The 56,793-nt window shown below is 46.6% G+C and carries 60 protein-coding genes (1 of these 60 only partly in view); 23 read left to right on the forward strand and 37 right to left on the reverse strand.

From position 1 onward, the window contains the following. Positions 1-177 precede the first annotated feature (177 nt). Positions 178-726, forward strand: coding sequence for a gamma carbonic anhydrase family protein (locus tag R7F07_RS21190; protein ID WP_005379096.1), 549 nt, complete (start codon positions 178-180; stop codon positions 724-726). Between the two features lie 7 nt (positions 727-733). On the opposite strand, the gene R7F07_RS21195 is transcribed toward R7F07_RS21190, so the two are convergent. The 4 genes from R7F07_RS21195 to R7F07_RS21210 all read right to left on the reverse strand — a co-directional run bounded on the left by R7F07_RS21195 (position 734) and on the right by R7F07_RS21210 (position 3,458). Further along, positions 734-997, reverse strand: a complete 264-nt coding sequence (locus R7F07_RS21195; protein ID WP_171343344.1) for a DUF1488 domain-containing protein — start codon at positions 995-997, stop codon at positions 734-736. Positions 998-1,000: 3 nt separating this feature from the next. After that, positions 1,001-1,834 (reverse strand): shikimate dehydrogenase, encoded by an 834-nt coding sequence (aroE, locus tag R7F07_RS21200; protein ID WP_017821584.1) that lies wholly within the window; start codon positions 1,832-1,834, stop codon positions 1,001-1,003. A gap of 101 nt (positions 1,835-1,935) precedes the next feature. Further along, entirely contained in the window at positions 1,936-2,853 is a 918-nt protein-coding gene (gene hemF, locus R7F07_RS21205; protein ID WP_065274969.1) for an oxygen-dependent coproporphyrinogen oxidase, read from the reverse strand. 47 nt (positions 2,854-2,900) lie between these two features. Further along, on the reverse strand, positions 2,901-3,458 hold the full coding sequence (locus R7F07_RS21210; RefSeq protein WP_005379084.1) for an L-threonylcarbamoyladenylate synthase: 558 nt from the start codon (positions 3,456-3,458) through the stop codon (positions 2,901-2,903). 199 nt (positions 3,459-3,657) lie between these two features. Between R7F07_RS21210 and purE the strand changes: the two genes are divergently transcribed. Beyond that, positions 3,658-4,143 carry a 5-(carboxyamino)imidazole ribonucleotide mutase gene (gene purE, locus R7F07_RS21215; RefSeq protein ID WP_171343343.1) on the forward strand — a complete coding sequence of 162 codons (486 nt, stop codon included), beginning with the start codon at positions 3,658-3,660 and terminating at the stop codon, positions 4,141-4,143. Between the two features lie 4 nt (positions 4,144-4,147). Continuing rightward, the gene (locus R7F07_RS21220) at positions 4,148-5,281 is read left to right on the forward strand and encodes a 5-(carboxyamino)imidazole ribonucleotide synthase (protein ID WP_171343342.1); all 1,134 of its coding nucleotides are present in this window, start codon (positions 4,148-4,150) and stop codon (positions 5,279-5,281) included. A gap of 64 nt (positions 5,282-5,345) precedes the next feature. On the opposite strand, the gene R7F07_RS21225 is transcribed toward R7F07_RS21220, so the two are convergent. The 4 genes from R7F07_RS21225 to R7F07_RS21240 all read right to left on the reverse strand — a co-directional run bounded on the left by R7F07_RS21225 (position 5,346) and on the right by R7F07_RS21240 (position 8,661). After that, complete coding sequence (locus R7F07_RS21225) at positions 5,346-5,915, reverse strand: type I DNA topoisomerase (protein ID WP_047102572.1); 570 nt, start codon at positions 5,913-5,915, stop codon at positions 5,346-5,348. 76 nt (positions 5,916-5,991) lie between these two features. Then, positions 5,992-6,471 carry a DUF494 family protein gene (locus tag R7F07_RS21230; RefSeq protein WP_005379074.1) on the reverse strand — a complete coding sequence of 160 codons (480 nt, stop codon included), beginning with the start codon at positions 6,469-6,471 and terminating at the stop codon, positions 5,992-5,994. 2 nt (positions 6,472-6,473) lie between these two features. Beyond that, complete coding sequence (gene dprA, locus R7F07_RS21235) at positions 6,474-7,583, reverse strand: DNA-processing protein DprA (protein WP_171343341.1); 1,110 nt, start codon at positions 7,581-7,583, stop codon at positions 6,474-6,476. After that, the gene (locus R7F07_RS21240; RefSeq protein WP_171343340.1) at positions 7,567-8,661 is read right to left on the reverse strand and encodes a LysM peptidoglycan-binding domain-containing protein; all 1,095 of its coding nucleotides are present in this window, start codon (positions 8,659-8,661) and stop codon (positions 7,567-7,569) included. Before R7F07_RS21240 ends, dprA begins: the two co-directional genes overlap by 17 nt. Before the next feature lie 138 nt (positions 8,662-8,799). On the opposite strand from R7F07_RS21240, the gene def reads away from it, so the two are divergent. The 6 genes from def (at position 8,800) to R7F07_RS21270 (ending at position 15,169) form a co-directional block, all read left to right on the forward strand. Further along, on the forward strand, positions 8,800-9,318 hold the full coding sequence (gene def, locus R7F07_RS21245; protein WP_005379068.1) for a peptide deformylase: 519 nt from the start codon (positions 8,800-8,802) through the stop codon (positions 9,316-9,318). A 33-nt stretch (positions 9,319-9,351) separates the two neighbouring features. After that, entirely contained in the window at positions 9,352-10,299 is a 948-nt protein-coding gene (gene fmt / locus R7F07_RS21250) for a methionyl-tRNA formyltransferase (protein WP_005379066.1), read from the forward strand. A gap of 80 nt (positions 10,300-10,379) precedes the next feature. After that, complete coding sequence (gene rsmB, locus R7F07_RS21255) at positions 10,380-11,663, forward strand: 16S rRNA (cytosine(967)-C(5))-methyltransferase RsmB (RefSeq protein WP_017635608.1); 1,284 nt, start codon at positions 10,380-10,382, stop codon at positions 11,661-11,663. A 63-nt stretch (positions 11,664-11,726) separates the two neighbouring features. Then, a complete protein-coding gene (gene trkA / locus R7F07_RS21260) occupies positions 11,727-13,103 on the forward strand; it encodes a Trk system potassium transporter TrkA (protein ID WP_005379062.1) in 1,377 nt (458 codons plus the stop codon). A 9-nt stretch (positions 13,104-13,112) separates the two neighbouring features. Continuing rightward, the gene (locus R7F07_RS21265; RefSeq protein WP_104975717.1) at positions 13,113-14,558 is read left to right on the forward strand and encodes a TrkH family potassium uptake protein; all 1,446 of its coding nucleotides are present in this window, start codon (positions 13,113-13,115) and stop codon (positions 14,556-14,558) included. A gap of 26 nt (positions 14,559-14,584) precedes the next feature. Further along, positions 14,585-15,169 carry a DUF3157 family protein gene (locus R7F07_RS21270; RefSeq protein ID WP_005379050.1) on the forward strand — a complete coding sequence of 195 codons (585 nt, stop codon included), beginning with the start codon at positions 14,585-14,587 and terminating at the stop codon, positions 15,167-15,169. Positions 15,170-15,202: 33 nt separating this feature from the next. Here R7F07_RS21270 and trhA read toward each other — a convergent pair whose 3' ends face one another. Then, positions 15,203-15,856 carry a PAQR family membrane homeostasis protein TrhA gene (gene trhA, locus R7F07_RS21275; RefSeq protein ID WP_025768918.1) on the reverse strand — a complete coding sequence of 218 codons (654 nt, stop codon included), beginning with the start codon at positions 15,854-15,856 and terminating at the stop codon, positions 15,203-15,205. 70 nt (positions 15,857-15,926) lie between these two features. Further along, entirely contained in the window at positions 15,927-16,733 is an 807-nt protein-coding gene (locus R7F07_RS21280; protein ID WP_017821573.1) for a sporulation protein, read from the reverse strand. A gap of 296 nt (positions 16,734-17,029) precedes the next feature. On the opposite strand from R7F07_RS21280, the gene R7F07_RS21285 reads away from it, so the two are divergent. The 5 genes from R7F07_RS21285 (at position 17,030) to R7F07_RS21305 (ending at position 21,037) form a co-directional block, all read left to right on the forward strand. Then, entirely contained in the window at positions 17,030-17,197 is a 168-nt protein-coding gene (locus tag R7F07_RS21285; protein WP_005379043.1) for a hypothetical protein, read from the forward strand. Between the two features lie 166 nt (positions 17,198-17,363). Continuing rightward, positions 17,364-17,630, forward strand: coding sequence for a YihD family protein (locus R7F07_RS21290; protein WP_033906580.1), 267 nt, complete (start codon positions 17,364-17,366; stop codon positions 17,628-17,630). Between the two features lie 308 nt (positions 17,631-17,938). Beyond that, positions 17,939-19,360, forward strand: a complete 1,422-nt coding sequence (gene ccoG / locus R7F07_RS21295; protein WP_033906581.1) for a cytochrome c oxidase accessory protein CcoG — start codon at positions 17,939-17,941, stop codon at positions 19,358-19,360. A 53-nt stretch (positions 19,361-19,413) separates the two neighbouring features. Continuing rightward, a complete protein-coding gene (locus R7F07_RS21300; RefSeq protein ID WP_031777274.1) occupies positions 19,414-20,400 on the forward strand; it encodes a serine/threonine protein kinase in 987 nt (328 codons plus the stop codon). A 34-nt stretch (positions 20,401-20,434) separates the two neighbouring features. Further along, positions 20,435-21,037 carry a thiol:disulfide interchange protein DsbA/DsbL gene (locus tag R7F07_RS21305; RefSeq protein ID WP_005379036.1) on the forward strand — a complete coding sequence of 201 codons (603 nt, stop codon included), beginning with the start codon at positions 20,435-20,437 and terminating at the stop codon, positions 21,035-21,037. A 46-nt stretch (positions 21,038-21,083) separates the two neighbouring features. Here R7F07_RS21305 and R7F07_RS21310 read toward each other — a convergent pair whose 3' ends face one another. Beyond that, positions 21,084-21,962 (reverse strand): acyltransferase, encoded by an 879-nt coding sequence (locus R7F07_RS21310; RefSeq protein ID WP_086047109.1) that lies wholly within the window; start codon positions 21,960-21,962, stop codon positions 21,084-21,086. A gap of 149 nt (positions 21,963-22,111) precedes the next feature. Here R7F07_RS21310 and R7F07_RS21315 point away from each other — a divergent pair, with 149 nt between their 5' ends. After that, positions 22,112-23,068 carry a DUF2860 domain-containing protein gene (locus R7F07_RS21315; protein WP_005379034.1) on the forward strand — a complete coding sequence of 319 codons (957 nt, stop codon included), beginning with the start codon at positions 22,112-22,114 and terminating at the stop codon, positions 23,066-23,068. A 55-nt stretch (positions 23,069-23,123) separates the two neighbouring features. Here R7F07_RS21315 and R7F07_RS21320 read toward each other — a convergent pair whose 3' ends face one another. Further along, complete coding sequence (locus R7F07_RS21320) at positions 23,124-24,647, reverse strand: YifB family Mg chelatase-like AAA ATPase (protein ID WP_005383862.1); 1,524 nt, start codon at positions 24,645-24,647, stop codon at positions 23,124-23,126. A 465-nt stretch (positions 24,648-25,112) separates the two neighbouring features. On the opposite strand from R7F07_RS21320, the gene ilvG reads away from it, so the two are divergent. Genes ilvG through ilvA form a run of 5 tightly spaced genes read left to right on the forward strand, consistent with a single transcriptional unit; the run spans position 25,113 to position 31,411 of the window. Further along, positions 25,113-26,759: an acetolactate synthase 2 catalytic subunit gene (gene ilvG / locus R7F07_RS21325; protein WP_005378960.1), complete on the forward strand. Its 1,647-nt coding sequence runs from the start codon at positions 25,113-25,115 to the stop codon at positions 26,757-26,759. Positions 26,760-26,770: 11 nt separating this feature from the next. Beyond that, complete coding sequence (gene ilvM / locus R7F07_RS21330) at positions 26,771-27,055, forward strand: acetolactate synthase 2 small subunit (protein WP_005378958.1); 285 nt, start codon at positions 26,771-26,773, stop codon at positions 27,053-27,055. A 12-nt stretch (positions 27,056-27,067) separates the two neighbouring features. Continuing rightward, on the forward strand, positions 27,068-28,006 hold the full coding sequence (gene ilvE / locus R7F07_RS21335) for a branched-chain-amino-acid transaminase (RefSeq protein WP_025768922.1): 939 nt from the start codon (positions 27,068-27,070) through the stop codon (positions 28,004-28,006). A 13-nt stretch (positions 28,007-28,019) separates the two neighbouring features. Then, positions 28,020-29,861, forward strand: a complete 1,842-nt coding sequence (gene ilvD / locus R7F07_RS21340) for a dihydroxy-acid dehydratase (RefSeq protein ID WP_005383859.1) — start codon at positions 28,020-28,022, stop codon at positions 29,859-29,861. Between the two features lie 2 nt (positions 29,862-29,863). Then, positions 29,864-31,411 (forward strand): threonine ammonia-lyase, biosynthetic, encoded by a 1,548-nt coding sequence (ilvA, locus tag R7F07_RS21345; protein ID WP_042523890.1) that lies wholly within the window; start codon positions 29,864-29,866, stop codon positions 31,409-31,411. 59 nt (positions 31,412-31,470) lie between these two features. Here ilvA and punR read toward each other — a convergent pair whose 3' ends face one another. After that, positions 31,471-32,373 (reverse strand): DNA-binding transcriptional activator PunR, encoded by a 903-nt coding sequence (gene punR / locus R7F07_RS21350; RefSeq protein WP_064368871.1) that lies wholly within the window; start codon positions 32,371-32,373, stop codon positions 31,471-31,473. Between the two features lie 152 nt (positions 32,374-32,525). Between punR and punC the strand changes: the two genes are divergently transcribed. Continuing rightward, complete coding sequence (gene punC, locus R7F07_RS21355; protein ID WP_005378946.1) at positions 32,526-33,731, forward strand: purine nucleoside transporter PunC; 1,206 nt, start codon at positions 32,526-32,528, stop codon at positions 33,729-33,731. A gap of 44 nt (positions 33,732-33,775) precedes the next feature. On the opposite strand, the gene R7F07_RS21360 is transcribed toward punC, so the two are convergent. Further along, the gene (locus R7F07_RS21360) at positions 33,776-34,552 is read right to left on the reverse strand and encodes a transporter substrate-binding domain-containing protein (RefSeq protein WP_005378944.1); all 777 of its coding nucleotides are present in this window, start codon (positions 34,550-34,552) and stop codon (positions 33,776-33,778) included. Positions 34,553-34,667: 115 nt separating this feature from the next. On the opposite strand from R7F07_RS21360, the gene R7F07_RS21365 reads away from it, so the two are divergent. Next, the gene (locus R7F07_RS21365) at positions 34,668-35,408 is read left to right on the forward strand and encodes an amino acid ABC transporter permease (protein WP_318110558.1); all 741 of its coding nucleotides are present in this window, start codon (positions 34,668-34,670) and stop codon (positions 35,406-35,408) included. An 80-nt stretch (positions 35,409-35,488) separates the two neighbouring features. Here the strand turns inward: R7F07_RS21365 and glmU are convergent, their stop codons facing one another. The 23 genes from glmU to R7F07_RS21480 form a co-directional block, all read right to left on the reverse strand. Next, positions 35,489-36,850 carry a bifunctional UDP-N-acetylglucosamine diphosphorylase/glucosamine-1-phosphate N-acetyltransferase GlmU gene (gene glmU / locus R7F07_RS21370; RefSeq protein WP_017635597.1) on the reverse strand — a complete coding sequence of 454 codons (1,362 nt, stop codon included), beginning with the start codon at positions 36,848-36,850 and terminating at the stop codon, positions 35,489-35,491. A gap of 149 nt (positions 36,851-36,999) precedes the next feature. Continuing rightward, positions 37,000-37,422, reverse strand: coding sequence for a F0F1 ATP synthase subunit epsilon (locus R7F07_RS21375; protein WP_005378937.1), 423 nt, complete (start codon positions 37,420-37,422; stop codon positions 37,000-37,002). Between the two features lie 18 nt (positions 37,423-37,440). Then, positions 37,441-38,844, reverse strand: coding sequence for a F0F1 ATP synthase subunit beta (gene atpD, locus R7F07_RS21380; protein ID WP_005383849.1), 1,404 nt, complete (start codon positions 38,842-38,844; stop codon positions 37,441-37,443). A gap of 35 nt (positions 38,845-38,879) precedes the next feature. Continuing rightward, a complete protein-coding gene (gene atpG, locus R7F07_RS21385; protein WP_005378932.1) occupies positions 38,880-39,746 on the reverse strand; it encodes a F0F1 ATP synthase subunit gamma in 867 nt (288 codons plus the stop codon). Positions 39,747-39,790: 44 nt separating this feature from the next. Continuing rightward, entirely contained in the window at positions 39,791-41,332 is a 1,542-nt protein-coding gene (gene atpA / locus R7F07_RS21390) for a F0F1 ATP synthase subunit alpha (protein ID WP_005378931.1), read from the reverse strand. A gap of 13 nt (positions 41,333-41,345) precedes the next feature. Next, positions 41,346-41,879: a F0F1 ATP synthase subunit delta gene (gene atpH, locus R7F07_RS21395; RefSeq protein WP_017635596.1), complete on the reverse strand. Its 534-nt coding sequence runs from the start codon at positions 41,877-41,879 to the stop codon at positions 41,346-41,348. Positions 41,880-41,893: 14 nt separating this feature from the next. Next, positions 41,894-42,364 carry a F0F1 ATP synthase subunit B gene (gene atpF / locus R7F07_RS21400; protein WP_005378929.1) on the reverse strand — a complete coding sequence of 157 codons (471 nt, stop codon included), beginning with the start codon at positions 42,362-42,364 and terminating at the stop codon, positions 41,894-41,896. Positions 42,365-42,438: 74 nt separating this feature from the next. After that, positions 42,439-42,693, reverse strand: a complete 255-nt coding sequence (gene atpE / locus R7F07_RS21405) for a F0F1 ATP synthase subunit C (RefSeq protein WP_002540812.1) — start codon at positions 42,691-42,693, stop codon at positions 42,439-42,441. A 57-nt stretch (positions 42,694-42,750) separates the two neighbouring features. Beyond that, positions 42,751-43,563 carry a F0F1 ATP synthase subunit A gene (atpB, locus tag R7F07_RS21410; RefSeq protein WP_005378922.1) on the reverse strand — a complete coding sequence of 271 codons (813 nt, stop codon included), beginning with the start codon at positions 43,561-43,563 and terminating at the stop codon, positions 42,751-42,753. Between the two features lie 8 nt (positions 43,564-43,571). Continuing rightward, complete coding sequence (locus R7F07_RS21415) at positions 43,572-43,961, reverse strand: F0F1 ATP synthase subunit I (RefSeq protein ID WP_005378921.1); 390 nt, start codon at positions 43,959-43,961, stop codon at positions 43,572-43,574. Positions 43,962-44,150: 189 nt separating this feature from the next. Beyond that, positions 44,151-45,032: a ParB/RepB/Spo0J family partition protein gene (locus R7F07_RS21420; protein WP_005383840.1), complete on the reverse strand. Its 882-nt coding sequence runs from the start codon at positions 45,030-45,032 to the stop codon at positions 44,151-44,153. A gap of 24 nt (positions 45,033-45,056) precedes the next feature. After that, positions 45,057-45,830: a ParA family protein gene (locus R7F07_RS21425; RefSeq protein ID WP_005383838.1), complete on the reverse strand. Its 774-nt coding sequence runs from the start codon at positions 45,828-45,830 to the stop codon at positions 45,057-45,059. 10 nt (positions 45,831-45,840) lie between these two features. Next, positions 45,841-46,476, reverse strand: a complete 636-nt coding sequence (rsmG, locus tag R7F07_RS21430) for a 16S rRNA (guanine(527)-N(7))-methyltransferase RsmG (RefSeq protein ID WP_017635595.1) — start codon at positions 46,474-46,476, stop codon at positions 45,841-45,843. Next, positions 46,476-48,371, reverse strand: a complete 1,896-nt coding sequence (gene mnmG / locus R7F07_RS21435) for a tRNA uridine-5-carboxymethylaminomethyl(34) synthesis enzyme MnmG (RefSeq protein WP_005378901.1) — start codon at positions 48,369-48,371, stop codon at positions 46,476-46,478. Before mnmG ends, rsmG begins: the two co-directional genes overlap by 1 nt. 477 nt (positions 48,372-48,848) lie before the next feature. Next, positions 48,849-49,283 (reverse strand): FMN-binding protein MioC, encoded by a 435-nt coding sequence (mioC, locus tag R7F07_RS21440; protein WP_005378900.1) that lies wholly within the window; start codon positions 49,281-49,283, stop codon positions 48,849-48,851. A 100-nt stretch (positions 49,284-49,383) separates the two neighbouring features. Then, the gene (gene mnmE, locus R7F07_RS21445; protein WP_005383836.1) at positions 49,384-50,745 is read right to left on the reverse strand and encodes a tRNA uridine-5-carboxymethylaminomethyl(34) synthesis GTPase MnmE; all 1,362 of its coding nucleotides are present in this window, start codon (positions 50,743-50,745) and stop codon (positions 49,384-49,386) included. Positions 50,746-50,875: 130 nt separating this feature from the next. Then, the gene (gene yidC / locus R7F07_RS21450; protein WP_171343338.1) at positions 50,876-52,498 is read right to left on the reverse strand and encodes a membrane protein insertase YidC; all 1,623 of its coding nucleotides are present in this window, start codon (positions 52,496-52,498) and stop codon (positions 50,876-50,878) included. A gap of 2 nt (positions 52,499-52,500) precedes the next feature. Continuing rightward, the gene (yidD, locus tag R7F07_RS21455) at positions 52,501-52,758 is read right to left on the reverse strand and encodes a membrane protein insertion efficiency factor YidD (protein WP_005378822.1); all 258 of its coding nucleotides are present in this window, start codon (positions 52,756-52,758) and stop codon (positions 52,501-52,503) included. After that, the gene (rnpA, locus tag R7F07_RS21460) at positions 52,725-53,048 is read right to left on the reverse strand and encodes a ribonuclease P protein component (RefSeq protein WP_005394102.1); all 324 of its coding nucleotides are present in this window, start codon (positions 53,046-53,048) and stop codon (positions 52,725-52,727) included. The genes yidD and rnpA overlap by 34 nt, the downstream gene beginning before the upstream one ends. Before the next feature lie 46 nt (positions 53,049-53,094). Continuing rightward, positions 53,095-53,229 (reverse strand): 50S ribosomal protein L34, encoded by a 135-nt coding sequence (rpmH, locus tag R7F07_RS21465; protein ID WP_005378825.1) that lies wholly within the window; start codon positions 53,227-53,229, stop codon positions 53,095-53,097. A gap of 242 nt (positions 53,230-53,471) precedes the next feature. Beyond that, complete coding sequence (locus tag R7F07_RS21470; protein ID WP_005378827.1) at positions 53,472-54,209, reverse strand: amino acid ABC transporter ATP-binding protein; 738 nt, start codon at positions 54,207-54,209, stop codon at positions 53,472-53,474. Then, positions 54,206-54,877 carry an amino acid ABC transporter permease gene (locus R7F07_RS21475; RefSeq protein ID WP_005378829.1) on the reverse strand — a complete coding sequence of 224 codons (672 nt, stop codon included), beginning with the start codon at positions 54,875-54,877 and terminating at the stop codon, positions 54,206-54,208. The genes R7F07_RS21470 and R7F07_RS21475 overlap by 4 nt, the downstream gene beginning before the upstream one ends. 114 nt (positions 54,878-54,991) lie before the next feature. After that, a complete protein-coding gene (locus tag R7F07_RS21480; RefSeq protein WP_005378831.1) occupies positions 54,992-55,738 on the reverse strand; it encodes an amino acid ABC transporter substrate-binding protein in 747 nt (248 codons plus the stop codon). A gap of 412 nt (positions 55,739-56,150) precedes the next feature. Between R7F07_RS21480 and dnaA the strand changes: the two genes are divergently transcribed. Next, a protein-coding gene (gene dnaA / locus R7F07_RS21485) for a chromosomal replication initiator protein DnaA (RefSeq protein WP_005378835.1) crosses the window boundary here: on the forward strand, positions 56,151-56,793 show its start. 764 nt of this gene lie beyond the right edge of the window; the window shows 643 of its 1,407 coding nt (coding positions 1-643); its start codon is at positions 56,151-56,153; the stop codon falls past the right edge of the window.

Here is a 56,793-nt window from a genome sequence, read left to right on the forward strand (position 1 = left end):
GCCGTGTCAGCGAGGTGGCATTATAGAGATTGCGATCACATTGGCAAGCCCTTTTTCTCGTTTTTTTTGATTTTTTTTGATTTTTTTATCGTTTGGGTGTTTTTTATTCTAAAAGGCGAGTTTTCACTACTATTCTACCTCCATACACCCTGTAATCGCCCTGAATAAGGAAAAAAGATGAGCTCAATGAGAAGCTACAAAGGTATAAAGCCTGAACTTGGTGAGCGTGTTTACGTTGACCCAACCTCTGTTTTAGTCGGTGATATCCGAATTGGCGATGATTCTAGCATTTGGCCACTGGTAGCAGCGCGAGGTGATGTAAACCACATTCACATTGGTGATCGAACGAATATTCAAGATGGCAGTGTTTTGCATGTCACCCATAAGAACGCCGAAAACCCAAACGGCTACCCATTGATTATTGGTAATGACGTTACGATTGGCCACAAAGTGATGCTGCACGGTTGTGAGATCCACGATCGTGTTTTGGTTGGTATGGGAGCTATTGTTTTAGATGCTGTTGTAATTGAGTCAGAGGTGATGATCGGAGCAGGCAGTTTAGTGCCACCTGGGAAAGTATTAGAAAGTGGCTACTTATATGTTGGAAGCCCAGTAAAACAAGCTCGCCCTCTGTCAGAAAAAGAACGAGCTTTCTTGCAAAAGTCTGCCAACAACTATGTGCAGAACAAAAACGACTACTTAAATGAAGTAAAAGACTTGAACTAAAACCCTGTTAACCGATGATGATATGGCCTTCTTCGTTGAAGGCTTCATCTTCTATTAGCTCTTCAGCCATTTCTTCTAGGTCGAATCGGTAATCAGTAAACACTTTAATTGCCGCTTGCTCAGTTTCAATCAGTGAACCACTGAGCTTTTCTAACTTTTGTTTCGTCACAAAGCACTCTATTAGTGCGCCTGATTGTTGCGCCGAAAAGTTTACCAATTGTGATACTTCATCCCATGATTGAATATCTGGGAATAAGATGGATTGATTCATCGCTTATTGACCTTCAAGGTTCTTTCTTAGTTCTCTGAGAATTTGTTTGGCACCAGGACGTAAGCCACGCCAGAGCATAAAGCTTTCCGCAGCCTGCCCAACTAACATTCCAAGACCGTCATACGCATGAGCGGCACCATTCTCTTTTGCCCATAAGTTAAAGCTCGTCACCCCTTTGCCATAAATCATGTCATAGCTTGTACTGTTAGCGGCAAAGATGGAGGATGAAATAGTCGGTAGTTCACCACTAAGAGAAGCGGATGTGGAGTTAATGATGACATCATACTCTTCATCAATACTTGCCATCTCTTTGGCGAGGATAGGACCGTGAGAGACAAACAGCTCTGCGAGCTCTTGTGCTTTACTAAAGGTACGGTTGGTAATGGTTAAAGAGGTCGGCTTTTGATCGAGTAGTGGCTTAATAACACCACGAGCTGCACCACCAGCGCCAATAATTAGGATTCGCGCACCTTCCAATACAACCTGATGCTGAAGCAGATCTTGCACTAAACCTGCACCATCAGTGTTGTCACCGATGATTTCACCATCGTCTAACTTCTTGAGGGTATTTACCGCGCCTGCTAACTGAGCCCGTTCTGTCAATCGACTAGCAAATTGATAAGCATCTTCTTTAAATGGCATAGTGATGTTGCACCCCTTGCCACCTTCAGCAAAAAACACCTTCGCCGCGTCAATAAAACCATCAACAGGTGCACTTTCTGCGGTGTACACCAAAGATTGATTAGTTTGACGAGCAAACAAGGTGTGAATGAATGGCGACTTACTGTGTCCGATAGGATTACCAAACACGGCATAGCGATCGATTTGCTGGGTCATTTCCTTACCTTTGTTCCTTACTTAGATATAGAGAAAACAGGGCCACCTGATTACAGATGACCCTATCACTATCTATCTATATAGAAAAGGAGATTCCGTGCTTACCACTCTCGTGGCGTTAGGTATCGCTCGTAAAGTTCAGCTTCTGGCGATCCCGCTTCTGGCTCGTAGCAGTACTCCCAGCGAGCGAGCGGAGGCATTGACATCAGAATCGACTCAGTACGCCCACCACTTTGTAAACCAAATAAGGTGCCACGGTCATACACTAAGTTGAACTCTACGTAACGGCCGCGACGATATAGTTGGAATTCACGCTCACGCTCACCATACTCGATCTCTTTACGACGAGAAACGATCGGCAAATAAGCCTGGCAATAGCCTTCACCGACTGCTTTGATGTAAGCAAAACACTTATCAAATTCCCACTGGTTTAGATCATCAAAGAACAAACCGCCAACACCGCGAGTTTCATTACGATGTGGTAGGAAGAAGTATTTGTCACACCATGCTTTATGCTCTTGGTAAACATCGTCACCAAATGGCGCACAAAGCAGTTTTGCAGTGTCGTGCCATGATTGGCAATCTTCTTCAAATGGATAGAACGGCGTTAGGTCAAAACCACCACCAAACCACCAAATTGGGTCTTCGCCATCTTTTTCTGCAATAAAGAAGCGGACATTGGCGTGTGAAGTCGGTACGTAAGGGTTTTTAGGGTGAATAACCAAAGAAACACCCATCGCTTCAAAACGACGACCCGCTAGCTCTGGGCGATGCGCTGTCGCAGATGCTGGCATTTCTTTCCCTTCCACATGCGAGAAGTTCACGCCTCCCTGCTCGAAAACAAGGCCATCACGCAAAACACGTGAGCGACCACCGCCCCCCAGACGCTCTCCTTTTTCACGTTGCCATGCATCTTCGACAAAGACGGCCTTTCCATCTTCTTGTTCTAACTGCTGACAAATGGAGTCCTGAAGTGACATCAAGAACTGCTTTACGGCGTGCTTATCGATCGCTGACATACGTTATTACCTATTACGTGAAACCTAATGATGGCTGGCTAGCAGGGTTAACCCTGTCTTAATATTTGTGAAGTTTTGGCGTCACGAATCTCGCTGGGTTTATCACGACCGCTGGTCTCGCCACGAAGAATGGCGACCAGCTTATCACCCAACTGCTCTTCGACTTCTTCCGTGGTCATACACGGTGGTAAGCCGGAAAGATTCGCGCTGGTAGAGGTTAACGGCTTTCCGAATGCATTACACATTTTTTGCACCAAAGGATGATCAGTCACACGAACCGCAATTGAATCAAACTGCCCTGAAACCCAGTTGGATACTTTATCGCTCGCTGGCATGATCCAAGTGTATGGGCCTGGCCAAGTGGCATGAACAGTCTGTAATTGTTCTTCAGTCAACTGAGATTCATCAATATAAGGCAAGAGCTGATCATAACTTGCCGCGATGAGAATCAGCCCTTTTTCTACCGGACGCTGCTTGAGCTCTAATAGCTTTTGAATTGCTTCTGGGTTATCTGGATCACATCCGACACCAAAAACCCCTTCTGTTGGATAGGCAATCACTTCGCCTTGCTTGAGTGCGTTGAGCACTTGTTCAAAGTTATCCACCGATTACTTCCTATTTGTTTGACTGTGTTGTTTTCACTAAGTGTACAAATATTCATTCTCAGACACTAAAGCAATTTTTTTATAAAATGTATCAATAGCGCCAACAACAAGACGCAAACGTTTGCTTGAGATAAAAATCCCCGTATAATGCGCACAAATTTATAGCTCACCTAATTTTTGCAGCTTAAAGGAGTTTGAGATGAAAGTCGGTATCATCATGGGTTCTAAATCCGATTGGCCAACCATGAAACTAGCAGCGGACATGCTAGACCAATTTGGCGTGCCTTACGAAACAAAAGTCGTGTCAGCACACCGAACTCCTCAATTACTGGCTGACTACGCTAGTGGCGCAAAAGAACGCGGCATCAAAGTTATCATCGCAGGCGCAGGTGGTGCAGCCCACCTACCAGGTATGGCGGCGGCGTTTACTAGTTTGCCAGTGCTTGGGGTTCCCGTTCAGTCTCGTGCACTGAAAGGTATGGATTCATTGCTTTCTATTGTACAGATGCCAAAGGGAATTGCGGTTGGTACATTGGCGATTGGCGAAGCGGGCGCAGCAAACGCCGGTATCCTAGCAGCGCAAATCCTAGGCACTCATGATGAAAACATCATGGCGATGGTAGAAGCATTCCGTAATGAGCAAACGGAAACAGTTCTCGCAAATCCAAACCCTGCAGAGGATTAATCAGATGCATGTACTGGTTCTTGGTGCGGGTCAGTTGGCTCGTATGATGTCTCTGGCTGGTGCGCCACTGAATATTCAAATTTCAGCTTACGATGTCAGCAGCGGTGATGTCGTTCACCCTTTAACTCAACAGGTACTTGGCCATGGCTTGGAAAATGCGATTACGCAAGTTGATGTGATTACTGCCGAGTTCGAGCATATTCCACATGACGTGCTCAAAGTTTGCGAAGCGAGCGGCAAGTTCCTACCAAGTACGCAAGCCATCAAAGCAGGTGGTGATCGCCGTATTGAAAAAGCACTGCTTGATGATGCCGGCGTGCGCAACGCGAAATACTACGTCATTGAAACTCGTGAAGACTTTGAGCGCGCAATTGAACACGTTGGTATGCCAATGGTTCTGAAAAGTGCATTAGGTGGTTACGATGGTAAAGGCCAATGGCGCTTAAAAGAAGCTTCTCAAGTCGACGACATTTGGACTGAGATGGCAGAGTGCATCGCGGCAACACCAACTCAAGCGATTGTTGCTGAAGAGTTTGTTCCTTTTAACCGCGAAGTATCACTGGTTGGTGCTCGAAGCAAAGATGGCAGTGTGGAAGTGTATCCTCTGGCAGAGAACGTCCACACCAACGGTGTATTGAGTCTTTCTACTGCGATTGATGCGCCAGGGTTACAGGAACAAGCAAAGCAAATGTTCACGGCAGTCGCAGATAGCCTAGATTACGTTGGCGTATTAGCGCTTGAGTTCTTTGATGTCGATGGGGCACTTTTAGTGAATGAGATTGCTCCACGCGTGCACAACTCTGGTCACTGGACACAGCAAGGTGCAGAAACGTGTCAGTTTGAAAACCATCTGCGCGCAGTGTGCGGCTTACCATTAGGCAGTACGAAATTAGTTCGTGAAACCTCAATGATCAATATTCTTGGTGAAGACACACTACCAGAAGCATTGTTATCAATGGATGGTTGCCACCTTCATTGGTATGGCAAAGAGAAACGTGCAGGTCGCAAGATGGGACACATCAACGTGTGTGGCGACTACCCAGGAGAATTGCACCGTAGGCTGTGCGCTCTGGCAGACGTCTTAGACCCAATAGCTTTCCCTGCTGTGCAAGCATTCGCTAAACAGCCTCAACACTAACGTTTGGCAGCAAAAAACAAAAAAGGGTCGCACGATGCGACCCTTTTTAATTCCTTTGATGTATTTACCCTTGCTGGGTGTGCTGACACTTACGATTAGCACATTGCAATTTCACACCACTGGCTAGTTTCTTCTCCACCAACAGAGTAAAACCACACTCTTCGCATCGCCCCTTGACCGGAGCAAGGTTCACAGCAAATTTGCATTTAGGGTAGTTGTCACACGCGTAGAATGTTTTTCCAAATCGGGTTTTACGCCCAACCAAATGTCCTTTGCCACATTCAGGGCAAGCGTGTTGCTCTTGTGACTGCGCCTCTGGCTCTGGTTGATTAATCGACTCAATATGATGACAAGCCGGGTAGTTACTACAACCGACGAACATACCGTAGCGCCCTTGGCGGAGAACCAACTCATTGCCACACTCAGGACAAGGCACACCCAACTCTTTCACGATGTGACCATCATTGCTGTGTAGCGGTTTAATGTAATCACAGCTTGGGTAATGGTTACAGCCGAGGAATGGGCCATGTTTTCCGTGCTTGAGAGTCAGCTCACCACCACATTTTGGACACGGCTCGTGCTCCAAAGCGTGTTCATGGGCAGAGAAAAGGGTGTTGTCGATTTTACTACTCATACTTACCGTTTCGTGAAAAACACACAAAAAGACAAGCTCGCGTTTATTCTAGTTAAACTCGAACTTGCCCAGATGGTTAGTGAAGAATCCCTTGTTCCTTGGTGTACAACAGCTCTTCCATTAGCGTGTAAGCGTTTTCGTTGCCAGGCACATTAAACAGCACCATCAGAATGATCCATTTGAGATCTTCAAGCTCAAACTCACTCGTTTCTAATCCCATCACTCGGTCAATCACCATTTCGCGAGTTTCTGTGGTTAACACATTGATTTGCTCGAGAAACAATAGAAAACCTCGGCATTCCAAATCTAAACGCTGCATCTCTTTCGCTGTGTAGATACGAGTTGATGACGAAGCCATGCAAGTCGAGATTGCAGAAGAGGTGTCACTTTGCTGCAATGCGGCAAGCTCTTCTAACCAGACAAGGGCTTTGTAGATATCTTTTTGTTGGAAGCCTGCACGAAGCAACTCTTCTTCCAACTCGTCTTGTTCGACCTGTAACTCTGCATCGCTATGGATGTAGGTTTCGAATAGATACATCAGTATATCCATCATCATAGCTAGCCCCTCCCCTTTCGAATATAGCCACCTGAAACCGCAACGACATGCCCAGAGAGTTCTAACTCTAAGAGCTGCATCATGACTTCTTGGACAGGTATATTGGTCCTGTTTGCAAGAATATCAACCGGTGTAGCTTCACTTCCTACGTTAGCTAACAGCTGAGGAAATGGCAATTCTTCTTCATCATTTAACGTAGAAAATAAATCGGTACTCTGATTAATAGACCAATCAAGCAAGGACTGTATTTCATCTAAGACATCTTTCGTCTTTTCTACGAGGCAAGCGCCATGACGTATCAACTGGTTTCCACCGCAGGCATTGGGGGCATTGATTGACGCTGGCAGCGCAAATACTTCTCGACCTTGCTCAAGCGCGTAACGAGCTGTAATTAACGAGCCGCTCTTTTTCGCCGCCTCGACGACCAGTACACCAAGCGATAATCCACTAATAATACGATTACGACGCGGGAAGTTTTCTGGGCGCGGCTTGGCATTAGGCCGAAACTCAGACACCAAAGCCCCGTGTTCAATAACACGTTGCGCTAAACCACGATGACGTGCCGGATAAATATTTGCTAAACCAGATCCTAGCACCGCAATCGTCTTACCACCCGCTTGCAACGCACCATCATGCGCATGACCATCAATGCCTAAAGCGAGACCACTGGTGACAATAAAATCGTGCTGAACAAACTCTGCAGCAAACTGACGTGCATGCTGTAACCCATCAATACTCGCATTTCGGCTGCCAACCATTGCTATCTGTGGCTGCGAAAGACAAGTAGAATTTCCTTGAACAAAAAGCAGAGGTGGCGGCGCAACGATTTGTTTGAGTTGAGGTGGATAAAGCGGGTCAGTCAGTGTCAGGATATGATGATTTGTAGAAGCCTCAAGCCAACTTAAACAGGCTTCAACTTCTTTATCTTTTGAAGCCCAAGCTTGAATTTGCTTAGTTGTTAACCCAAGTTGTTGTAGCTGTTCGGGAGAGAAGTTTACGATGTTACGTGGCGTGTCTCTTGCCAGTAGCTTATTCATTTTGACGCCGCCAATGCCTGGCAAACAACTCAGTTTTAACCAGGCAGCGAGATCATCGTTATTTCGTCGATTCATCGATGGTTAATTCGTCCGCCAACGGTGACACCACCGAAATATCTTGGTTAATGGGTTTCGTACTGTTAGTGATCAGTGCCAAGCTAAAGTACTCATAAGGACGAATGACCAGCAACTCACCAACTTTGCTTTGAGACAAAGTAATTTTCTTATCAAGCACGCCAAACTCTTTCTTGAACTCATCGCCGTCTTTGTAAACTGGGTGCGCGTCTTCTTTTAAATCAAACACACTGCCTTGCTTGAGATTGTCTGACGTGCCTTTATCAATCACCACGACTTGGTTAGTTGAACTAAAGCGAATACCTTCGATATTACCTAGCAACTTTGCAGAACTGCCTTGTGGCGACGGCAGCGGATAGAACGTAGTCGTGAAGTCAGTATTCTCAACCGATTGATTTGGCAACGCGATATCGTTACGTAGGATTTCTTGCATTTGCGATGTAAGCTTCAAACCTGAATAATCACTCGAAGCTTCAACGAGCTCGCCTTTGGCAATCAAACGCAGCGCGGTAATCTCTTCGGACACATCGTCACGCGAAAAGGTAGCTACTGGTCGGTAAATAGCCCAACCTGTCGCGGTCTGATTGCCATTGATATACAGCACATCTTCTGCAGTCAGATACTTACTGCCTTTGCTGCTACCCATCACTTTTGCTGCTCTGTTCAACGAATCTTTATCTAGCAACCGATCCGATTTAAGGTAAGGCATCACCAAACCTTCCGCGACCGTTGGTACGGCTTTCTTTTCTGTGATGCGAGCTTTCGGGCTCAGCTTCTTAACCGGTTTTAGGCTCAACACGGGCTGACCGTTAATCCACACCAAAGACAGCTTGTCACCGGGATAAATTAAATGAGGGTTATCGATTTCCGGGTTTACTTGCCATAAACGAGGCCACAACCACGGGCTATCTAAGTACATGGCCGAAATATCCCATAGCGTATCGCCCTTCACGACTACATATGTTTGTGGCGCATCATCTTTAACAGTCAGTGGGTTTGCATCCACATTTGCTACAGCGTTGAAAGAGAAAAGTAACGGCAACGTAACACTGGCAACGTTGCGGAAAATTCGATTCATGACCCTCGTCCTTGGTCTATTAAGCAGGAACCAGAATGGAAATTGGTGCAAGGATGCTGTCATTTAGGCTATAAAATGTCTAGAATTGAGCCAACAAGGTTTGTGCTGTTTCGGCACAGTTCAATATTTCGAGTGAATATGTCTGTATTACAAGTATTAACATTCCCGGATGATCGCCTGCGCACAGTCGCAAAGCCTGTTGAAGCGGTGACACCTGAGATTCAAAAAATCGTCGATGACATGATTGAAACCATGTACGACGAAGAAGGTATTGGCCTTGCTGCAACGCAGGTTGATATCCACAAACGTATCGTAGTGATTGATATTTCAGAAACTCGCGATGAGCCGATGGTGCTAATCAACCCTGAGATTCTGGAAAAGCGTGGCGAAGATGGCATCGAAGAAGGCTGTCTGTCGGTACCAGGTGCGCGCGCACTTGTGCCTCGCGCTGCAGAAGTTACCGTTAAAGCACTGGATCGTGATGGCAAAGAGTTCACCTTTGAAGCCGACGACCTGCTAGCGATTTGTGTTCAACACGAGCTTGATCACTTACAAGGTAAGCTGTTCGTGGATTACCTATCGCCACTGAAACGCAAACGCATTCAGGACAAGCTAGCGAAAATCAAACGCTTTAACGAGAAGCAGCAAAACGCTTAATCTCGAACCATACCAATTAGAAGGAAGTCTACCTTGAGTCAGTCTTTACGAATTGTCTTTGCAGGTACTCCGGATTTCGCCGCCCGTCACTTGGCGGCGTTGTTGTCTTCGGAGCATGAAGTCATCGCGGTTTACACAAACCCAGATCGTCCAGCGGGTCGTGGCAAAAAATTGGCTGCGCCACCGGTAAAACAACTGGCGCTAGAACACAATATCCCGGTTTACCAACCTGAAAGCTTTAAGTCCGACGAAGCGAAACAAGAACTTGCCGATCTGAACGCCGACCTCATGGTTGTCGTGGCGTACGGTATGCTGCTGCCACAAGCGGTTCTTGATACACCTAAACTGGGTTGTATCAACGTACATGGTTCTATCCTACCTCGTTGGCGTGGTGCGGCTCCAATCCAACGCTCTATTTGGGCGGGCGATGCAGAAACTGGCGTGACCATCATGCAGATGGACATCGGTCTCGACACTGGTGATATGCTGAAGATTGCAACTCTGCCAATCGAAGCGACAGATACCAGCGCTTCAATGTACGAAAAATTGGCTGAGCTTGGTCCAGAAGCCCTGATTGACTGCCTAGTAGACATTGCTGCGGGTAAAGCAGTGCCAGTGAAGCAAGACGATGAGCTAGCGAACTATGCGAAAAAGCTCAGCAAAGAAGAAGCACGCATCAACTGGAACGACGATGCGGCGCACATTGAGCGCTGCGTTCGTGCATTTAACCCATGGCCAATGAGCCACTTTGAGGCGGCAGAAAACAGCATCAAAGTATGGCAAAGCCGTGTGGCAGAGCAAACCAGTGACAAGCCAGCCGGCACCATCGTACAAGCAGATAAAACCGGTATTTATGTTGCGACAGGCAACGGCGTACTGGTGCTAGAGCAACTGCAAGTTCCTGGCAAAAAAGCCATGTCAGTTCAGGATATTCTGAATTCGCGTGCGGCTTGGTTTGAAGTTGGCACTCTGCTGGTTTAAGCCATATTAGGGGTTATCATCCCCAATTATACGAACTTTTAGAGGGCAGAGATGCCCTCCTTTACTTTAAGGTACTCATCATGAATGTTCGCGCTGCGGCTGCTAACGTCCTGTATCTTGTCGTCGACAAGGGCCACTCACTTTCAAGCGCTCTTCCAGCGGCTCAACAAACGGTACGACCTCGTGACCACGCTCTGTTACAAGAGATCTGTTACGGTGCGCTACGTTACCTCCCTCGCCTAGAAATGATCGCAAACCAGTTGATGGATAAGCCGCTCAAAGGCAAACAACGTGTATTCCATCACCTAATTCTGGTTGGTATTTACCAACTGAGCTTCATGCGTATTCCTGCGCACGCAGCAGTTGGTGAAACGGTTGAAGGCACTAAAGAGCTGAAAGGTCCTCGTCTGCGTGGTTTGATTAACGCGGTATTGCGTAACTACCAGCGCAACCAAGAAGAACTCGACCAAATGGCCGTCAGCAACAACGCTGGCAAGTACGGTCACCCAAGCTGGTTACTAAAACTGCTGCAAGAGGCCTACCCACAACAATGGGAAAGCATTGTTGAAGCGAACAACCAAAAAGCACCAATGTGGCTGCGTGTGAACCATCAACACCACACTCGTGATGAATACCTTGCGCTGCTCAAAAATGAAAACATTGATAGCACGCCACACACAGAAGCAATGGACGCCATAAAATTGGCCGCACCATGTGATGTGATGAAGCTACCTGGTTTTGAAATAGGTTGGGTTTCGGTACAAGATGCGGCGGCGCAGCTTTCGATCAACTATCTAAAACCACAAGACGGCGAACGGATTTTAGATTGCTGTGCTGCGCCAGGTGGCAAGACGGCGCACATTCTAGAGCGCACGTCGGGCAGTGAAGTGGTCGCGATTGACTGCGACGACACACGCTTGAAACGTGTGCATGAAAACCTGAAGCGTCTCAACCTTCAGGCAAAAGTGGTTTGCGGTGATGCGCGTAATCCACAAGAATGGTGGCAAGGCGAGCAATTTGATCGCATTTTGCTGGATGCCCCATGTTCTGCGACTGGCGTGATTCGTCGTCACCCAGACATCAAATGGCTACGTCGTGCAGACGACATCGCCGCATTAGCAGAGCTGCAAAGTGAAATTTTTGATGCCATGTGGACGCAACTGAAGCCCGGCGGCACCATGGTTTACGCGACTTGTTCAATCACACCGCAAGAAAACGTGGAGCAAGTAAAAGCGTTTTTAGCACGTACCGCGGATGCGCAACTGCTGGATTCTGATCCCGACCAGCCTGGTCGTCAAATTCTACCAGGCGAAGAAGATATGGATGGTTTCTACTACGCAGTGCTAACTAAAACACACGCGTAACAGCATGCTAAATAGGGCGATTGGAGTGATTTCAATCGCCTTTTTCAGATACGAGAAAAGAGTATGAAGATCATTATTCTTGGTGCAGGTCAGGTTGGCGGCACACTGGCAGAAAACCTAGTGGGTGAAAACAACGACATCACCATCGTCGACAATAATGCCGACCGACTGCGTGAATTGCAGGACAAATACGACCTACGTGTGGTCAATGGCCATGCGAGCCATCCAGACGTGCTACACGAAGCTGGCGCGCAAGACGCCGATATGCTCGTCGCAGTAACCAACACTGATGAAACCAACATGGCCGCCTGTCAGGTCGCGTTCACTCTATTCAATACCCCAAACCGCGTTGCGCGTATTCGCTCTCCAGAATATCTGGCCGAAAAAGAAGCCCTGTTTAAATCTGGTGCTATTCCTGTTGATCACCTTATCGCACCAGAAGAACTCGTCACGAGCTACATCGAACGTCTGATCCAATACCCAGGCGCGCTGCAAGTGGTGAGCTTTGCTGAACAGAAAGTCAGCCTAGTGGCGGTGAAAGCCTACTATGGTGGCCCGCTGGTGGGTAATGCGCTGTCTGCTTTGCGTGAGCACATGCCGCACATCGATACCCGTGTGGCGGCTATTTTCCGCCAGGGTCGCCCGATTCGCCCACAAGGCACCACGATTATTGAAGCCGACGATGAAGTGTTCTTCGTTGCAGCAAGTAATCATATTCGCTCAGTGATGAGTGAGCTTCAGCGTCTAGAAAAACCGTACCGCCGCATCATGATTGTTGGCGGGGGTAACATCGGCGCAAGCTTGGCTAAACGCCTAGAGCAAACTTACAGCGTGAAGCTGATTGAGCGTAACTACCAGCGTGCAGAAAAGCTCTCTGAGCAACTAGAAAACACCATCGTGTTCTGCGGTGATGCGGCAGACCAAGAGCTTCTCTCGGAAGAGAACATCGACCAAGTCGACGTCTTCATCGCGCTGACCAACGAAGATGAAACCAACATCATGTCTGCAATGTTAGCAAAACGCATGGGCGCTAAAAAAGTGATGGTGCTGATCCAACGTGGCGCTTATGTAGACCTGGTACAAGGCGGCGTAATTGATGTAGCAATCTCACCTCAGCAAGCCACTATTTCAGCCTTGCTAACGCACGTTCGTCGCGCTGATATCGTAAACGTATCCTCACTTCGCCGCGGCGCTGCGGAAGCGATTGAAGCCGTCGCTCACGGTGATGAAAGTACATCTAAAGTGGTTGGACGTGCGATTGGAGATATAAAACTTCCACCTGGGACCACCATTGGTGCTATCGTTCGTGGCGAAGAAGTTCTTATTGCCCACGACCGTACGGTCATCGAACAGGATGACCATGTGGTGATGTTCCTGGTCAACAAAAAATACGTATCAGACGTCGAAGCGCTATTCCAGCCGAGTCCATTCTTCCTCTAGGGTTTTCCTATGGTCAACTTACGTCCCGTACTGTTTGTTATCGGGCTAGTTTTATCCAAACTGGCCCTGTTTATGTACGTGCCGACTTTGGTCGCTTTCTTTACCGGTACGGGGGGATTCCTCGATTTCGCCCAAGCCGTTGTGATCACGCACCTTGCCGCCTTCATCTGCCTAACGATAGGTCGAACCGCCAAGTTCAAACTCAGCGTACGCGATATGTTCCTCATCACCAGTTTGGTTTGGACCATCGCGAGTGCGTTTGCCGCCTTGCCATTTGTGTTTATCAACCACATCAGCTTCACCGACGCCTACTTCGAAACGATGTCGGGTATCACCACGACGGGCTCAACGGTGCTCAGTGGCCTAGACAACATGGCGCCGAGCATATTGCTGTGGCGCTCTATTTTACAATGGCTTGGTGGCATTGGTTTTATCGTGATGGCGGTAGCAGTGTTACCTATGCTGAATGTCGGTGGTATGAAGCTATTCCAAACCGAATCATCAGATTGGTCGGATAAAAGTAGTCCAAGAGCGAAAACGGTCGCCAAAAACATCGTAGCGGTATATTTAATGCTAACGGGCCTATGTATTTTGGGCTACTTGATCACCGGCATGAACCTGTTCGAAGCAATCAACCATGCCTTTACTACGCTATCGACGGGTGGATACTCTACATCTGATGGGTCAATGAACCACTTCTCTAATGGCGCACATTGGGTGGCCACTACCTTTATGTTCTTAGGTGGTTTGCCGTTTTTGCTCTTTATCGCCGCGTTACGTAAACGCCGTATTGATGTGTTGGTTAACGACGCTCAAGTTAGAGGATTTTCGTACCTGTTCGTATTCTCAAGCTTAGTGATTTCAGCTTGGTTAGTGATTCGAGATGGGTACACCATTTTGGATGCCCTGCGAGTGTCGATGTTTAATATTGTCTCTGTCGTCACCACAACTGGCTTTGGCTTAGAAGACTTCACCGCATGGGGCGCATTACCCACCACTCTTTTCGCATTCTTAATGATGGCGGGAGCATGCTCAGGATCAACGTCTGGCGGGATCAAAATCTTCCGCTTCCAAATTGCGATGACGCTGCTAAACAAACAAATGATGAAGTTGATTCACCCTTCAGGGGTGTTTGTACAGCGTTATAACCAGCGACCGGTGAATGATGATATTGTTCGCTCAGTGGTGGCATTTGGCTTGATGTTTTTTATCACCATTATCTTTATCGCGGGTTGTTTAAGTGCTCTTGGCCTCGACCCTGTGACTAGTATTTCTGGCTCAATCACCGCCGTTGCCAATGTTGGCCCTGGTATGGGCAGTGTGATTGGCCCGACAGGCAACTTCGCGCCTCTGCCCGATACTGCCAAATGGCTCTTAAGCTTTGGGATGTTAATGGGCCGCTTGGAAATTCTGACTATTCTTGTACTGTTCTTTCCTGCGTTTTGGCGCCGCTAAGCAGACTCTAATTAAAAGGTATAACAATGAAAACATGGATTACTCTGGCGACCCTACTTGCCGCCTCATCCACATACGCCGCCGAGGTCATCACTTTAGCCGATGGTCGAGAAGTGAAGTTGAACGATGACTTTACCTGGGAGTACGTCATGAAAAAACCGGCGCAGCAAGCGACGGAGACACAAACAACAGCAAGCGTAGTTGAAACAATCGCAGCTCCTGCGATTGCGACAATTCCTGTGGTAACGAAAACCGTTGGCACGACCGTGGTGGTAAACGCCAAAAAGCCAACCATGCAGCTATCAGATTCAGGTGTGGATGTATTGATTGGTTCAGCAAGCTATCAAAGCGGTGAGCTTATTTTGCCTACATCAATCACTAACCAAAGCTCTCAATCTGTCATTCAAGTGGAAGTTGAGGTGCAAGTGTTTGATATGTCTGGTCAGCAACTGGCAAAAGAAAACGTGACGGTTTGGCAATCCATCAAGCGCATGGCGGATACCTACCTGCGACCACAGCAAGCGGAACAAGGTAAGAGCATTAAATTGGCTGTACCGCAATCACAGCAATACCAGTTTTCTGCCAAAGTGCTAGAGGTAAAAACTCGCTAATACGTGTTTAATATTCTTTGTTGAGCCTATCGGCTAGATAGGCTCAACAAAGTAATAAATAGCAAAGAAATGGCACACGCAGCCAGCCAAAACAAAGCCGTGCCAAATCGCATGGTTAAAGGGAATGCGCTTCGCAACGTAGAAAATCACGCCCAGTGAATACACAACTCCACCAGCAGCAAGCAGTGTAAGTCCGCCGACATCCAAGTTGATCGCCAACTGATAAATCACAATCAACGATAACCATCCCATCACCAAATACGTCATCAAAGAAAGCTTTTTAAATCGATAGACGAACGCAACTTTCATGATGATGCCGATCAACGCAATGCTCCAAATAACGATCATCAACCCAAATGCTAGAGGTGTTCTTAAGCTGACTAACAAGAAAGGGGTATAGCTGCCTGCTATCAAAAGATAAATAGCACAGTGGTCGAAGGTTTTTAGCCAACGTTTCGCTTTGGGATGAGGGATCGCATGATAGAGCGTCGAGGCCAAAAATAGCACGATAATACTCGCACCATAAATCGCCATACTGGTAAGCGTTAAAGTGTCAGCTTGATGGTCTATGGCTTTAACTAACAGCAGTATCAAGCCAACAATACCAAAAATCATCCCTATACCGTGGGTGATGGTATTGGCCAGTTCTTCACGTTGACTGTATTGAGGTTTCTGCAGCTCGGACATCAATGCGCCTATACTAGAGTTTGAAATTTGCTCTAGTATGGCACATTAGGCTTACACGTGTAAGCTTAAATTAAGACTCATGAACGGCAGTAGTTTGATCGAGATAATTGAGTACCAGTTCGCCAACTTGATCTGGCTTAGTCGTGGCAGGAATGGTCAGCTCTCGCTTGAGTTTGCCACTACTCAGTAAGCTCGCGAGCATGCCACCTTGCCCCTTGCGTGTGCGGTCAACTTCAAACCACAACTTGAGCTCTTGCTCACTGCGGTGGGCAACAAATTCTAATTCGCGCCACACGCCGTGGTAAGGTCCGTCGGTTGGCACCAGTTCAAACTCTTGCACAAATGGTAGATCGAATCCTTTCACTTCCTCGCATTCCACCTGGCGAATTCGTAAACCTTGCGCTTCAAATGCAGATAGTACCGCATCCATCAGTGGATCAGGTCGAACGGTGAGGATGTCTTTATCAGTCGGATCCAAAGCAGCGGCAACGTCTAAGCCAGTTTCTAACCATACTTTGGCATCACCAATGGTGACAGGCGTGTTCCAAGGCACATCGAGCTTAACATCGAAGGTACGCTCTTCGCCGGAATGGATGGTAAATGCGTAAGGGAGACTCCACTTAGCAAGCACATGAGTTTGAGGTACTCGGCGCATGCTGTGTCCTTCTCGCGCACCACGGTCATCAGGGGCTTCTGCGATGTAGCGGCAACAGAGTTTTAAATCAATGTTGTCGATCGCTTGTTCAGTCGCACCACCATATACATGGATCGACACATCCACACTTTGACCTGGGTATAGCACGTCTTGGTTTAAGATTGAGTCTACCTTCGCGCTCCCAATCCCAAAACTGGCAAGTGTCTTCTTCAAAAATGACATAGGCACCTCCTTCATCGAGATCTCATACTACTACTGCTGATCGTGGGATCAAACAAAAATTGCCTCGAACATCGCGACAAAATGACAAAATCTAAACAATTCAATTGCTCAACTATCGACCAATTATTACAAGGATGCTAATCTTACACTTGATATGCATGCATATCGGTATTCCTGACTCATTAACTGGATTGGCGAGAGCCAGAAGAGTGATTCTTCAATCTTGTTGGAGCCTAGCTCATAATGATTCAGGCCATTACATCGGCAATGGATATGCCTGACAGTTAGGTAAATTAATGCGCCCAACAACAGTCAGGTTCGCACACACTAATACTAGTGCAATGCGCCGCCGCAGTGGCTTTACTACTGCACCAAAGGCAAAGCAAGTTGCGCCAGCAATGACATTGGTTGAGAAGACAGCAATGATGTCGAGTGTTCCGGCCAAAGTTATCAAAGCAGCTTAATCAAAAGCGCGGCGCCAGCTGCGCTTTTTTCTTTGCACGCGACTCATAAAGCTTCAAAGACTTAGAACAAACTACAGTGAAAGAGATCGTTTTTCCTATTTGGTCTTCGCAAAGCAATTTGGTACCTTTACTGCTAATTACACCTATAAATTCTGTGGAGAAAGAAATGAAGTGTCATCGCATTGAAGAGCTGCTTGAGCTACTAGAGCCTGAATGGCATAAAGAGCAAGAGCTGAACCTATTGCAGTTCATCGTTAAGCTGGCAAAAGAAGCAGGCTATGAAGGAAAGCTAGAAGATCTGACCGACGATGTACTGATCTACCACCTTAAAATGCGTAATAGCAGCAAAGATGAAATGATCCCTGGACTCAAAAAAGACCAAGAGGACGATTTTAAAACGGCGATCCTACGCGCTCGTGGCATCATCAAATAACCAGCTCAACAGCCAGTATTCTTTAAGCGACTCTCTCTGTGAGTCGCTTTTTTATAACCAAAGTTTTTAGTCCCACAATTGGTTATAACTGTTCAGCCAATTATCAGGTTAACTGTACTGATTTTTGTTGTTAAACATTGACTGCGTTAAAGAAACGGAATTGTTATTGATTGTATAATCGCCGTTCATCAGTATTTACTAAAATAATTATGTTCGGTCATCTTTATGACAGAACGAGCAGCAATGTCATCGAGCGACATCAATAGAAATGACGCCGTACATTATAAAAGCCTAAGAAGGATGAGTGCATGAGTCAGGACAAGATCGATATCAAAGATGTGACTCCTAAAACCTATAATCCCAAAACCCACAAAGGAAATGGGGATCGGTTTAACCCAAGTAATCGCATCTATGTACGCGAAAGTAAAGGAACTTACCAGAAACTACGTCGTTACGGTGGTTGGTTCTTACTACTTCTCTTCGCTTTGATACCGTGGATTCCTTACGGTGAACGTCAAGCGATCTTGCTTGATATTGGCAACCAGCAGTTCAACTTTTTCGGTACCACACTGTACCCACAAGATCTTACCCTACTCGCCTTGCTGTTTGTGATCGCGGCGTTTGGGTTGTTCTTTATTACCACCTTCTTAGGTCGGGTTTGGTGTGGCTATCTCTGCCCACAAACCGTCTGGACCTTCATGTATATCTGGTTTGAAGAGAAGCTCGAAGGTAGTGCCAATAAACGCCGTAAACAAGACTCCAATAAGCTGACAGCGAATTTAGCGATGCGTAAAACCGTCAAACATATAGCTTGGTTTGCCATTGCACTCGCCACTGGTTTTACTTTTGTTGGCTACTTCGTGCCAATGAAGCAATTGGTTATCGACTTTTTCACCTTTAACGCCAACTTCTGGCCCGTCTTTTGGGTAATGTTCTTTGCCATTTGTACTTATGGTAATGCTGGTTGGATGCGTTCCATCATGTGTATTCACATGTGTCCTTACGCGCGCTTCCAGTCTGCCATGTTTGATAAAGACACATTCATCGTTGGCTACGATGCAAAACGTGGGGAAAAACGTGGCCCACGTCCGCGTAAAGCCGATCCAAAGCAACTTGGTTTGGGTGATTGTATTGATTGTGATTTGTGTGTGCAGGTGTGCCCAACAGGTATCGATATTCGTGACGGCTTGCAGTATGAATGTATCAACTGTGGCGCCTGTATTGATGCGTGTGACAACACCATGGATCGCATGGGCTACGAGAAAGGCCTAATTAGTTACACCACCGAGCATCGCTTATCGGGTAAGAGTACCAAAGTCATGCGTCCGAAGCTGCTAGGCTATGGTGCCGTACTACTCGTCATGGTCGGTCTTTTCTTTGCCCAAATTGCAGCGGTAGACCCAGCCGGCATGAGTGTTATTCGCGACCGTAACCAACTGTTCCGCGTTAATAGCTCGGGAGAAGTAGAAAACACCTACACCCTCAAAGTGATCAACAAAACTCAGCAAGTGCAAGAGTACTCGTTGGATGTTGAAGGGCTATCCGATGTAAGCTGGTATGGTAAGCAGACAATTCAGGTCCAGCCAGGTGAGGTATTAAACCTGCCAATGAGTCTTGGTGCCGATCCTGACAAGCTAAACTCTGCGATTACGACAATTCAGTTTATACTCACCGATAAGAGCAACGAATTCACTATTGAAGTAGAAAGCCGTTTTATTAAAAAACTATAGCGCTACTTCAGTGACTAACGGAAAAAGGCTCAGTAATGAGCCTTTTTGTTTATATGTCCCAAAGTATGTTTAACTTTGACGCCCTTACCCCAGACTTTATGTGGTACGCGTTAGAAAGCATCGGCGTTCGCGCAGAATCAGGCTTTCTTCCCCTCAATAGCTACGAAAACCGTGTTTATCAATTCACTGACGAAGAGCGTCGTCGTTATGTCGTCAAGTTTTACCGTCCTGAACGTTGGAGCAATGAACAGATCCAAGAGGAACACGACTTTACTTTAGAGCTGATTGGCAATGAGATCCCCGTCGCACCACCTGTGCGCATCAACGGTGAAACCCTGCATCACTATCAAGGCTATGCTTTTGCGCTGTTTGATAGCGTGGGTGGTCGCCAATACGAGGTTGACAATTTAGATCAGCTCGAAGGTGTAGGGCGTTTCCTTGGCCGAATCCATAAAGTCGGCAGCCGCCAAGCCTTCCAACATCGTCCTACTATTGGCTTACAAGAATACCTGTATCAACCAAGAGAGATTCTGCAAAACGCCAATATGATTCCAATGCACTTGGAGAACAGCTTCTTCAATGACTTGGATATGCTGATCAAATCAATTGAAAGCCACTGGCAAGAAGGCTTCAATATAATTCGTTTGCATGGCGATTGCCACCCAGGCAATATTTTGTGGCGAGATGGCCCTATGTTTGTTGATTTGGATGACGCTCGTAACGGCCCTGCAGTACAAGACTTATGGATGCTATTGAACGGTGAACGCCAAGACAAACTGATGCAGTTGGATATTGTTTTAGAGGCTTACCAAGAGTTTTGCGACTTTAATCCTGCAGAATTGAAACTAATCGAGCCACTTCGCGGTCTACGAATGGTGCACTATATGGCATGGCTAGCAAAACGTTGGCATGACCCTGCATTTCCTCTCGCTTTTCCATGGTTTAATGAGCCAAAATACTGGGAAGGTCAGGTCCTTGCATTTAAAGAGCAGATCGCCGCTTTAGAAGAAGCACCGCTGTCTTTAATGCCTCAATGGTAAGTCAGGCCAAAAATTCAAAAATGGAGATATTTCGATGAAAAAACTGTTCGCACTGTTTTCTATGCTGATGTTAAGCCTGTCGGCACATGCAGCGCAATTCAAAGAAGGTGAACATTACAAAGTATTGGATCTTGAGGCATCAAAAAAACCTCTTGTGACGGAGTTTTTCTCTTTCTACTGCCCGCACTGTAATAGCTTTGAACCGGTTATCCAGCAACTGAAAAAGCAGTTGCCAGAAGGTACTAAGCTATTAAAAAACCACGTTTCTTTCATGGGTGGCAACATGGGCCCATCAATGAGCAAAGCCTACGCAACGATGGTTGCACTAAAAGTGGAAGACAAAATGGTGCCAGTGATGTTTAACCGCATCCACAATCTAAAGAAAGCACCACGTAATGATGAAGAACTTCGTCAAATCTTCCTTGATGAAGGTGTAGATGCGAAAAAATTCGATTCTGCATTCAAAGGCTTCGCGGTTGATTCAATGGTTCGCCGTATGGACAAGCAATTTGAAAACAGCGGTCTAACCGGCGTTCCTGCGGTTATCGTTAACAACAAATACCTAGTTCAAGCACAAAGCATCAAAACGATGGATGAGTACTTCTCTCTGGTGAACTACTTGCTGACACTAAAATAAGCACATCGATATCAATCAAAAGGGGAGCACGTCGCTCCCCTTTTGTTTACTTGTAAATCTCTTGTAGTAACCGATCTTTTTCTTGCCACACATCACTCAGCCATTGCTGAAATTGCCGCTTATAGGGCTTATCGTTGAAGTAATCACCGAGCACTCGTTCATCAACGGGTAACACATTTACACGCACAACCACCTTGCTCATGCGGCCCATCAATAAATCCTTGAACGGTTTATGCGTATTTTCTGGGTACGCCAACGTAACGTCGATAATGCTCTCGAACTGTTCCCCCATCGCCGCTAACGTGTACGCAATCCCGCCCGATTTTGGTTGCAGCAAATATTGATAGTTTGCTTTACTCTTACGCTGCTTTTCTTCGGTAAATCGGGTTCCTTCGACATAGTTAACCACTGTGGTTGGAGTGTGTTTGAATTTAGCGCACGAGCGACGTGTCGTCTCTAAATCTTGACCTCGCTTATGAGGATTGCGGATCAGATACTCTCGCGAATAGCGACGCATAAATGGCATATCGAGCGCCCAACACGCCATCCCGATGAAAGGCACATACAGCAGTTGTTGCTTGAGGAAAAACTTCGGCATGGGAATACGGTCTTTAAACACGCAGCAAAGCACAACAATATCTGTCCAACTGAGATGATTACTGATCAGCAGATACCACCCGTCTTTTTTAAGCGCTTCACCGCCCTGAACATCCCACTCAACACGGTTAGATACCGCCAGAATGCACGCATTAACGGTAGCCCATAACCACATCACCTTATTGGCACAAACGGTCGCTAGCGCTTTTAGCTTTACGCCAGGAAGCAATATTTTAAATACAGCGATAACACAAATTGCGAGTGAACAAACCGCAGAATTGAGAATCACAAAAGAAGCGTTAAAAAAAAATAACAAATATGCCAACATGATAGTCAAACAACAGTGATAATGTGTGAAGAATAAAACAGCGTGTAATTATACTGCGCCTTTGCCACATTGGAACATGCGTGGAAATGGTCAGATTTGTTACCGCAACCAATATGTGCACCACTCATTCGACAACAAGGAGATAACGAATGAAACCAAGGCTACTTCTCTTGCCTTTGGCCTTTGTCGTCAGTTCTGCTCAGGCTCAACTCGCTGAAACCGCAGGTTTTGGCGGTGAAATTTCGCTGAATGCCGGATTCATATCATCAGAATCCAATTTCAATACAGAAAATAGTAACACCATCGATTCTCTCGATAAGCGTGCCGATAGTGACAGTTCCGTTATCGCTGCACCGCTAGGGAGTGTGACATACACCTTTGGTAGCCGACTCAACCACCAAGTTTACGCCGGTACCACACGCTCAGATGTCGCGGTAGGTACACTCGCTTTTCAGTTGGGCTATCAACACGAGCTACAATCTGGCACCGTGCTCGATGTTTCCTATCTGCCGACGGTACTCAAAGGCGAAACTTGGCGCAACCCTTATCAAGTAGGAACCGCACGTAAAGAGACGGATGTTGACGGCAATGCGTATCGCTTTCAGATCAAAGGGTTAATTGATAAGAACTTCAACCTTGATCTTGCTTATGCTGATAAAGACATCGAGCAGGAGGAAGTGACAGACCGCTCACTTGCTCGCGATGCTAACCTTTACTATGTCAAAGGCGACTATCGCATTCCACTCAACCAAACGTCTATGTTGCAACCCGCTTTCACCTACATCAATCAAGATGCCGACGGTAAGGCGGAATCATTTGATTCGTACGGGTTTGACATCAGCTGGTTTAAATTTATCAACCGCCATCGATTGGCCCTCACCGCGGGTTATGCATGGAAAGACTATCAAGCAGCTAGCCAAACTTTTGCTAAAACACGAAATGACGACACCATCAGCCTATTTGCGGCCTACGAATATCAAAACGTATTTGACTGGCAAGACTGGTCGTTCATTTCTTTAGCCGGCTATAGCCAAACTGACTCGAATATCACGTTTTATGAGGAGAAAGAGTACCTATTGTCGCTTGGTCTCAACTACACCTTCTAACGTCCTTCATCGCAACAAGGTGCTTACAACACTTGTTGCGATGACACTTTGCTGTCTATACCGCTTGCGCCGTAAGCTGTTTCAGTAAACGGTCCATCGCTCGATACCCAAGTGCCTCAGCCAAGTGCGTTCGTTCAATTTGCTCCGCCCCATCCAGATCGGCGATTGTTCGCGCCACTTTGATAATACGATGATACGCACGAATCGAGAGCCCTAAACGATGCAAAGCGGTTTCAAGAAACTCAGCATCACTCTTATGCAAGGGACAAAACGCCTCAATTTCTCGACTACCTAGCAGTGCATTGACCTTACCACTGCGGTTTAGCATATTGTTACGCGCATGGCTCACACGCGCTTTTACGATAGCAGTCGGCTCACCGCGATCACCACCTTCTGCTAATGTCCCTTTGGGCAAAGCTGGGATTTCTAAAGACATATCAAAGCGATCTAACAGTGGTCCAGATAATCGACCAAGGTAGCGCAAAATAGCTTGTGGATTGGTGCGCGCTTGATTGCCTTCGTAATATCCTGTCGGGCTTGGGTTCAAGGCTCCAACTAATTGGAAGCGAGCCGGAAAGCGTGTTTTACCTTGCGCTCGAGAGATAATGATCTCGCCAGATTCGAGCGGTTCGCGTAACGAGTCCAGAACTTTACGATCAAATTCGGGCATTTCATCGAGAAACAATAACCCGTTGTGGGCTAAAGAGATCTCCCCTGGTCTGGGTACCGAGCCACCGCCGACTAATGCCGCCATTGAACTTGAATGATGCGGAGAACGAAACGGACGCGACTTCCAGTTATGCTCATTAATTTCACTCTGAGTCAACGATGCCACCGAAGCGGTTTCCATTGCTTCTTCGTCACTCATTTCCGGTAATAAGTCACACAAACGCGAAGCCAACATCGTTTTTCCAGTACCTGGCGGGCCAAGGAAAAGTAAGTTGTGGTTTCCAGCGGCAGCAATCTCCAGTGCTCGCTTACCTTGTTGTTGGCCAATAATATCTTGTAAGTCTCGACCATGTTTTTCGATCGTTTTTCGCTTAGGCGTTTGAAAAAGATTCAGTCGATGTTGACCACAAAGCTCGGCACATACTTCCAGTAATGATTGGGCCGATTTATGTTGTTCCTTCCCCACCAGCGCCGCCTGATCGCCATTCACATGTGGGACGACCAAATGACGTTGAATCTTACTGGCTTCCAGCGCAGCAGGCAGCACACCTTTTACAGGTCTTAGACCACCAGATAGCGCTAACTCACCAACAAATTCGTAGTTTTTGAGCTTATCTGTCGCGATTTGCTCCGAAGCGGCCAAAATTCCCAATGCAATAGGAAGATCAAAACGTCCTCCCTCCTTGGGTAGATCTGCCGGAGCCAAGTTCACGGTGATCCGCTTAGCAGGAAATTGAAAGTTAGAATTAATGATCGCACTGCGTACGCGATCTTTGGACTCTTTTACAGTTGTCTCTGGCAAGCCTACTAAGGTAAACCCTGGCATGCCGTTGCTGATATGAACTTCTACACTAACCGATGGCGCTTGCACCCCGACGCTTGCTCGACTATGAATGATTGCCAGCCCCATACGTTCCTCAATTTTTTTGAACACTCTGTAAACAAATGTTTTATCTAGTTGGTTATGTTATATACCGCGTCCCAATTGAGAGTTAATGTGAAAAAAGAATGACTTTTTGCTTGTCATGCAGCGGAATTGTGTGATACCACTAATGACGCAAACAATTTCGTAGAACATTACACAACATTTTTTAACGAAAAAAGAACGACAGACAGATGAACCTTTTCGCTCATATCAACGCACTGCTAGCCCTGATTATCGTGGTCATTATTGGCACCGCGCGGGGTATTGTGGGCGAAAGGTAACCACAAATTACAAAAAACCCCCGCACTGAAAAGTCCGGGGGTTTTTTTACAACTACAAGTTGTCATCTGTCTAACCCTCGGACAGTTTAACGGGAAGAATGGGAGTGCACATGAAGTGCAATAAATATGGCAATCGCTACGAGCCACAACGTAGCAAAGGAGGTTTACGATGACTGGTGCACAACTTGTCGTAGCCGCTTTAAGACAGCAAGGCATCGAAACCGTTTTTGGCTACCCCGGCGGGGCCATCATGCCAATCTATGATGCTTTGTATGACGGTGGGGTGGAACACATCCTATGCCGTCACGAGCAAGGGGCCGCTATGGCAGCTATCGGGATGGCTCGTTCCACTCAAGACGTTGCTGTGTGCATGGCAACTTCTGGCCCAGGAGCCACTAACCTTGTTACCGGCCTTGCCGACGCTTTCCTTGACTCCGTACCTCTAGTTGCCATCACAGGCCAGGTTGCTAGCTCTCATATCGGTACCGATGCATTCCAAGAAATGGATGTGATCGGAATGTCCCTAGCCTGTACTAAGCACAGCTATCTCGTGACCGAAATTGAAGATCTAGCTCCGACACTTGCCGAAGCCTTTGAGGTCGCAAAAACCGGTCGTCCGGGTCCTGTCATTGTCGATATCGCCAAAGACGTTCAACTCGCTCAAGCACCTACAGACCTTCTTCCTCCATACATAGCACCAGCAATCGAAGATGTCAGCGCTGAAGATATCAAACGTGCGCAAGATGTGCTGGCAGCATCTACTCGCCCAGTGTTGTATGTTGGTGGTGGCGTGCAACTTGCGAAAGCAACCGATGCAGTACGCGAATTTCTTCGCTTAAACCCAATGCCTGCAGTTAGCACATTAAAAGGCCTCGGTACCATTGAACGCCATGATCCCCACTATCTTGGTATGTTGGGTATGCATGGCACCAAAGCCGCCAACCTAGTGGTTCAAGAAGCCGATCTATTGATCGTGGTTGGCGCGCGTTTTGATGACCGTGTGACGGGTAAGCTCGATACGTTTGCACCAAATGCGAAAGTGATTCACATCGACATTGATGCTGCGGAGATTCATAAACTGCGCCACGCCAACGCACCATTACGTGGCGACATCAACACCATTCTTCCTCAGCTAGAGCTGACTCAAGATATCTCACCGTGGGTTCATCACAGTGAAAGTCTGCGCAGCGGCTTTAAGTGGCGTTACGACCACCCAGGCGAGTTAATCTACGCACCGCTATTGCTTAAACAACTGTCTGACATGATGCCAGATAGCTCAATCGTCTCGACCGACGTCGGTCAGCATCAGATGTGGGCAGCGCAACATATCCAGCCACGCGAACCACAAAATTTTATCACTTCTGCTGGCCTTGGCACCATGGGCTTTGGCTTGCCAGCAGCGATGGGCGCTGCAGTCGCACGTCCTGATGATCAGTCTATCCTTATTACAGGTGACGGTTCATTTATGATGAACGTTCAGGAATTGGGCACGCTGAAGCGTCGGCAGATTCCAGTGAAGATTGTCCTTCTTAATAACCAACGTCTTGGCATGGTTCGCCAATGGCAGTCATTGTTCTTTGACGGTCGCCACAGTGAAACCATTCTTGATGACAACCCAGATTTCGTGATGTTAGCAAAAGCATTCGATATCCCGGGCAAAACCATCACCAAGAAAGAAGAAGTCGAACCTGCTCTCAAAGAGATGCTAGCGAGTGAAACTTCTTACATGCTTCACGTTTTGATTGATGAAGAAGAAAACGTGTGGCCATTGGTGCCACCTGGCGCATCAAACAGTGATATGTTGGAAAATACATAGGAGACAATCGCATGGACAGATATTTACTCGACATCAAAGCCGATGACAAACCGGTACTGTTGGAGCGCGTTCTACGTGTGATTCGTCACCGAGGTTTCGTGATCAAACAAGTCGCTGCTACGCAAAACCACGAAAGCAAAGTAGCCAGCGTCGAGATCATCGTCGACAGCGATCGACCAATCTCGTTTTTGATCAATCAAATAGAGAAGTTGTGGGACGTTCGTAAGGTTGAGGTGCTAAAAATCCGCAACGATGAACTGCCAAATCACAACTTACAACAACACGTAAGTGCATAAGGAAGGCAACAAATGGCAACGAAAACTGCAGATTTCATTTGGTTTAATGGTGAGATGGTTCCATGGGCAGAGGCGAACGTTCACGTTCTGACTCACGCAATGCACTATGGTACATCCGTGTTTGAAGGCGTGCGCTGTTACAACACACCAAAAGGCCCAATTGTCTTCCGTCACCGTGAGCATGCACAACGTCTAAAAGATTCTGCCAAGATTTACCGCTTTCCGATCCCTTTCTCTGTAGAAGAAATCATGGAAGCGACCCGCGAAACACTGCGCCAAAACAAACTCGACAGCGCTTACATTCGTCCATTGGGTTTTGTCGGGAATGTTGGCTTAGGCGTATGTCCACCAGTTGGCACTGAGATGGATCTAATCATTGCAGCATTTCCTTGGGGCTCTTACTTAGGCGAAGAAGCGCTAGAAAAAGGTGTCGATGCGATGATTTCAAGCTGGAATCGCGCTGCGCCAAACACCATCCCAACTGCGGCTAAAGCAGGCGGTAACTACCTATCTTCACTACTGGTTGGTGGTGAAGCGCGTCGTCACGGTTACGACGAAGGTATTGCGCTAAGCGTAGATGGTTACCTATCGGAAGGGGCTGGTGAAAACATCTTCGTTATCAAAGATGGCGTAATCACTACACCACCAGCAACTAGCGCGATTCTACCGGGCATCACTCGTGACTCGATCATGACAATTGCACGCGATAAAGGCTACAAAGTACGTGAGGCGAACATTGCTCGTGAAGCCCTTTACCTTGCCGATGAAGTCTTCATGACAGGTACTGCGGCTGAGATTGTACCAGTGGCAACCATCGACAAAATTGAAGTAGGTACAGGTAAACGCGGCCCAATCACTAAAGAACTACAAGCAGCCTACTTTGGCCTATTTGACGGCACCACGGAAGATAAGTGGGGCTGGTTAGACTATGTGTACCCAGAACAGAAGTAAGAAGGATTAGGAAATGCCAAAATATAGATCAGCTACCACCACACATGGTCGTAACATGGCGGGTGCACGAGCACTGTGGCGTGCAACGGGTGTGAAAGAAGAAGACTTCGGTAAACCAATCATCGCCGTTGTAAACTCGTTTACTCAATTTGTTCCGGGTCACGTACACCTGAAAGACATGGGCCAGCTTGTAGCGCGTGAAATCGAAAAAGCCGGCGGCATCGCAAAAGAATTCAACACCATCGCGGTTGATGATGGTATCGCAATGGGTCACGGCGGCATGCTGTACTCACTGCCTTCACGCGAACTGATCGCAGACTCTGTGGAGTACATGGTCAACGCGCACTGTGCCGATGCCATGGTATGTATCTCTAACTGCGACAAAATCACTCCGGGAATGTTGATGGCATCTATGCGTCTCAACATCCCGGTTATCTTTGTTTCTGGTGGTCCAATGGAAGCGGGTAAAACCAAGCTTTCTGATCAGATCATCAAACTAGACCTTGTAGATGCGATGATCCAAGGCGCGGATCCAAAAGTGTCTGATGAGCAAAGCGAGCAGATCGAACGCAGCGCATGTCCAACGTGTGGATCGTGTTCAGGCATGTTTACCGCAAACTCGATGAACTGTTTAACTGAAGCACTCGGTCTTTCTCAGCCGGGCAACGGTTCTATGTTGGCGACTCACGCAGACCGTGAACAGCTATTCCTTAACGCGGGTCGACGCATTGTTGAACTGACTCGTCGTTACTACGAGCAAGATGACGAATCCGCATTGCCACGCAACATCGCAACCTTTGATGCCTTTGAAAATGCGATGGCACTGGACATCGCAATGGGTGGCTCAACCAATACGATTTTGCACTTATTGGCAGCAGCGCAAGAAGGCGAAGTTGATTTTGATATGGAAGATATCGATCGCCTGTCTCGCCAAGTACCGCACCTGTGTAAAGTGGCACCATCTACCCAGAAATATCACATGGAAGACGTACACCGCGCAGGTGGCGTCATGGCAATTCTTGGTGAGTTAGATCGTGCAGGTCTTCTACACAATGATGCGCGCACCGTACTTGGTCTTTCCATGAAAGAGCAGCTCGCAAAATACGACATCATCCAAACTGAAGACGAAGAAGTACTTAAGTTCTACCGCGCAGGTCCTGCAGGTATTCGTACTACACAAGCATTCTCACAAGATTGTCGCTGGGATCGCCTTGATGACGACCGTGCGGAAGGTTGTATTCGTACTATCGATCATGCCTTTAGCCAAGAAGGTGGCCTAGCCGTTCTATCAGGCAACATCGCATTAGATGGTTGTATCGTTAAGACTGCTGGTGTGGATGAGAGCATTCATAAATTCACTGGCCCAGCCGTAGTTTTCGAAAGCCAAGAAGACGCCGTAGAAGGCATCTTGGGTGGCAAAGTAAAAGCAGGCGACGTGGTTGTTATCCGTTACGAAGGCCCTAAAGGTGGTCCGGGCATGCAAGAAATGCTTTACCCAACCACTTATCTAAAATCGATGGGCCTTGGCAAAGAGTGTGCACTTCTGACTGACGGCCGTTTCTCTGGCGGCACATCAGGTCTTTCTATCGGTCACGCCTCTCCTGAAGCAGCAAACGGCGGTGCAATTGGCCTGGTAAAAGAAGGCGATATGATCGCAATTGATATTCCAAACCGTTCAATTTCACTCCAAGTGTCTGAACAAGAACTTGCTGAGCGCCGTGCAAAACAAGACGAACTAGGCTGGAAACCAGTTGACCGCCAACGTGAAGTTTCCTTTGCACTCAAAGCGTACGCGAGTATGGCAACCAGTGCTGACAAGGGTGCAGTACGAGACAAGTCGAAGCTAGAGGGCTAGCAATGATGGAAGCTCAACCCGAAAAACAAGTGAACCAAACTGGTGCAGATTATCTGCGCCAAATCCTTCGCGCACCTGTTTATGAAGTAGCAACAGTGACGCCACTGCAAGAAATGCCTCGTTTATCTGCACGTATCGGGAATAACGTGCAGATCAAGCGTGAAGATCGCCAACCCGTACACTCGTTCAAATTGCGCGGTGCATACAACATGGTGGCGAGTTTATCTGAAGCACAAAAAGCCGCTGGTGTCATTGCAGCATCGGCAGGTAACCACGCTCAAGGCATGGCGCTCTCTGGTACTAAGCTAGGCATCAAGACCACCATCGTGATGCCCAAAACCACACCAGACATCAAAGTCGATGCGGTACGTGGCTTCGGTGGCAATGTAGTGCTGCACGGCAGCAACTTTGATGAGGCAAAAGCGGAAGCGGAACGCCTTTCTGATCTGCATGGGTACACATTTGTCCCTCCTTTCGATCACCCACTGGTGATTGCAGGTCAAGGCACCATAGGCATGGAAATGCTGCAGCAAAATGGTCACCTTGATTACATCTTCGTCCCTGTCGGTGGTGGCGGTTTGGCTGCCGGTGTTGCGGTACTCGTGAAGCAGCTAATGCCAGAAATCAAAGTGATTGCGGTCGAGCCAGAAGATTCTTCATGCCTCAAAGCGGCATTGGATGCAGGTGAACCAGTAGTATTAGACCAGGTCAGCATGTTTGCCGATGGCGTTGCAGTAAAACGCATTGGTGAAGAGACGTTTCGTCTATGCCAAAAGTACATTGATGGCCATATTGCAGTCTCTAGCGATGAAATCTGCGCAGCAGTAAAAGACATCTTTGAAGACACCCGTGCGATTGCAGAGCCTTCTGGCGCGCTTGCTCTGGCGGGTTTGAAGAAGTTTGCTGAGCAAAACAAACTGCAAGGTAAGAATTTAGGTACTGTGCTGTCTGGTGCCAACACTAACTTCCATGGCTTACGTTATGTTTCTGAGCGTTGCGAGCTTGGTGAGAAACGTGAAGGTTTGCTTGCCGTCACCATTCCTGAGCGTCAAGGTGCCTTCTTTGAGTTCTGTAACCTCATTGGCGGCCGCGCCGTAACGGAGTTTAACTACCGCTACAACGATGACGCATTGGCAAATATCTTTGTCGGTGTGCGTTTGCAAGGCGGTCAGGAAGAGCTAGAACATATCATTCACGACTTACGTGATGGTGGCTACCCAGTGGTTGATTTGTCTGATGATGAAATGGCGAAGCTGCACGTGCGCTACATGGTTGGTGGTAAGCCGTCTAAGCCGCTTAAAGAGCGCCTCTACAGCTTTGAATTCCCAGAATATCCGGGAGCGCTACTCAAGTTCTTAAGCACACTCGGTACTCATTGGAATATCAGCTTGTTCAACTACCGTAACCACGGCGCTGACTACGGACGTGTTTTATGTGGTTTCGAGTTAGATGAAAGCGATTTAGCTCAGTTTTCTGCACATTTACGTGAACTTGGCTATCAATGCAAAGACGAGACAGACAACCCATCGTATAAGTTTTTCTTGTCATAAAACGCCACATTTCAAATATATCAAAGACAACACAACACCTCGCATTAGCGAGGTGTTTTTTATGACTGTAACCAATCTTTATGTAGCTGATTAGGCGACCCAAGATAGTCCACCATCCACTGGATCAATTTATGATTATCATCTTTGCGCCATACTAAGCAGCAGTGACTGAGCGGTTTATCATCCGGCATGACCTTCTCCACCAGTGCACCATCATTGATTAAGGGTGTTGCAATATGACGTGGCATGTAACCCACGCCCACCCCATTTTTTAAACATTCAATCGCACTATACCAATTGGGCAATAATAATCGGCGCTGTTGCGGATAATGGCCAGTATGGCGTTTTGGCAGCACGTTCGAAGTATCATCAAGACAGATCGCCGGAAATTGACTCACAAACGCTTCAGTAAGCACTTGTTGTCGAACGCAAGGATGAGCGGGTGACATTACAAATGCCCAATCTAATACGCCCATATCTTTGACTTCAAAATCTCCCCCAACGGGAACCGCAGATGTCGCGCCAACGACAATGTCGGCTCGACCTTGTGCTATGGCTTCCCAAGAACCATTGAAGACCTCCATATTGATCTGCAATTCAGCAAATTCAAACTCGCGATAGAAATCTTCCACCAAAGGTTTGAGTTTTTCTAACTTCACCACGTTATCTAAGGTCAGCTTTAACGTGCTTTTCCATCCTTGAGCCGCTCGCCGCGTTTGTGCTTTCACCTCTTCCATTTGACGCAGCAAAGAGCGCGCCTCGGCCATAAAAAGTTCACCCGCTGGAGTTAGCTCGACTTTCCTTGGTAAACGTCGAAACAGCACCACATCTAAATCTTGCTCGACCTGCCTTACTCCATAGCTGATGGCTGAGGGGACTTTATGCAATACCTCAGCCGCAGCGGTGAAACTGCCTAAACGGGCAACCGTATCCAGCATTTCCAAAGACGCTTTAGAGAACATGATTTAACCTTTCAAAAAATTTGATTGATAACCAACAATTTTAGCGTTTTATTTTCTCAAAATCGAAAAATAGAATAATAAGGTAAATAAATCAGGGTTGGCGCCAACTGATGTTGATTAAAAAATGATTAAATAATTTGACTGGTTGAATCATGAAAATCTCAAAACTACAGCTCATTTATCTGGCAGCATTATCGATGCTTGGCTTCGTTGCTACCGATATGTATCTGCCAGCATTCAAAGCGATGGAAATCGACTTTGCAACAGGCCCTGAGCAAATTGCGCTCTCTTTAACGGTATTCCTCGTTGGTATGGCGATTGGTCAACTAATGTGGGGATTGGCATCCGATAAATTTGGCCATCGTAATACACTCGCAGCCGGGTTGGTGCTATTTACTATCGCGTCATTCGGTTTGGCTTTCTGTGATCAAGTATGGCAACTACTCACACTGCGCTTTATCCAAGCTATCGGTGTGTGTGCACCAGCCGTGATCTGGCAGGCTATGGTCATTAAGCGCTACTCAAGCAGTAGCCAACAAATTTTTGCGACAATCATGCCACTCGTCGCGCTATCACCAGCACTAGCACCTCAATTAGGGGTTGTGTTGGCAGATAACTTCGGCTGGCACAGTATCTTTATTACGCTAACACTAGTTGGTGTCTTCTTGGTCTTTGCGACCATGGCCCAAAAAGACGAGAAAGCAGAAATCAAACAAACCAGTATGTCTGCCGACATCAAAGCGCTGCTGAGTTCTAAAAAGTACCTTGGCAACGTGTTTATGTTTGCGACGGCTTCGGCTGCATTCTTTGCTTACCTAACTGGGATGCCAGAAATCATGGCGCAACTGGGCTACGAAGCAAAAGATATTGGTTTGAGCTTTATCCCACAAACTATCGCGTTTATGGCTGGTGGCTACTTAGGTAAAGTAGGCGTTCGAAAATTTGGTGATGAAAAGGTTCTGCGCCAACTGATTGGCCTATTTAGTGTCGCGGCATTAATGATTTTCATTGCTTCACAGTGGGAGCTGTCATCGATTTGGCCTATTCTTGCGCCATTCTGTTTGATTGCCGTTGCTAACGGCGCGCTGTACCCAATCGTGGTAAACCGTGCACTGGCCAGCGCACAACAGAGCCCTGCAACAGCAGCAGGTCTGCAAAACAGCCTGCAAATCTGTGTAAGTAGCTTCTCAAGTGCATTGGTAGCCGCAATGGCAAGCCAAGCTCAGATGGTTACTGGCATCGCAATCATCATCTGTATGGGTGGGCTGTGGATGGGATACATTCTGTCGAATCGCGAATTATCCAAGCACTTTACGACTCCTGACAACGCCCGAGTCGTGAGTGAAGACGAACTTTAATTGTTCAGATAATAAAAAGAGCCGCGCAATGCGGCTCTTTCTGTTTATAAGCTTTTCAACCCCCACTTCTTGGCAGTCTGCTTAAAAAAGCCTTGAGTCTTTTTCAACTCAACCCAGTGATTGATGTAATTAATCCATACTTGATCGTCTTGCGGCAACAACATAGCAATTGGGGTTGGTTTACGCGGTGCGGTCACTGGCACTATCGCCAACTGTTTAAACTTGTCCACCAACGTCGCAGCTTCCACATTGGACGTCACCGATACATCGGCCCTGCGAGCTAGTAGTTCTTGGAAGTCGCGCGCTGGCGCTTCAATAACAATATGCTGAGCAGACGGGAAGAACTCTTTCACCATTTTTTCTTGTACCGTACCTAACGTCGCCGCGACTTTTACTTCTGGTTTATTAAAATCCGCCCAATCAGAGAATTTGGCGAGATCTTTCTTTTGCACCACAGGTACAAAGGCAAGGTAGAAATATGGCTGGCTGTATCCAGCTACTTTCGCGCGCGACATGTTCAGAGATGCGCTGCCAGTAATATCGTATTTGTTGGCGGTAATGCCATTAACTAGCGTCTTCCAATCCGTGGGAACATACTCCACTTTTACACCGAGATCTTTAGCAAGTTCTGTTGTTACATCGATATCGAAGCCACGATAACTGTTTGTCGCGGGGTCTTTCATCGTCATCGGATTCCAATCTCCCGTCGTTCCAACTCGGAGTACGCCATTGTCTAAAATAGATTGAAGACGGCTTTCAGCGTGAGCGACTTGAGTCGCAGCAAGCAAACACATTCCTAGCACTAGTAAAATCTTTCTCATTTTTATTCCCTTAAAAATAATGACCTTATACGGTTTAATAATTAACCTTTATTAGAGCTCTACTGATAACATAGCAGTAACAAAGGAAGTTTTTTAGTTAATTCAGGGAGTAAATGTGACGTTTCGAACTCTATGGCTGTTTTCACTGCTATTACTCACTGGTTGTTCAGATTATCAATGGGGCTGGTATGTACTTGACCCTTCGACGGATCAAGGGCTCACCAATCTAAAGTTTTTAATCGCTGGGTTTAATGACACCATTCAGGTATCACTCCTCAGTATGTTATTTGCGATGAGCTTGGGCCTGATCGTTGCGTTACCCGCTCTGTCGGACTCTGCCTCTCTGAAGTGGATAAACCGTATTTATGTCGAGGTGATCCGTTCAGTGCCAGTTTTAGTCTTACTACTTTGGGTGTATTACGGCATGCCTACACTATTGGATGTCTCACTCAATCACTTTTGGGCGGGTGTTATTGCACTGACTATCGCTGAGAGTGCGTTTATGGCGGAAGTGTTTCGCGGTGGGATACAAGCTATCAGCCGTGGCCAACATGAAGCGGCTGAATCTTTGGGCTTAAGCTATTGGCAAAAGATGCGCCTGGTAATTCTTCCCCAAGCATTTCGACAAATCCTCCCTCCACTGGGCAATCAATTTGTCTACATTCTCAAGATGAGTTCTTTAGTCAGCGTGATTGGTTTAAGCGATCTCACTCGCCGTACTAATGAGCTGGTGGTGAATGAGTACTTACCCCTAGAAATTTATACCTTCCTCGTTTTGGAGTACTTGTTGCTCATCCTATTTGTATCTCAAGCCGTTCGTTGGCTCGAAAAACGTATTGCCATTCCTAGCTACTAGCGATGAAGCCTTAGCTAGAAACAACAAAGCCGCTCTTGTTGAGCGGCTTTGACAATATAGAGACAGAGTGTAGGTAATGCTTATTTCTGTTTTACAGGACGCTGCCAGCCAGTAATTTTGCGCTCTTTGACGCGAGTAATTACTAACTCACCTTCTTCAACATCTTTTGTTAGTGTCGTGCCAGCACCGATGGTTGCGCCATCAGCGATAGTGACAGGCGCCACCAGTTGGCTATCAGAACCAACAAAAACATCATTACCGATGATGGTTTTAAACTTGTTCGCACCATCGTAGTTACAAGTGATAGTACCTGCACCGATGTTAGTACGTTGACCGATCTCTGCATCACCTAAGTAAGTTAGGTGGTTCGCTTTTGAACCTTCTCCGATGCGCGCATTTTTCACTTCAACGAAGTTACCCACATGGGAATCGTTACGCATTTCAGCACCAGGACGAAGGCGAGTAAATGGACCAACCGTACATTCTTCACCAACCGTTGCACCTTCAATCACACTGTAAGGGCGAACGATGGTGTTGTCGTCGATTTCACAATCTTTCAGTACACAACCCGCACCGATAACCACGTTATCACCCAGTGAAACTTTACCTTCGATGATAACATTCACGTCGATTTCACAGTCCATACCGCACTGTAACTCACCACGCAAATCAAAGCGTGCTGGATCGCGTAGCATGACACCTTGCTCTAGCAGCTTCTGAGCTTGCATTGACTGGAAAGCACGCTCTAGACGAGCAAGCTGTGCGCGGTCATTGACCCCTTCCACCTCAATGGCATTGACTGGGTGTACTGCCTCAACGGCACGACCTTCATCGTGTGCAGCTGCAATAACGTCAGTTAGGTAGTATTCGCCTTGTGCGTTGTTGTTGTTTAAGCCAGACAACCAACGCTTAAGATCCCCACCAGTCGCAACCATCACGCCAGTATTGATCTCTTTAATTTGTTTTTGTTCTTCTGTTGCATCTTTTTGCTCAACGATCGCCACAACAGGACCATTCTTACGGATAATACGACCATAGCCTGTCGGGTTATCTAGAATCACTGTTAGTAGTGCAATACCGCCTGTTGGCTGTGCATCTAATAGGTTTTCAATCGTTTCAGCTGAAATCAGTGGAACATCACCGTAAAGCACCAGTACTTTTTCATCGTCTTCAAACTTCGGAGACGCTTGATCAACCGCATGACCTGTACCTAGTTGCTCCGCTTGCAGTACCCAGTTTACAGGCTCTTCTGCTAGCGTTTGCTGCATTTGATCACCACCGTGACCATATACTAAGTGGATGTTTTGTGCGCCAAGACCTGTACATGTATCAATCACATGTTTTGCCATTGGCTTCCCTGCCAAAGTGTGTAGCACTTTAGGCATGTTTGAATACATACGGGTACCTTTACCCGCAGCAAGGATCACAGCACTGAATTTCATTAATAACCTATTGACGTTCTATTTTAATTGGGCGTTATTTTAAACACCTTGGAAGGATTAGTTAATGGTGGGATGTAAATTTCCAACTAAAATTAATCAAAAAGGCGACCAATTGGCCGCCTTTTTTCATGCAACGTTGCTAATTGAGCTTAGCGACGCTTTTTTGTCAGCTCGATAACTCGTAGCTGAGCAATGGCTTTAGCCAGTTCACTGGCCGCTTGTGCGAAGTCCATGTCACCATGCTGATTCTGGATTTGCTCCTCAGCGCGGCGTTTGGCTTCTTCTGCCTTCGCTGCGTCTAGCTCTTCACCACGGATAGCTGTATCAGCTAGTACAGTCGCTGTACCAGGCTGAATCTCTACCATACCACCAGAAACATAAATAATTTCTTCGTGGCCGTGCTGTTTCACAATACGCACCATACCAGGCTTGATAGCGGTCAGCAGCGGTGTGTGACCATGGAAAATACCAAGTTCACCTTCGCTACCGGTCACCTGAAACGTTTCAACACGACCAGAGAAGATTTTCTTCTCAGCGCTTACTACGTCTAGGTGAAAGGTTATTGCTGCCATATCGCCTCCTAGTTAGCCTTATAGCTTCTTCGCATTCTCAATAGCATCGTCGATGCTACCGCAGTACATAAATGCCTGCTCAGGAATGTCGTCGTATTCACCAGCTAGTAGGCCTTTAAAGCCACGTAGAGTCTCTTTTAGAGGTACGTAAATACCAGGGTCACCTGTAAATACTTCTGCTACGTGGTAAGGCTGAGTTAGGAAACGCTCAATCTTACGTGCACGAGATACAACTTGCTTATCTTCTTCAGATAGCTCGTCCATACCTAGGATAGCAATGATATCTTTCAGCTCTTTGTAGCGCTGAAGAGTCTGCTGAACACCACGAGCAACTTCGTAGTGATCTTGACCAACGACTAGTGGATCAAGCATACGAGATGTTGAATCTAGCGGGTCGATCGCAGGGTATAGACCCATTGCAGCGATGTTACGGTTAAGTACAACCGTTGCATCCAAGTGCGCGAACGTTGTTGCTGGAGACGGGTCAGTCAAGTCATCCGCTGGTACGTATACCGCCTGTACAGACGTGATAGAACCTGATTTCGTTGACGTGATACGCTCCTGAAGTACACCCATCTCTTCTGCAAGAGTTGGCTGGTAACCTACCGCAGAAGGCATACGACCTAGTAGTGCTGATACCTCTGTACCTGCAAGTGTGTAACGGTAGATGTTATCAATGAACAGTAGTACGTCACGACCTTCGTCACGGAAACGCTCTGCCATTGTTAGACCAGTCAGTGCAACACGTAGACGGTTACCTGGTGGCTCGTTCATCTGACCGTAAACCATCGCTACTTTTGATTCTTCAGGCTTCTCAACGTTTACAACGCCCGCTTCCTGCATCTCGTAGTAGAAATCGTTACCTTCACGAGTACGCTCACCAACACCAGCGAATACTGATAGACCTGAGTGCTGTAGTGCGATGTTGTTGATAAGTTCCATCATGTTAACGGTCTTACCTACACCTGCACCACCGAATAGACCGATTTTACCACCCTTAGCGAATGGACAAATTAGGTCGATTACTTTAACGCCCGTTTCTAGAAGTGCAATTTCGTTTGATTGCTCTTCGTAGCTTGGTGCACTACGGTGGATAGAGTAAACCTCTTCCGCACCCACTTCACCACGCTCGTCAATCGCGTCACCTAGGACGTTCATGATACGACCTAGAGTTTTAGTACCTACTGGTACTGAAATTGGAGCGCCAGTGTTAACCACTTCAACTCCACGACGTAAACCATCAGAGCTACCCATTACGATACAACGAACTACGCCACCGCCTAGCTGTTGTTGAACTTCAAGAACTAGACGCTCTTTTGAGTCCGTTACGTTTAGAGCGTCATATACACTAGGTACATTGCTCTGTGGGAACTCTACGTCGACTACCGCACCGATGATCTGTACGATCTTACCTGTAGCCATCGTTAATCCTCTAAACTATTTCGTTTTACCTAAGCTTAAACCGCAGCTGCACCACCAACGATTTCTGATAGTTCTTGTGTAATCGCAGCCTGACGGGCTTTGTTGTACACAAGTTCCAAATCGTCAATCAAACTGGTTGCGTTATCCGTTGCAGCCTTCATCGCAATCATTCGAGCCGCTTGCTCACAAGCAAGGTTCTCAACCACACCTTGGTATACCTGAGACTCTACGTAACGCACTAATAGCGTATCCAGTAGAGGTTTTGGTTCAGGCTCATAGATGTAGTCCCATGAATGCTCACGCTGCATCTCTTCGCTGTCCGATTTAGGCAAAGGTAGCAATTGATCGATCGTTGGTTGCTGAACCATAGTATTTACAAACTTGTTGAATACTACATATAGACGGTCCAGTTCACCTTCATCGTATTTCTTCAGCATTACGCCAACAGAGCCGATTAGGTCTTGTAGGCTTGGATTATCTCCAAGACCAGAAACCTGTGCCGCAACTTTTGCGCCACCATGTTTAAAGAAAGCTGTTGCTTTTGAGCCAACAACGGCTAGCTCAATCTCAGCACCTTTCTCTCTCCATGCTTGCATGTCTGTAACGGCTTTTTTGAACACGTTAATGTTCAAACCACCACACAGACCACGGTCTGTCGAAACGATGATGTAACCAACACGTTTAGCTTCACGCTCTTCTAGGTACGGATGACGGTACTCTAGGTTTGCGTTAGCCACATGACCGATCACTTTACGCATTGTTTCAGCGTATGGACGAGAAGCTTCCATTGCATCTTGAGAACGACGCATTTTTGAAGCTGCTACCATTTCCATCGCTTTCGTAATTTTCTGAGTGCTTTTAACACTACCGATTTTATTACGTATCTCTTTTGCGCCGGCCATCGTTACTCTCCGTTAGTTGGTGGCAGAAACTGCCACCGACCTAATTACCAAGTTTGGGTTGCTTTGAAGTCGTCAGTCAGTTTCTTCAACTGAGCTTCGATTTCATCGTTGTAAGCGCCAGACTTGTCGATCTCAGCTGCTAGTTCAGCGTATTGACCGCGAGCGTACGATAGTAGAGCCGCCTCGAAATCTAGAACTTTGTTAAGTTCTACATCATCAAGGTAACCGCGCTCTGCCGCGAAGATAGTTAGAGCTTGGTCAAATACAGACATTGGAGCGTACTGCTTCTGCTTCATTAGTTCTGTAACTTTTTGACCATGGTCTAGCTGTTTCTTCGTTGCGTCATCAAGGTCAGAAGAGAACTGAGCAAATGCCGCTAGTTCACGGTATGCAGCTAGTGCTGTACGGATACCACCTGATAGTTTCTTGATGATTTTCGTCTGAGCTGAACCACCTACACGAGATACTGAGATACCAGGGTCAACAGCAGGACGAACACCAGCGTTGAATAGCTCAGTTTGTAGGAAGATCTGACCATCGGTAATCGAGATTACGTTAGTCGGTACGAATGCTGAAACGTCACCTGCTTGAGTTTCGATGATAGGAAGAGCAGTCAAAGAACCAGTCTTACCTTTCACTTCACCGTTAGTGAAACGCTCTACGTACTCTTCGTTTACACGAGCTGCACGCTCTAGTAGACGCGAGTGTAAGTAGAATACGTCACCTGGGAATGCCTCACGGCCTGGTGGACGTTTAAGTAGTAGAGAGATCTGACGGTAAGCTACCGCTTGCTTAGATAGATCATCGTAAACAATCAGTGCGTCTTCACCGCGATCGCGGAAGTATTCACCCATCGCACAACCTGCGTAAGGCGCTAGGTATTGAAGCGCTGCAGATTCAGAAGCTGATGCAACTACAACGATAGTATTTTGTAGTGCGCCGTGCTCTTCTAATTTGCGAACAACGTTAGCGATAGTCGATGCTTTCTGACCGATTGCTACGTAGATAGAGAAAATACCAGAGTCTTTCTGGTTGATGATCGCGTCGATCGCCAGTGCTGTTTTACCAATCTGACGGTCACCGATGATAAGCTCACGCTGACCACGACCGATTGGGATCATTGAGTCAACTGACTTATAACCAGTTTGCACAGGTTGGTCTACCGATTTACGGTCGATTACACCTGGTGCGATCACTTCTACAGGCGAAGTCATTTTCGCTTCGATTGGGCCTTTACCATCGATAGGCTCACCCAGCGTGTTTACTACGCGGCCTAGTAGTTCTGGACCAACTGGCACTTCAAGAATGCGGCCAGTACCTGTAACTTTCATGCCTTCCTTAAGGTCAGCATATGGGCCCATTACAACCGCACCAACCGAGTCACGCTCAAGGTTAAGTGCCAGTGCATAACGGCCACCCGGTAATTCAATCATTTCACCTTGCATCACGTCCGCTAGGCCGTGGATGCGGATGATACCATCGCTTACCGATACGATAGTACCCTCGTTGCGAGCTTCACTAACAACTTCGAAAGATTCGATACGTTGTTTGATCAGATCGCTAATTTCCGTGGAATTAAGTTGCATGCTCCAATCCCCATTAAGACTGCAATGCATCGCTCAGGCGGTTCAAACGACCACGCGCTGAGTCATCGATGACTAGGTCTCCGGCTCGAATAATAACCCCACCAAGTAGGGTCTCATCTACACTGCAATTCAGCTTCACTTTGCGTTCAAGACGCTTTTCAAGTTTGCTGCCAATGTTTGCAAGTTGTTCATCAGAAAGCTCTGTTGCTGAAATTACTTCAACATCAATTTCTTTCTCATGTTCTTTTTTCAGAGTAAAAAACTCCGTGCAAACATCAGGAAGGGCCGCTAAACGACCATTCTCAGCCATTACCTTCAAAAGGTTTTGACCGTGCGCATCAACTTGTTCGCCGCAAACTGCAACAAAAATTTCTGCCATTTTGTCAGCAGAAACCGAACCCGTTAGTAGTTCGTTCATTTGTTCATTTTTGGCCACTTCAGCAGCAAAAGATAACATTTGGCCCCATTGGTCCAACTGGTCTTTCTCTAAAGCAAAGTCGAAGGCTGCTTTAGCATAGGGGCGTGCGATAGTAGTCAAATCAGACATATGCGCCCCCAGACTTAAAGTTTTGCAGTAATGTTGTCGAGAATATCTTTTTGCGCATCTTTATCGATAGAACGCTCAAGGATTTTCTCAGCACCAGCTACAGCCAGAGTAGCAACTTGTTTGCGCAGCTCATCGCGTGCACGATTGCGTTCAGCTTCAAGTTCTGCTTCTGCTTGCGCTAGGATTTTCTGGCGTTCTGCCTGAGCTTCCTCGCGAGCTTCATCAAGAATTTGAGACTTACGTTTGTTCGCTTGTTCGATGATCTCAGTTGCTGTGCGCTTCGCTTCTTTCAATTGATCAGAAGCGTTGGCTTGTGCTAGATCCAAGTCTTTCGCAGCACGTTCTGCTGCTTGAAGACCATCAGCAATTTTCTTCTGACGCTCTTCGATCGCTTGCATCAATGGTGGCCATACATACTTCATGCAGAACCACACAAATAGTGCGAACGAGATTGCTTGACCTAGCAGAGTTGCGTTTATGTTCACAACAGCTACCCCTCTATTTGGACTTAGTGTTAATCAGTGACAAGCGATAATCGCCCGTCCCGAGTTAAAGGTGATTAACCTAGTTGACCAACGAATGGGTTTGCGAAAGTGAATAGTAGCGCGATTACGATACCGATCATTGGAACCGCATCAAGTAGACCCGCGATGATGAACATCTTAACTTGTAGCATAGGAGCCATTTCTGGTTGACGTGCAGCACCTTCTAGGAATTTACCACCTAGCAGTGCGAAACCAATCGCTGTACCAAGAGAAGCAAGACCGACGATAATACCTACGGCGATTGCAGAAAAGCTCAGTAAAGTTTCCATTACTATCTCCAATTTATAGTTGTTGGCTTAGTGCCCAAATAAAAAGCTTTAAAAAAATTAATGATCAGGATCTTCGTGTGCCATTGACAGGTAAACAATTGTCAACATCATGAATACGAAGGCTTGAATCGTAATAACCAAGATATGGAAGATTGCCCACGGTAGTGAACCCATCCATTGTAAGTACCATGGTAGCATTGCCGCACAAAGAATGAATACAACCTCACCCGCGAACATGTTACCGAATAGACGCATACCAAGTGATAGAGGTTTCGCTAATAGCGATACCACTTCAATTAGTAGGTTAAACGGAATCATCAGTGGGTGATTGAATGGATGTAGTGCAAGTTCTTTTGCGAATCCACCTAGACCTTTTACTTTGATGCTGTAGTAAATCATCAATGCAAAAACGCCTAGAGCCATAGCCATGGTGATATTCACATCAGCAGACGGTACAACCTTAAGGTAAGGGATACCTAGCCAATGCTCTGCTGGGTATGGTAAGAAGTCGATAGGAACTAAGTCCATCACGTTCATCAAAAATACCCAACAAAAGATAGTCAGTGCTAAAGGCGCGATCAGTGGGTTGCGTCCATGGAACGTGTCTTTGACGTTATCGGCGACAAATTCAACGATCATTTCTACAGCACACTGAAGCTTACCCGGTACACCCGCTGTTGTTCTCTTTGCTACTTTGTAAAAAATTCCGAGGAAAATTAAACCAGTAAACCAAGAAAAAAACAGGCTATCGATATGTACGTTCCAGAAACTTGTCTCCGACCCTACTAAACCCAACTTGTATAGCGATAGGTTAGAAAGGTGGTGGGCAATGTAACCGGACGATGTTAGCGCTTCACCTGGCGCAGCCATAACTCATCCTATTTTTTGTTGTTAATGAATAGCACTGGTGCACAGATATTAATACCTAGTACCAGCAAATAGGTTAGTTTGAGGGGAACAAGTTCCACCTGCATATACATGTAGGCAACATAGAACAGTGCAACCGTGATGAGAATTTTCAGTACTTCACCCGTATAGAAGGAAGCAGCGATGCGCTTGGCAGCGCGAGCTCCACTAAACATGAAAGCACACAGCGCGAATACTGCATTGGCAACAACAAAAATGCCTCCGCCAATCAGCGCTGAAAATCCCCAGTCAGGATTTATGGCTACCGCCATTCCTGCTGCCACAAAAATAACCGCGCCAGACTGGATCATTAACAATTGCCTTGCGAGCTCTCGTCCTGGTCTAGCTAACGCAGCTACCATGTATTCGTACCTCTAGTAATATCCACTTCGCACTTAACTCTCTGTGCTGGGAAATTGGCGAAAATTATACGTTCAGTTCAACGTAAAGCAATTCGATTGCATCAAAAACTTACAGTTTTGTTTACAAAACGACAACTTTCGCACAAAATTCGATTAATTAGATTAATTGACCTAAATCAATTATCTCATCTAGGCCTCAAGCTTGGCAATTAGTTGGTCCAATTTGTGAGGCTCATCAAGACTTATCGTCAATTTCGCTTTTCCGTTTGCAGAACGGGTAAGAGAAACTTTTGCATCAAGCAGCTGACTCAATTTATGCGACATTTGCTCGGCTTCGGTATCCTCTTGTTGCCCTTTTTGCTCATTTTGTGGGGCTAAGCACTTTTTTACTAACTGTTCGGTTTGGCGAACAGTCATTTGCTTCTTAGCCACTTGTTGAGCTACTTCGACTTGCTGTTCGCCTTCTAACGCTAACAGAGCTCGAGCATGACCCATTTCCAATTTTTTATCTGCAACCAGACCTTTTACATCAACTTCCAACTGATTCAGACGTAATAGGTTACTGACCGTCGTTCTTGATTTACCAATCACATCGGCCACTTGCTGATGTGTCAGCGTGAATTCATCTTGTAGACGCTCAAGCGCTTGGGCTTCCTCAATCACATTCAAGTCTTCACGTTGAATGTTTTCAATCAACGCCATGGCGATGGCGGCACGATCTTCAACTTTTTTCACCAAACACGGCACGCGTTTTAAACCCGCCTGCCTTGCAGCACGCCAGCGGCGCTCACCTGCGATGATCTCAAACTGACCATTTTCGACCTGGCGAACCACGATTGGTTGAATAATGCCTTGTGATTGAATCGAAGCCGCTAGTTCTTCTAGCGCTTCAGGCGCCATATCTTTACGCGGTTGGTATACGCCCGGCTGCAATTGACCAATCGCTAAATCGGTTAACTCACCGTCTGCCGATAATTCTTGGCTATGCGATGCAATATGCTGTTTTTCACGAGCAAACGAACTGGTCGACAATAACGCATCCAGTCCTTTTCCGAGACCACGCTTAGACATGGGATTGAATTCCTTAGGTTAGAGTTAAACTGGGATTTCTTCGCGGCGGAGCATTTCGCCCGCTAGAGCAAGATACGCTTTGGCACCTGCGGAGTACTTATCGTAGTACATTGCAGGCTTACCGTGACTTGGCGCTTCAGCCAAACGAACATTACGCGGAATGACAGTACGGTAAACTTTATTCCCAAAGTGTTTTTTAAGTTGATCGGATACTTCATTCGATAAGCGGTTGCGTGGGTCGTACATGGTACGCAATAAACCTTCGATTTTGAGGTTTTCATTCACAACAGCCGCTAACTTGCTGATTGTATCCATAAGAGCAGTTAAACCTTCTAACGCAAAGTATTCACATTGCATCGGCACCAACACAGAGTCAGCTGCCGCCATCGCATTGATTGTAAGAAGGTTTAGAGAAGGAGGACAATCAATAAAGATGAAATCATAGTTATCGCGAACTGACGACAATGCATTTTTTAGACGCACTTCACGAGCGAAAACTTCCATCAATTTGATTTCTGCCGCGGTTACGTCTCCGTTCGCCGCGATCAAATCATACTTCCCTGTTGTTTGGGTACAAACGACTTGATCGAACGGTGTATCTTCGACCAAAAGATCGTATGCGGTGGCGTCGACCATATACTTATCCACGCCACTGGCCATCGTAGCATTGCCTTGCGGGTCGAGATCGATCACCAAAACCTTGCGCTTTGTTGCCGCCATCGAAGCCGCTAAGTTAATGCACGTTGTTGTTTTGCCGACCCCACCTTTCTGGTTGGCTATTGCTACAATTTTACCCACGATTACCTCGCTAATTTTCCTTGCGCGATAAGATTACTAGATGACGATCACCTTCCAACTCAGGAACAGCCAAAGATATGATCTCTGTCACACTGCACCATTCAGGAAGCTGATCCATTTCATCTTTAGGGTGCTGTCCTTTCAGCGCTAGAAACACCCCGTGCTCTTGTTTCGGCAAATGGTGGCACCATTCCACCATGTCTGTCATTGAAGCAAAAGCTCGACTCAAAACGCCATCAAATTTTTCTTCAGGATGGAATTCTTCGACGCGACTTTGAATTGGTGTCACGTTTTTCAGCCCTAATGTGTGCACGACTTGCTTGATAAAACGGATGCGTTTGCCAAGACTGTCGAGCAAAAAGAAGGTTTTCTCAGGGTTCATGATTGCCAAAGGGATGCCCGGTAACCCCGGACCAGTACCAACATCAATGAAGCGCTCACCGGACAGGTGTGCGCTTACAACGATACTATCAAGAATATGTTTCACTAACATATCAAGCGGATCACGTACCGATGTTAAATTGTACGCTTTGTTCCATTTGTCGAGCAGTTCGACATAACCAACTAACTGCTCTCGTTGCTGTTCTGACACTTCCAAATCGGTTTTCGCGATCAGTGAATCCAGCTTTGTTCGCAATGCGCTCATTATTCTTCCTCACCTTTCTTCAGCAAACCATGCTTTTTCAAGTGAACAAGTAGAATAGAAATTGCAGCAGGCGTAATACCAGAAATGCGTGATGCAATACCGATGCTCTCTGGTTTGGCCTCGCTCAGTTTAGCAACGACTTCGTTTGATAAACCTTTTACATCGCGGTAATCCAAATCAGCAGGTAACTTGGTATTTTCGTGACGCAGTGATTTTTCGATCTCTTCCTGCTGACGCTTGATGTAACCATCGTATTTCACTTGAATTTCAACTTGCTCAGCCGCTTGCTGATCTTCAAGAGCAGGAGCAAACGCTTCAAGTTGCGTCAGTTGCGAATAAGTGATCTCTGGACGACGCAGAAGATCCTCACCACTCGCTTCACGGGCCATTGGGGTTTTCAGCAGCTTGTTCAGCTCATCAACACCCTCTGACTTCGGATTCATCCACGTTGCTTTCAAACGCTGACGCTCCGTTTCCATATTGTTGATTTTCTCGTTAAAGCGAGCCCAACGAACATCATCAATCAAGCCTAGCTCGCGCGCTTTTTCCGTTAAACGTAAATCGGCGTTATCTTCACGAAGTAGCAGGCGGTATTCCGCACGAGAAGTGAACATGCGGTACGGCTCTTTGGTACCCATGGTCGATAAGTCATCAATCAACACGCCCATGTAAGCTTGGTCACGACGTGGGCTCCAGCCTTCTTTGTCTTGGCTAAACAAGCTTGCGTTTAGGCCCGCCATCAAGCCTTGCGCTGCGGCTTCTTCGTAGCCAGTCGTACCATTAATCTGGCCAGCAAAGAACAAACCATGGATGAACTTCGTCTCGTACGTTTGCTTCAAATCACGTGGATCGAAGAAATCATATTCAATCGCATAACCTGGGCGAACGATGTGTGCATTTTCAAACCCTTTCATTGAGCGCACGATTTGTACTTGCACATCAAATGGCAAGCTGGTCGAGATACCATTAGGGTATAACTCGTGCGTGGTTAGGCCTTCTGGCTCAATGAAGATTTGGTGGCTGTTTTTGTCAGCGAAACGCATCACTTTGTCTTCAATAGACGGACAGTAACGAGGACCAATACCTTCAATCACACCTGCGTACATTGGACTGCGATCCAAGTTACTGCGGATCACATCGTGAGTTTGTTCATTGGTGTGGGTGATGAAACATGGAATCTGACGCGGATGCTGTTCACGTTTGCCCATGAACGAGAATACAGGCGTTGGGTTATCACCGTGCTGAGCTTCTAGCACTGAAAAATCAACAGTACGAGCATCAATGCGCGGTGGAGTACCTGTTTTTAAACGATCCACACGGAACGGCAGTTCACGCAGTCGATCCGCTAATGCGATCGATGGTGGATCCCCGGCACGACCACCAGACGAGCTTTCCATACCTATGTGGATCTTACCACCAAGGAAGGTACCCACGGTTAGCACAACGGCTTTCGCATGGAAGCGAAGTCCCATTTGAGTTACCACACCAACTGCGCGATCTTGTTCAACAATCAGATCATCAACTGATTGCTGGAACAACGTTAAGTTAGGCGCATTTTCTAATGCATTACGAACGTACGCTTTGTACAGAGCGCGATCGGCTTGAGCTCGAGTTGCTCGTACTGCAGGACCTTTGGAGGCATTTAGTGTACGAAACTGAATACCTGCATGGTCGATGGCTTCAGCCATCAAACCGCCCATAGCATCTACTTCTTTTACTAAGTGACCTTTACCAATACCACCGATCGCCGGATTACAAGACATCTGGCCTAATGTATCGATGTTATGGGTAAGGAGAAGCGTTTTTTGTCCTGTGCGTGCAGATGCGAGCGCGGCTTCCGTTCCTGCGTGTCCGCCACCGACAACAATGACGTCAAAGTTTTCGTGATAAAGCATGAACTGACCTCAGGTATTCAAAGGGATTTAATGGACAGATAAAGGAGCCGTATTTTACCTGCTTTATGCCAGAGAGAAAAACGTTTTCTCGTTTTATCCGTTTTAAGCTTCAAGATAAATATATATAAGATCTATATATATGATCTTTTATTAGATCTACTATTAGGATCGACCGTTTCTGTGGATAACCTAAAAATGATCAACAAGATCATGGATCTTCTTTGGATCATATCTTGTGATCATGATTGGATCAGATCGAGGATTACCTGGGATCAAAAGTGGTGGTTATACACAGGGGGTGAAATTGATCAAAGTTGTTATTGGGATAACTAAAGGAAAATCACTGGATCTTATTGTAGTTATCCACAGTCTGTTTGATTGGTTTTTGAGCGGTTAAACAAAATAATTTGGTGGGAGTTATTCACATGGGAGAAAACAGAGCCGAATTTCGACTCTGTTGAAGGGAAAGTCGTGAGTTTAAAAACGTTCGATATTCTCTTTTAACCACATTTCTGCGGCGTCTTCTGGCACATCATGGCTCAGTACATCGATTTTAAAGCAATCTGCGAGAGGGGTTGCACCAATATCCTCTAATAAATCATAAGCGTGTTGACCAGCGGCACAGAACGTATCGTAGCTAGAGTCACCAATCGCAATCACCGCAAATTTTACATCAGTCATTTTTGGCGGTGTATTTTGTAATGCTGCGATAAAAGGTTGGATATTATCAGGATACTCACCAGCTCCATGTGTAGAGGTGATCACCAACCACGTACCTTGATTTTCGATATCACTGAGGGAAGGCTGGTTGTGGATCGTTGTTTCAAATCCATTCTCGTTGAGTAGATCACTCAGGTGATCCCCTACGTATTCTGCGCCACCTAACGTGCTGCCTGTAATAATGTGGATCATACTTCTTCCTTATTGAATGCGACGGCTAAAGCTCATGGATGGCTTGCCGTACAAAAAGAAACGCGGTGTGAGTTAAGCTCAGCACCGCGCGTTCGATTATTTACTTCCCGATACAGAATGAAGAGAAGATTCGTCCCAGTAAGTCGTCAGAACTGAACTCACCGGTAATCTCATTGAGATGTTGTTGGGTGATGCGTAGCTCTTCAGCCAATATTTCACCTGCCATATAGCCTTCAAGCTGCTCCTGGCCTATTTGAAGGTGCTGTGCGGCACGTTCTAATGCATCGAGATGACGACGACGAGCCATAAAACCACCTTCACTGTTGCCAGAGAAGCCCATACACTCCTTGAGATGATCGCGCAGAGCTTCAACCCCTGCACCAGTCTTCGCTGACAAACGGATAAGAGTAGGGTTATTGACGTGGCAGATCCCCATATCTTCACCCGTTTGATCCGCTTTATTACGGATCACAGTTATGCCAATGTTGTCTGGTAGGCGATCCACAAAATCTGGCCAGATATCTTTCGGATCGGTGGCATCGGTTGTTGTGCCATCTACCATGAACAACACGCGGTCTGCTTGGGCTATTTCATCCCACGCACGTTCGATACCGATTTTCTCTACTTCATCGGAAGCATCACGCAAACCTGCTGTATCAATGATGTGTAGTGGCATGCCATCAATATGGATGTGCTCACGCAGTACATCACGCGTGGTTCCTGCGATGTCGGTTACGATTGCAGACTCTTTACCCGATAGTGCGTTCAGCAGGCTTGATTTGCCCGCATTTGGACGACCCGCAATCACGACTTTCATCCCTTCACGCATAATAGCGCCTTGGTTAGCTTCTTTGCGCACCGCATCTAGGTTGTCGATGATGGCTTGTAGGTCACCAGCCACTTTACCGTCGGCCAAAAAGTCGATCTCTTCTTCAGGGAAGTCGATGGCTGCTTCAACATAGATACGCAAATGAATCAGCGACTCAACTAAGGTATTAATGCGGCCTGAAAATGCGCCCTGTAAGGATTGCAGTGCCGATTTTGCTGCTTCTTCAGAACTGGCATCAATGAGGTCTGCGATCGCCTCGGCTTGAGCGAGGTCGAGTTTATCGTTCAGAAATGCGCGTTCAGAGAACTCACCAGGGCGAGCAGCTCGAATACCATCTATACCTAGAATGCGTTTTATCAGCATATCCATCACGACAGGGCCGCCATGGCCTTGCAGCTCAAGTACGTCTTCACCTGTAAATGAGTGTGGGTTAGGGAAGTACAGTGCGATGCCCTGATCAAGCACAGTGCCATCTTCTGACTTAAACGGCAGGTACTCTGCGTAGCGGGGCTTTAGTGTTTTGCCAGTGACTTCTAACGCCACTTGGTTGGCTTTAGGGCCAGAAACACGAATAATACCGACACCGCCACGACCAGGCGCGGTCGCTTGAGCGACAATCGTATCTGTAGTCATAATTTTGCCTTTTGAGCTGGGCTATAGGGAAGATACCTAGGGAGCCATTACAATTAATTAGCTGAATTGTAATCAGCCAAAAACAAAAAGGCGACCTTTTGGCCGCCTTTCTCAATCATTTCCTAAAAGGTTACTTGCTGTGTAAGCCTTTTTTCTCTAATCCTTTGTAGATCAGAGTTTGCTGGATAAGCGTTACGATGTTCGACACCAACCAGTACAGAACGAGACCTGATGGGAAGAACAAGAAGAAGAAGGTAAACATAACCGGCATAAAGGTCATGATCTTCTGCTGCATTGGATCCGTTACCGTTGTCGGGCTCATCTTCTGGATTAGGAACATTGACGCACCCATCAGTAGAGGCAGGATGTAGTAAGGGTCCTGCGCTGAAAGGTCATGAATCCAACCGAAGAATGGAGAGTGACGTAGCTCAACCGATTCCATTAGTGCCCAGTAAAGCGCGATGAAGATAGGCATCTGTAGGATAAGAGGTAAACAACCACCTAGTGGGTTCACTTTCTCTTTCTTGTACAGTTCCATCATTTCTTGGCTCATGCGCTGACGGTCATCACCGATACGCTCACGCATTGCTTGCAGCTTAGGCTGAAGCATACGCATTTTCGCCATAGACGTGTATTGCGCTTTTGTTAGTGGGTACATTGCACCACGAACGATGAAGGTCAGGCAGATGATTGCCACACCCCAGTTACCAACAAAGCTCTGGATGAATGAAAGCAACATATGAAGAGGCTTCGCAATGAACCATAACCAGCCGTAGTCCACTACTAGGTCTAGGTTAGGTGCCACTTCTGCCATTTCATCTTGCAGTTTTGGACCAACCCAAAGTGTTGCTTCAAACTTAGCTTGATCGCCTGTTGCGATAGTTTTGTTCGGCATACGAACGCCGATGTCGCCTAGGTTGCCAATTACACGAGTGTATAGGTTAGTACCTGGTTCGTTACGTGGGATCCAAGCTGCGGCAAAGTAGTGCTGAATCATTGCTGCCCAACCTTGGCCATCGGCTAGGTTAAGAGACAGGTTGCGATCCTGCATATCATCAAAGCTGTACTTCTTGTAACGCGTATCTTCTGTTGAGTATGCGCCACCACGGTAAGTAGGCATTGTGATGCTACCACCATCGTCCATTAGGTTTTGACGTAGGTGAGCGTACATACCAAATGTTGCGTTGTTGCCTGAGTTGTTCACTACATCGTATTCAACATTAAGCGCGTAGCTGCCGCGTTTAAAGATGTAAGTTTTGGTGTATTCGATGCCGTTTGCAGTGAATGTCATCGGAACGCGAAGTTCATCTTGACCGTCAGCCATTGTGAATCTGTCTGCACTTACGTTGTAGTGAGGGCGATTTGTGCTGCTCAAGTCGATACCTTGAGGACCCACTAGACCGCTTTGAGCGATAAATTGGTGACCTTGAGCGTCTTTAAGCAGAACAAAGGAATCTGATGAATCTAACTCAGCAGAGTATTCGTTAAGGTTGGCATGTACCACATCGCCACCAACGGTGTCGATCGACAGAGTTAAAACATCAGTCGTTACTGTGATAGTTTTTGCAGAAGCTTGCTGTTGACCAGGAACTGGGTCAAGTTCATCAGCAAAAGATGGTGCAGGTAGAGTGCTGCTTGATTGAGCCTGTTCAACTGCTTGAGGTTCTGGATTCTTTGCAACTTGCCATTGTTGAAACAGCAAAAAAGAAACCAGGGCCAAACCGATGAGCAGGATATTACGTTGAGAATCCATCGTTAGTTATCTCTGTCTTGTTTTTGGACTGGTGGAACGGGGTCATACCCCCCTTCATTCAAAGGGTGGCATTTTAATAGACGTTTGCCTGATAACCAACATCCTTTTACAAAACCGTGAGCTCTCAAAGCTTCTAGCGCGTAAGTGGAACAGGTTGGTGTGAACCGGCAACGAGGACCAATCAAAGGGCTGATAAACCAGCGATACAGATAAACGAGCCCAATGGCTATCCACGTGAAGGGCGAGACAGGCGTTGCCATAGCTTATCAAACAACTTAAAAATTTCCTCATTGCTTAAATCTTGCGCGCTTTTCTTTGCAATCACAACAAAATCTTTGTTTGGAAGCTGATGTTGATTGTTACGAAAGCTTTCACGAGCCAAACGCTTAAATCGGTTACGACCGACAGCCGTTTTGATTTGCTTTTTGGGAACCGCTAAACCTAATCGTGGGTGAGAAAGTTTGTTATTGCGAGCAATGATGGTGAAATGAGGCGAGCCAGCTCGATGAGCTTGCTGGAAGACGTTTTGATAATGCTCGGGAGTTAACAAACGTAACTCCCGATTAAACGCGTACGTGTTCAAAATAAACTAGCGATTATTTTGATAGGCGCGCACGGCCTTTTGCACGACGTGCGTTGATAACTTTACGACCGTTCTTAGTTGCCATGCGAGCACGGAAGCCGTGAGTACGCTTGCGCTTTAGAACTGTAGGTTGAAAAGTGCGTTTCATGATAATTACCTTTACTGATCAGTAGTTTTAGGTTCTTGTTAAACCCGGCGTGGGTATTTGCTTTCTTATATAAAGAAGCTCTTTATATAGAGAAGGACAACCGACGCCTCTCAACAAAGAGGCGGAATTGTAATCACACTCACATAATGTGTCAATGACTCAATGAGTACGAAATTCCGGCCGGGCGATTATACGTAGTGTGAGTAAAATCTCAAGGATCAATCGATCCTGATGCTTGATCGTTACTCTATTCCTACTTGGTTAAGGAATTTTTTCAAACGAGGATCTTGTGGATTATCGAAGATATCCTGTGGAGAACCTTGCTCAACGATATTGCCTTCCGCCATGAAGATCACTCTATCAGCGACTTCTTTCGCGAATTGCATCTCGTGCGTCACCACCAGCATGGTTTGATGCTGATTAGCTAACTTCTTCATTAATGAGAGAACTTCACCGACCCATTCAGGATCCAGCGCAGAAGTTGGTTCGTCAAACAACAGCAGTTCTGGTTGCAGCGCCATCGCTCGGCCGATACCCACACGTTGTTGTTGGCCGCCAGACAATGCCGCTGGATAACTATCGCCTTTATCCCCAAGGCCGATGTCATCCAGAATTTGTTGCGCTCGTTTGAGAGCATCGGCTTTTTTCCAGCCTCGAACGGTCACTAGACCTTCGGCAATGTTCTGGCGCGCATTCATGTGGGCAAACAGGGCATAGTTTTGGAACACAAAGCCAGTTCGACGACGCAGCGCTAATACTTCGGCTTTAGTGTGTTTTTGAGTATCAACGGAGATGTCATCTATCGTGATACGACCTTCATCTGCCTGCTCTAGAAAGTTCACCGTACGCAGCAAGGTTGATTTACCCGTTCCACTTGAGCCGATAATCACGATGATCTCACCTTGCTTAATATCGAGGTCGATGCCTTTCAGCACTTCAGTCTCACCAAAACGTTTGTGAATATTTTCTAACTTAATCATCGTACGTACGCCTTATTCAGTTTTGCTTCTGCCCAGATTTGTACGCGAGTCAGAATTACCACCACGCCCCAGTAAATAAGAGCAACCGCAAGGAAAGCTTCAAAGAAACGGAAACTTGATGAGGCTTCCATCTGTGCTTTCGCCATGATTTCGGCCACACCAAGCGTGAAAGCGAGAGACGTTGACTTGATCATATCGATGAAATAGTTCATCAATGAAGGCAGTGCGACACGCGTTGCTTGAGGTAAAATCACTCGGCGCATTGCTTGGGATGTCGTCATACCGACCGATAAGCTCGCTTCCATTTGGCTGCGATCAATGCCAATAATGGCGGCACGAATACTTTCCGCCATATAAGCGGCAAAGTGCAGCGTTAAACCGATCACCGCTGCTGAAAAGGCGTCGATACCGACCATCAATGGAAAAATTTGCGGTAAGCCGTAGTAAAGCAGGAAAAGCTGAACCAACAGTGGGGTGCCACGGAAGAAGCTGATGTACAGTTGGCTTAATTGATCCAGAACTGGCAGTTTAAATACGCGAATATTGGCTAAAATGACGGATAAAATCAGCGAAAACACCAATCCCCATGTCGCCATTTCCATGGTTGTGCCAAGATATTTCAGCAATATCGGCAGCAGTTCCAACATGTAATTAAAGTCAAATCCCATACGGCTTACCTAAAGGCTAGAGAAAAGAAAAGGTGGAAAACAAGTTCCACCTTTACGTAAGTTTATTTTAGTCCAAGAGTGATACCACTTTGCGGCCTAAAGTACAAAGAGTTCTTATTTCGTGATGTCAGCGCCAAACCACTTCACGGAAATTTTCTCTACTGTACCATCTGCGCGCATCTCAGCCAGTGCTTTGTTTACTTCTTCTTGCAGCTTACGACCTTTCTCGTTGTCAACGAAAGGCCATGCGTTTTGAATGGTCTCAAACGGTTCACCTGCCAATTCCAGAGGAAGGCCAGTTTTCTTAATCAGCTCTAACGCAGAAAGACGATCCATTACAAACGCGTCTGCACGACCGAGCGCCACGTCATGTTCGATACCTGTGTCGTACGTTTTAATGTTGATCTTGCCGTCTTTGTCGTATTGACGCAGTAGTTGCTCAAAGTTAGAGCCTAGGTTGACCGCAACGGTTTTGCCCGCAAGATCGTCAACACCTTTGATGCTGTCGTTGCCTTTACGCACGGTAATTTGTGCGCCATCTACAACGTAAGGGTCAGCAAATAGGTATTTAGCTTTACGCTCATCAGTCATGGTGATTTGGTTGGAGATCGTATCGATACGACCAGTTTCTAAAAGACCAAATAAACCAGAGAAGTTGGCTGTTACGTATTCGATTTTGTAATCGTTACGTTTACCGATTTCATCCCACATGTCGACTTCAAAGCCTTGTAGCTTGTCTTGCTTTACAAAAGTAAACGGGAAGTAGCGACCTGACATACCAACTTTGACTTCAGTAGCGGCTTGTACGGTTGCTGCCGACAGTGCAATGGCTGCAACGGCAACCTTAATCCAGTTTTTCATAATACATCTCCATAATTTTATGGTTGGAAATACTACTGTTAGTTAGCTCAATTAAATAAATAACCAAGAGCAATAACCTAGACCTGTGAGTTATTAGATAATAGAAGAAGAATGTTAAATGTGACGAAAATGCGAACTGAACCTAGCGAAATGATCGACAAAATCAGCATTGGGAATAAAATAATACACAGACTTATCACCAATCGCTCGATCTTGTGAATTTTGCCCAATTGTGGATCGTTGTGTGGGCAAATTTGGGGCAAGGTGTGTTGATCTCATCAAGTTTGCAGAAATAATTGTGAATAACTTGGATCTTATTCACTGGATCGTCGATCAATCGCTGGCGATCTTGGTTATCAACAGGTAAAATTGCCAGTCTTTTCCGATAATTCAATTACTCAGTGGGGGCACCGTGTCATCTTCGCTTTGGCTGCAATGTTTGCAGCAGCTTCAAGAAGAGCTACCAGCTACAGAATTCAGCATGTGGGTTCGTCCGCTACAAGCGGAGCTCAATGACAATACTCTCACTCTATTCGCGCCAAACCGCTTTGTGTTGGACTGGGTGCGTGATAAGTATCTGAACAATATTACTCGCTTACTGCAGGAATACTGCGGTGGCGATATTCCTAACTTACGTTTTGAAGTGGGGAGCCGACCTGTCTCTGCACCAAAACCAGCGCCGACACGTACGCCTGCAGATGTGGCTGCGGAGTCATCTGCACCTGCGCAATTACAGGCGCGTAAGCCAGTACACAAAACCTGGGATGACGACGCTCAAGCGATTGCGGCTATCAATCACCGCTCAAACATGAACCCAAAACACAAGTTCGACAACTTTGTTGAAGGTAAGTCGAACCAACTGGGTTTGGCTGCGGCGCGTCAGGTATCGGATAACCCAGGTGCAGCTTACAACCCACTATTCCTATACGGCGGCACGGGTTTGGGTAAAACCCACTTATTGCATGCGGTGGGTAACGCGATTGTGGATAACAACCCGAACGCAAAAGTGGTCTACATGCACTCAGAACGTTTTGTGCAAGACATGGTGAAAGCGC

The organism is Vibrio sp. YT-16, from assembly GCF_033337405.1.
Lineage (GTDB): Bacteria > Pseudomonadota > Gammaproteobacteria > Enterobacterales > Vibrionaceae > Vibrio > Vibrio alginolyticus.

Excerpts from the sequence above, each read along its gene's own strand:
- R7F07_RS21190 (WP_005379096.1), top strand. The coding sequence starts at position 178 with ATGAGCTCAATGAGAAGCTACAAAGGTATAAAGCCTGAACTTGGTGAG.
- R7F07_RS21195 (WP_171343344.1), bottom strand. The coding sequence starts at position 997 with ATGAATCAATCCATCTTATTCCCAGATATTCAATCATGGGATGAAGTA.
- aroE (WP_017821584.1), bottom strand. The coding sequence starts at position 1,834 with ATGACCCAGCAAATCGATCGCTATGCCGTGTTTGGTAATCCTATCGGA.
- hemF (WP_065274969.1), bottom strand. The coding sequence starts at position 2,853 with ATGTCAGCGATCGATAAGCACGCCGTAAAGCAGTTCTTGATGTCACTT.
- purE (WP_171343343.1), top strand. The coding sequence starts at position 3,658 with ATGAAAGTCGGTATCATCATGGGTTCTAAATCCGATTGGCCAACCATG.
- R7F07_RS21220 (WP_171343342.1), top strand. The coding sequence starts at position 4,148 with ATGCATGTACTGGTTCTTGGTGCGGGTCAGTTGGCTCGTATGATGTCT.
- R7F07_RS21225 (WP_047102572.1), bottom strand. The coding sequence starts at position 5,915 with ATGAGTAGTAAAATCGACAACACCCTTTTCTCTGCCCATGAACACGCT.
- R7F07_RS21230 (WP_005379074.1), bottom strand. The coding sequence starts at position 6,471 with ATGATGATGGATATACTGATGTATCTATTCGAAACCTACATCCATAGC.
- dprA (WP_171343341.1), bottom strand. The coding sequence starts at position 7,583 with ATGAATCGACGAAATAACGATGATCTCGCTGCCTGGTTAAAACTGAGT.
- R7F07_RS21240 (WP_171343340.1), bottom strand. The coding sequence starts at position 8,661 with ATGAATCGAATTTTCCGCAACGTTGCCAGTGTTACGTTGCCGTTACTT.
- def (WP_005379068.1), top strand. The coding sequence starts at position 8,800 with ATGTCTGTATTACAAGTATTAACATTCCCGGATGATCGCCTGCGCACA.
- rsmB (WP_017635608.1), top strand. The coding sequence starts at position 10,380 with ATGAATGTTCGCGCTGCGGCTGCTAACGTCCTGTATCTTGTCGTCGAC.
- trkA (WP_005379062.1), top strand. The coding sequence starts at position 11,727 with ATGAAGATCATTATTCTTGGTGCAGGTCAGGTTGGCGGCACACTGGCA.
- R7F07_RS21265 (WP_104975717.1), top strand. The coding sequence starts at position 13,113 with ATGGTCAACTTACGTCCCGTACTGTTTGTTATCGGGCTAGTTTTATCC.
- R7F07_RS21270 (WP_005379050.1), top strand. The coding sequence starts at position 14,585 with ATGAAAACATGGATTACTCTGGCGACCCTACTTGCCGCCTCATCCACA.
- trhA (WP_025768918.1), bottom strand. The coding sequence starts at position 15,856 with ATGTCCGAGCTGCAGAAACCTCAATACAGTCAACGTGAAGAACTGGCC.
- R7F07_RS21280 (WP_017821573.1), bottom strand. The coding sequence starts at position 16,733 with ATGTCATTTTTGAAGAAGACACTTGCCAGTTTTGGGATTGGGAGCGCG.
- R7F07_RS21285 (WP_005379043.1), top strand. The coding sequence starts at position 17,030 with ATGCGCCCAACAACAGTCAGGTTCGCACACACTAATACTAGTGCAATG.
- R7F07_RS21290 (WP_033906580.1), top strand. The coding sequence starts at position 17,364 with ATGAAGTGTCATCGCATTGAAGAGCTGCTTGAGCTACTAGAGCCTGAA.
- ccoG (WP_033906581.1), top strand. The coding sequence starts at position 17,939 with ATGAGTCAGGACAAGATCGATATCAAAGATGTGACTCCTAAAACCTAT.
- R7F07_RS21300 (WP_031777274.1), top strand. The coding sequence starts at position 19,414 with ATGTCCCAAAGTATGTTTAACTTTGACGCCCTTACCCCAGACTTTATG.
- R7F07_RS21305 (WP_005379036.1), top strand. The coding sequence starts at position 20,435 with ATGAAAAAACTGTTCGCACTGTTTTCTATGCTGATGTTAAGCCTGTCG.
- R7F07_RS21310 (WP_086047109.1), bottom strand. The coding sequence starts at position 21,962 with ATGTTGGCATATTTGTTATTTTTTTTTAACGCTTCTTTTGTGATTCTC.
- R7F07_RS21315 (WP_005379034.1), top strand. The coding sequence starts at position 22,112 with ATGAAACCAAGGCTACTTCTCTTGCCTTTGGCCTTTGTCGTCAGTTCT.
- R7F07_RS21320 (WP_005383862.1), bottom strand. The coding sequence starts at position 24,647 with ATGGGGCTGGCAATCATTCATAGTCGAGCAAGCGTCGGGGTGCAAGCG.
- ilvG (WP_005378960.1), top strand. The coding sequence starts at position 25,113 with ATGACTGGTGCACAACTTGTCGTAGCCGCTTTAAGACAGCAAGGCATC.
- ilvM (WP_005378958.1), top strand. The coding sequence starts at position 26,771 with ATGGACAGATATTTACTCGACATCAAAGCCGATGACAAACCGGTACTG.
- ilvE (WP_025768922.1), top strand. The coding sequence starts at position 27,068 with ATGGCAACGAAAACTGCAGATTTCATTTGGTTTAATGGTGAGATGGTT.
- ilvD (WP_005383859.1), top strand. The coding sequence starts at position 28,020 with ATGCCAAAATATAGATCAGCTACCACCACACATGGTCGTAACATGGCG.
- ilvA (WP_042523890.1), top strand. The coding sequence starts at position 29,864 with ATGATGGAAGCTCAACCCGAAAAACAAGTGAACCAAACTGGTGCAGAT.
- punR (WP_064368871.1), bottom strand. The coding sequence starts at position 32,373 with ATGTTCTCTAAAGCGTCTTTGGAAATGCTGGATACGGTTGCCCGTTTA.
- punC (WP_005378946.1), top strand. The coding sequence starts at position 32,526 with ATGAAAATCTCAAAACTACAGCTCATTTATCTGGCAGCATTATCGATG.
- R7F07_RS21360 (WP_005378944.1), bottom strand. The coding sequence starts at position 34,552 with ATGAGAAAGATTTTACTAGTGCTAGGAATGTGTTTGCTTGCTGCGACT.
- glmU (WP_017635597.1), bottom strand. The coding sequence starts at position 36,850 with ATGAAATTCAGTGCTGTGATCCTTGCTGCGGGTAAAGGTACCCGTATG.
- R7F07_RS21375 (WP_005378937.1), bottom strand. The coding sequence starts at position 37,422 with ATGGCAGCAATAACCTTTCACCTAGACGTAGTAAGCGCTGAGAAGAAA.
- atpD (WP_005383849.1), bottom strand. The coding sequence starts at position 38,844 with ATGGCTACAGGTAAGATCGTACAGATCATCGGTGCGGTAGTCGACGTA.
- atpG (WP_005378932.1), bottom strand. The coding sequence starts at position 39,746 with ATGGCCGGCGCAAAAGAGATACGTAATAAAATCGGTAGTGTTAAAAGC.
- atpA (WP_005378931.1), bottom strand. The coding sequence starts at position 41,332 with ATGCAACTTAATTCCACGGAAATTAGCGATCTGATCAAACAACGTATC.
- atpH (WP_017635596.1), bottom strand. The coding sequence starts at position 41,879 with ATGTCTGATTTGACTACTATCGCACGCCCCTATGCTAAAGCAGCCTTC.
- atpE (WP_002540812.1), bottom strand. The coding sequence starts at position 42,693 with ATGGAAACTTTACTGAGCTTTTCTGCAATCGCCGTAGGTATTATCGTC.
- atpB (WP_005378922.1), bottom strand. The coding sequence starts at position 43,563 with ATGGCTGCGCCAGGTGAAGCGCTAACATCGTCCGGTTACATTGCCCAC.
- R7F07_RS21415 (WP_005378921.1), bottom strand. The coding sequence starts at position 43,961 with ATGGTAGCTGCGTTAGCTAGACCAGGACGAGAGCTCGCAAGGCAATTG.
- R7F07_RS21420 (WP_005383840.1), bottom strand. The coding sequence starts at position 45,032 with ATGTCTAAGCGTGGTCTCGGAAAAGGACTGGATGCGTTATTGTCGACC.
- rsmG (WP_017635595.1), bottom strand. The coding sequence starts at position 46,476 with ATGAGCGCATTGCGAACAAAGCTGGATTCACTGATCGCGAAAACCGAT.
- mnmG (WP_005378901.1), bottom strand. The coding sequence starts at position 48,371 with ATGCTTTATCACGAAAACTTTGACGTCATTGTTGTCGGTGGCGGACAC.
- mioC (WP_005378900.1), bottom strand. The coding sequence starts at position 49,283 with ATGATCCACATTATTACAGGCAGCACGTTAGGTGGCGCAGAATACGTA.
- mnmE (WP_005383836.1), bottom strand. The coding sequence starts at position 50,745 with ATGACTACAGATACGATTGTCGCTCAAGCGACCGCGCCTGGTCGTGGC.
- yidC (WP_171343338.1), bottom strand. The coding sequence starts at position 52,498 with ATGGATTCTCAACGTAATATCCTGCTCATCGGTTTGGCCCTGGTTTCT.
- yidD (WP_005378822.1), bottom strand. The coding sequence starts at position 52,758 with ATGGCAACGCCTGTCTCGCCCTTCACGTGGATAGCCATTGGGCTCGTT.
- rpmH (WP_005378825.1), bottom strand. The coding sequence starts at position 53,229 with ATGAAACGCACTTTTCAACCTACAGTTCTAAAGCGCAAGCGTACTCAC.
- R7F07_RS21470 (WP_005378827.1), bottom strand. The coding sequence starts at position 54,209 with ATGATTAAGTTAGAAAATATTCACAAACGTTTTGGTGAGACTGAAGTG.
- R7F07_RS21475 (WP_005378829.1), bottom strand. The coding sequence starts at position 54,877 with ATGGGATTTGACTTTAATTACATGTTGGAACTGCTGCCGATATTGCTG.
- R7F07_RS21480 (WP_005378831.1), bottom strand. The coding sequence starts at position 55,738 with ATGAAAAACTGGATTAAGGTTGCCGTTGCAGCCATTGCACTGTCGGCA.